Raw genomic sequence first — 44,021 nt, forward strand, 5'->3', positions numbered from 1 at the left:
ACCGAGAATGACGGCTTGGATCCGGTCCCCTTCCGTCTGCATCTCGGTCAAGATCCCCCCGACCTTTTTTCCGTTCAACAACAGATCATTCGGCCATTTGATCGTGACCGGGATATGTTGTTCGTTGAGCGAACTGGCGAAAGCGCTCGCTGCCATGAGCGTCAATTTCGACGCTTCCCGAATCGGAAGACTCGGACGCAGGATAATGCTCGCTGCGATGTTGACATGGCTCGGGTTGTACCACGTCCGCCCGAGCTGACCGCGCCCGGCCGTCTGCTCTTCGCTCATGACGAGCGTGCCTTCCGGCGCTCCTTTTTGTGCGAACTCGTGGGCGAGCCGTTGCGTCGTATCGACTCGTTCGTACGCATAGACGTTCTGTCCGAACCGGCCACGTCGAAACGAGACGAAAGCCGGTTCATCGAGTCGATCAGTGCGCTCGAGCAGTTGGTATCCTTTTCTTGGAATCGTCTCGATGGCGTAACCGTCTTGTTTTAACGTCTCGATATGTTTCCAAATAGCGGTACGTGAAATATTTAAGCGCCGAGCCAATTCTTGACCGCTCCACACCGCCCCGTCTTGCAACAAATTCAACACTTTTCCTCTCGTTGAAGCCACGACACCGCCTCCTTTCGTAACGTCTCTGAGTCGTTCGCGAGTTGTCCGAGGACGACACTCCGTTCCAAATAAGCGAGGACGCCTTTGATTTCCGCCCCGACCGCCCCGAGCGCGAGCGCGTCACGCCCGTCAAAACGAAGTTGCTTTCGATGTTGGATCGGTAAAGTCCGTTTCAGCTCGGACGCCGACACACCGTCACGTCGTTCCATCCGTAAATACGTGTCGAGCGTCGCTTCTTCCGTCTCGTAGACGGCGAACGTGTCGAGTCCGGTCGAGAACAAGCGGGACAAGACGACGGCTTGGCGCTTCAAGGCGTTCGACCGCTTCCACGGGGCGAGCCAAGCGGCGTCGCCGGCGTGATGGACGAACAACGCCCAGCCCCCGGCCGCATTGACCGGTTTGCGCTCGTCGGCGATGATGTGTTCGACGAGTGGCGCCGTGACGTCCGGGAGATGTTCATGGATGCCGAGGGCGACGAGGTCGGTGAGCGCTTTCTTGTAAGCCGGACCAGCCATCAGTTTCTCAAACTCGATGGCGATCCGCTCCATGGCGATGTGGCGGAGTTTATGACCGAGTGACTCGGCCGCCTGACGCAGCTCCTCGTCTAGTGTGAAATCGAGTTGGGACATGAAGCGGAACGCGCGCATGATACGGAGGGCGTCCTCGCCGAACCGCTCGTACGGGCTGCCGACGGTCCGGATGATGCCCGACTCGAGATCGAGCCGTCCACCGAACAAGTCGACGACGTTTCCATCATGGAACGCCATCGCGTTCATCGTGAAGTCGCGGCGGAGCAAGTCCTCCTCGAGCGAGACGCCGAGCGCGACACGGTCCGGACGGCGGGAGTCAGAATACGTCCCTTCCGAACGGAATGTCGTCACTTCGAACGGATGGTGGTCGAGAATGACCGTCACCGTCCCGTGTTCGATTCCGGTCGGGACCGCTTTCGGGAACAGCGACAGCACCTCGTCCGGGAAGAGCGACGTCGCGATGTCGATGTCGTCCGGCAAGTGGCCGAGCATATAGTCACGGACGGCGCCGCCGACGATGTACGCCTCTCCGCCACGGGCGTTGATCGTCTCGATGATTCGTTTCGCGTATTCCCATTCGGTCATCGGTGCACCACCTGTTCGTATAGATGTTCATAAGCGTTGACGATGTCATGCGAGGCGAACTGTCCGGCCCGTTTCAAACCGCCGGCCCGCAGCTTCGCATGGAGCTCGGGATCGAGCAAAATTGCTTCAAGTGCCGCCGTGGCCCCGGGGACATCCCCGCGAGCGACGACGTAACCTTCGACTCCGTCTGTGATCACTTCAGGCAATCCGCCGGCATCACTGACGACGGACGGGACACCGGTCGCCATCGCCTCGAGCGCGACGAGACCGAACGCCTCTTTGTCTGACAAGAGGACGTGCACGTCACTGATCGACAACAGTTCCGCGACTTGCTCTTGCTTCCCGGCGAAGATGACGTTCTGTTCGAGTCCCATCTCGCTGACGAGACGACGCATCGCGCCCATGAGCGGACCGTCCCCGACGAGCAGCAACTTCTTGTTCGGGACGTTCAGCAGTTTGAACGCCTCGAGGACGAGGTCGATCCGCTTCACTTGCCGGAAGTTCGAGACGTGGATGACGACCCGATCGGTGGCGTTCAAACCGTAACGTTCTCGCAACGCGGAGTCCGCCTGCGGCTTGTACACCGACTCGTCGATGAAATTATGGATGACGTTGATCGTCAAGTCCGGTGCGATCCGCTCGAGCGTCTCTCGTCTCAAACTGTCTGAGACAGCCGTGATGGCGTTCGATTGTCGGAGTCCGTAAAGGATCGCCGGCTTCAATTCCTCGTCTTCCCCGAGCACCGTGATGTCGGTACCGTGCAGCGTCGAGACGATCGGGATCTTCCGACCGGCCATCTCACGCCCGAGCGCGGCACAGACGGCATGTGGCACGGCATAATGGGCATGGATGACGTCTAAACCGAACGCCTCGATCACACTCGCGATTTTTGAGGCGAGCGTGATATCGTATGGCGGGTAGCGAAAGACCGAGTATTGGTTGATCTCGACTTGGTGGAACGTGATATTCGGATGATAGGCGTTCAAGCGGAACGGGATGCTCGACGTGATGAAATGAACGTCATGCCCGCGGTCTGCGAGTTTCATCCCGAGCTCGGTGGCGAGAATGCCTGATCCGCCGACCGACGGATAACAGAGGACGCCGATGCGCAGTTTCATGCGAGATCACCTGCCTTGTGGACGACGTAAGGTTTCACCGTCATGAGTCCCTCGGCATAGTCCGCCCCGATCAAGCTGCCGAAATGACGTTCCCGCGCCCGCACACGCTCGACATATTCGTCCGTGAGCGGGGTCGCGACGCCGTCGACAGGCATGAACTGACTCGCATAAGCCGAGAGCGCCCGCAGTTTCGTCTCGATCGTCTCCGAGATGTCGACACAGACGTCCGGTGTCTCGAGCGCGTTGATCATGTATTGATAGACGGTGTTCGGCCGATAGGCCGGCACGTCCGGTAAGTATTTACGGATACCGGCATTAAAGAGCGCCTCCTCGACGAGACGGGCACAGGCACCGTGGTCAGGATGGCGGTCGACACCGTATGGATACAAGACGTGCGTCGGGCGGTCGGTACGGATGAGTCGGACGAGCGCTTCGACGTGTGCGTCGGTCACCGCGAGTCCCCGGTCCGGGAAGCCGAGATTGACACGACGGACACCGAGCACTTCGTCGGCTTCGGCCGCTTCCCGTGCCCGCGTGGCGACGTCGCCGTTCGATGACAGTTCGGCCCGCGTCAAATCGACGTACATGACCGGGATCCCGTCACTCGTCCATTGGGCTGTCATGCCGGCGATTCCGATTTCGATATCGTCCGGATGGGCCCCGATTGCTACTATTTTCATAAAAATCACCTCTTCTGTGAAAAGTATATCGGACTCACCCGCGAATGTCATATGTTCAGGGTAGTCAATCGAGAGGTTTTTCGAGTACGCTACTAGATGGGAGGTGAACCGAATGACGGTACAGTTGCCGATTCGATTTCGCAATATATTTTTCATCTTAATAGGTTCATTTATTTTCGCGTTTGGCGTTTACCATTTCAACGTCCAAAACAATCTGGCGGAGGGCGGTTTCACCGGGATCACCCTAATCTTGCGCGGCCTGTTCGATCTTTCGCCGTCGATCACGAACTTGGCGCTCAACATCCCGCTCTTCTTCGTCAGCTACAAGCTGCTCGGGCGGACAACGTTCATCTATACGCTCATCGGTACGTTCAGCTTTTCAATTTGGTACGCGCTCATCGCCAAATATTCGACTCTCGTCATCGACTTGACCGATGATATGGTGCTCGCGAGTTTGTTCGCCGGACTGTTCATCGGCGTCGGTCTCGGCATCATCTTTAACAACGGGGGCACGACCGGCGGCGTCGACATCATCGCCCGCCTCGTCCAGCGGTACGTCGGCTGGTCGATCGGTAAGACGTTCCTCGTCTTTGACTTCTTCGTCATCGTCCTCAGCTTGACGTACCTCGAAATCCATGAGGCGATGTATACGCTCCTCGCGGTTTATATCGGGGCTCGCGTCATCGATTCGATGCAGGAAGGGACGTATGCCGGCAAAGCCGCGATGATCATCAGCGACCACCGGACGGCGATCGCCGACGGCATCCATGCGACGATGAACCGCGGGACGACACGACTCATCGCCAAAGGCGGATATTCGAACAAAGAGCTCGAAGTGCTTTACGTCGTCGTCGGGCGCAACGAAGTGAACCGTCTGAAAACGATTGTCAAACAAATCGACCCGCATGCGTTCGTCACGTTCCACCACGTGTATGAAGTCGGCGGTGAAGGGTTCACGTTCGATGAGAACCGGGTCCCGTTAAAATGAAGTAACCCACTTGCTTCCGTTCCGTGCTCGGACCGTTAGAGGCGGACTAGCCCGACGGCACTTTTCTTAAGGATGCCGAGTGGAGACGAGACACGTTTTAGTCACGGATGTCGGAAAGATTGCATCGGTCCGTATCGTTACGACATGCGGACATAAAACAGGCCACGAGAGCGATGTATTCGCTCCTCGTGGCCTGTTTTCGTTCGAACGGTCGCTGGCTCATGAGGCGCCCGCTTCGTCATCGTTCGATATGGACAATCTCAAAGTCGAGCGTCCCGCCCGGTGAATCAATTGAAACCGATTGACCGACGACGCATCCCATCAAGCCGTTGCCGAGCGGGGACGTCACGGAAATTGTCCCTTCCGCCAAATCGGCTTCGAGTTCCCCGACGAGGCGATACGTCTCTTCGTCCCCGTTCGGTATCTCGCGAATGACAACTTGGCTTCCGAACGCGACGACGTCGGGACGACCCGTTTCGACGATGACGGCATCAGCGAGCAGACGCTCAAGTTCGACAATTTTAGCTTCGATTCGCTCTTGTTCGCGGACCGCCTCCGTATAGGTGACGTCTTCACGAAAGTCGCAAAATTTACGTGCGTCCTTCACACGCTCAAGCGCCCGCTTTCTTCCGGCTTCGCGCAAGTCGGCGAGCTCTTCTTTTAACCGGGCATATCCTGCGCTCGTCAATTTTCGTCCCATCATCGGTCCCCTCCTTTAAAGGTAAAAAATCCCGTCCAAAGACGGGATTGGTTTTAGTCGTTTCGCGGCATGAAGACGATGAGCGCCAAACGGATGAGTTCGGCGACGGCGACGAGTGTCGCCGCGACGTACGTCCAAGCAGCCGCATTGAGCACTTTCCGTGCGCCTGATTCTTCTGTCGCCGTCACGATGCCGTGACTCGTCAGTTCAGCCATCGCACGCTTCGAAGCGTCGAATTCGACCGGAAGAGTCACGAGCTGGAACATGACCGCACCGAGCATCATGATGACACCGAGTTGGGCGAGTCCCATCGCACCTAAGAGGAAACCACCGAGAAGGAGTGGGAACGACAAGTTCGACGTGATGTTCACGACCGGGACGAGACGATGACGGACACGCATCATCTTGTAGTCGGTCGCGTCTTGAATGACGTGCCCGATCTCATGGGCCGCGATCGCAGCAGATGAAATCGTCGAGCCTTGGTACACTTCACGCGACAAGCGGACGACTTTGTTGACCGGGTCATAATGGTCGCTCATCAAGCCATCGACCATCTCGATTCGGACATCGCGGACGCCGTTTTGTTTCATGATGAAGTCGGCGACTTGAGCGCCGGTAACCCCACTTTGGAGACGTTGCTGTAAAAATTTCTTATACGTGCTTTTCACTCGCATCTGAGCCCATAACGGGATGAGCATGATCAGTGCAAGATAGAAAATATAGCCACCTAATGACATTTTCTATATCACCTCTGCGTGTATTTGATACTTCGATTTTACATTCTTATGACCTTATTATCAAGTGAACTGCGCAGGATGAGCTTGTATCCCACAAAAAAACACAATCCCGTAAGCCAGAACGAGCCGTAGCCGATCCACATGATATGCTCGGCGAGCGACGGATAACGCGGCCATTGGCCGAGAACGTAGTCGACGACGTCGTTATGGACGACCCAAATCAACGTCAAGACGAACGACCGAACCGTCCATTTCATGAACGGTGCGTACAACAGTGCCTGGAACGCCATCGCCCCGTGCGACACCATGAGCATGACGGCCATGAGCACCGTGACGGTCTCGGCATCACTCCCGAGCGTCCGCAAGAACAGCAAGTTCATGACGACGGCCCAGAGGCCATATTTGATGAGCGTAATAAACGCGAGCGTCTCCATGAGCGGTGACTTCTTCCCCGCGATCCAAAGACCGAGCACGATCGTGAAGAAAAGTGACGCCGTCGGGCTGTCTGGGACGAACGGCCAATACAGGAGCGGGGTGTCGCGTAGCTGTGGCTCGTACCAAACGTATCCGTAGATTGTTCCGAGCAAGTTAATGACGAACAGCGTCATCAAGACGATGCGATGAGTGAGCAGTGGGCGCAACATATGTAGCATTCGAGTGAACCATCCTTTTTTCTCTATTGTAGCGTGCGTGGACGAGAAAAGTAAAAGAAGTGTAACCCGTTTGACGGGGCTACACTTCTAGGCGTGTGTTATTCGTTGTTCTCTCCGCCTTCACCGTATGAAGCGATGAATTCAGACATGGCTTGAAGGTCTTCGTCCGAGCCTTCCCATTGTCCGGCCGGCATGGCCCCGATCCCGTTGACCGAGATTTCAGCAATCTCTTCAGCTGTATAAGCTGTTCCAACAAGAGGTGGTGCCGCTGCGCCGCCTTCAAGGTTCTGACCGTGACAGTTGACACAAGACTGGGCCGCGTAAATCTCGTAACCCGGCGCCGCCGTGTCGATTTCCGGGCCTTCGCCCGGTACGACGAGAATCCCTTGCTCGTGAACTTGGTCCCAGTGCGTCGTTTGGACCGATTCCCACGTCAAGTAGACGATTGAAAGGATACCGAGCAACATGAAACTGACCGCGACCGGGCGTTTCGCCGGGCGACGTTCAAGTCCTTGGTCGAGCCAAGGCGCGATGAGAAGCGCGGTGAACGCTACCCCCGGCATGATGACTGTCCCGAGTAAAATCCAATCTCCAGCCGCGAACTGGTATTTGAGCAATTGATACAAGAACAAGAAATACCAGTCCGGAAGCGGAATGTATGACGTGTTCGTTGGATCGGCGATATTTTGGAGCGGTGGCGCCTCGACGATTGTCAAAGCGATGAATCCGATCAAGAAGACCGACCCGACCATCCACTCCTTCAGCAAGAAGTTCGGCCAGAACGCTTCAGTGCGTCCTGGGTATTCTGAATAGTCTTTCGCAATATTTTGTTTCCGATTCGAGATTCCTACTCGAGAGTCGGTCACAAATTTCATCCCTTTACCGCGATGCATATCGTTTCTCCCCCTTTTTTCCTCGTACCGGCTTAAAGCGGTCCAGAAATTCCTTGTTTACGAATCATCAAGAAGTGAGCTCCGAGAAGTCCGAACAAGGCCGCCGGCAAGAAGAAGACGTGAACGGCGAAGAAGTTCGTGAGCGTCCGCGCACCGACAATCTCGCCACCGGCGAGAAGCGTCTTAGCGATGCCACCGATGACCGGGACACTCTCTGCAATCTGAAGCGTAACTTTCGTCGCGAACAACGCTTTCATATCCCATGGCAACAAGTAACCTGTGAGACCGAGCGCCAAGACGACGAAGAACAATAGGACACCGACGACCCAGTTGAGCTCGCGCGGCTTTTTATACGATCCGGTAAAGAATACGCGGAGCGTATGTAAGAACAACATGACGATGGCGACCGACGCACCCCAGTGGTGCATCCCACGGACGATTTGGCCGTGTGCGATCTCATTTTGCAAGTAATATACCGACGCGTGCGCGTTGATGATATCCGGCACGTAATACATCGTCAAAAACATCCCTGACAGGATTTGAATGACGATCGTGAAGAACGTCAAACCGCCGAAGCAATATACAAATGCTGAAAAGTGATGGGCAGGGTTGACGTGTTCTGGAACTTCATGGTCAGCGATGTCGCGCCATAACGGCGTGATGTCGACGCGTTCATCGACCCAATCATAAATCTTTTGTAACATCGACTATTCCCCCTCTCACAACTGTGTGACTGGACTGCCCAAGTATAGGAAGCCGTCTTTTTCTTCTTTTTCATAACGGGCAAGTGGTGATGTCGGAGGCGTACCAGGAATGTTCGTCCCGTCTTTCGTATAACGTCCGAAGTGACACGGGCAGAAGAATTCTGTCGGGCGCGTCGGATCGCCGCCGTAACCTACTTGACAGCCTAAGTGTGTACAGATCGGAGACAGGGCAATAACCTCTCCGCTCTCATCTTTGAAGACCCAAGCTGAAAGCGTTTCTTCAAATTCATACCAAGCGTCTTGCGTTTGTTTTTTAAAGTCGACACGTTGCGGCTCAGTCGTGATGTCATCGAGACTCATAACTCGTACTTTGTCGCCCGCATCCGATTTTTTGAGTACCGGATCGATCGCAAAGTTGACCATCGGACTGATCAATGTTGCCGCCATAAAGCCACCTACTCCAGTCAGCGTGTACGTTAAGAACTGACGGCGTGTGACTTTTGACCCTTTTTGAGCCATTTCGTTCCCCCCTCATTCGTGTGCATAACCCCATAATTCTTTATGCATTCTTCACAAAAATTTCTCACTCAACAAAATAGTATATCAATAAAACCTCTACGTCAACCGCTTCATGTCGCCATCCAACGGCCCGAAAGCTCGGTGATGACTTGCGTCGCAAAATTTTGAACCATCGTATGCGACTGCTCGGCCGACATGCCTTTTAACGCAAGCGGCGGCACGAAGATGATCGGTAACTCGAACGCTTTGAAGCGAACGTCTGAAGAGATGAACAACACGTGTGTGAACCCCGACGCCGTCGCCTTGTCGTAAACCGCCTCGCTCAACGCATGACCGGCATCTACGTCCACGTAACTGATCGTCGGGCTGAGCATCGTCCGTCCAGAGAGTTGTCGTTCGGTCTCGAGCGCTACCGCTTGGACCACTTCATAACTTTCGGCCTTGCGGACCATCTCGTCATCAAACGCCAATTCTGCGAGTGGAACGATGAGCGTATCGACGTATTGACGCTCCGTCAATGAACGTTTGGCATCTTGACTATCGAACCTCATCTTCACCCTCCTCTCTAGACATGATTCATCATGTCTATTGTATCGCACCTTCGTTCATTGCTTGTTCAAAGTTATGAACGAAATGTGAAATTATTGTGTATTCCTACGTCATTAATATACCAAAAAACAAGCGCAACCCATAACGGAAGCGCTTGTTTTTCCTAAAATAATTTTGAGGCCCGGACTTGATGGAGCTTGCTCGTCAAATTCCGAAACAACTTCTCATCGCGACGGTCGAGTGCCTCATCGATCTCGACGAGCAGCCGCTCTTCTTCAAACTGGGCGACAGAAGCGCGAATGACCGTCTGGGCCGATGTCGTCACTTCGTCCCTCACTTCAGCGACGGGTTCGAACGGGTTCGGTTCGACGATGTCGACCCAACTCTCATCGATCATCATGCCTTGGAAATTGAGTTCGACGTAAATCGCACCGTCATGAAGCCGAATGTCATGATACGCCTTTTCCGGGTTGACGGTGACGAGATCGCCACGCCGGTAGCGGAACGGCTCCCCGTCGAATCCATAAGCCGTCATGACGAGACTGCGCGGTGACACCGAGGCGTTCGTCACGAAGTGGACGTTGCCGAGTTTCTCCGGATGTCTAAGCCAGTAATCGATAATCCATTTGGCCTCTCGTTTACGAAGCGTATGATGAGCGAGAAATCGCTTCAAGAAATTCTTTTTCCGCTCCACCATATGACCCCATCTCCTTTATATCGATTAATCGCGATCCGTCAACTGATCGAGCCGCTCTTCAAGCACTTGGCGGTCGTCCACGTCGACGGAGAGCGCAAGCGTTTGCTCGAGCACTCGTTGTGCTTTGTCTCGCTGTCCTTCTTCTACTAACAGTGTAGCCCATTCCATCGCAAATGACACGTCCTCTTTATAAACGTCTTCAATCGACGCATACAACGTGACGGCTTGATCATACACTTCAAGCTCATAGGCCGCTTTCGCTTTGTACCATGTCATGAGCGGCGACGTCGAATGATCCTCGAGCGCATCGATCGTCTCGATGACCGCTTCCATGTCGCCCGTTTCAAACAACACCGACAGGAGCAGTTCGGTCGCTTCGAGCGATTCCGGGTTCAACGCGAGCGCTTCCCGGAGCTCTGTGACCGCTTCGTCGACTCGGTTTTGGCGAAGGTACAGCTTCGCTTTCACCGTCCGCAACTCATCGTTGTAATCATCGCGGTCGATACCTTGCCCGATCATCTCGAGCGCCTCGTCGATCCGGCCGAGCGCCTCGAGGGCTTCCGTGTACGGTAAATAGAGCGACGTGAAGTCAGGGTCCATCGTCCGGAGCTCTTCGAACTGCTTGACAGCCACCTCGTCACGGCTGATCCGATGCGCCGTCATGGCGTGTCCGAACACCGTGTTCAAGTTGCGGTCTTTCGTCTTCTCGAACTCATCGAGCGCCTCTTCGAACGAGCCGATCATCGTGAGCGCTTCAGCGTAGTCGGCTTGATAGTCAATCTCTTCAGGCAGTTTCAAATGCGGCAGTCGCGCATACAACGGTACGGCCTGCTCGAACGATCCGATCGAGGCGTATAGTTCGGCGAGGCCGTAGACGAGCAGCGGCTCGTCCGGGTTCGCCTCGAGTGCCTCCATCAATTTTTTGACGGCGACTTCATCGAGTCCTTGGGACTGATATAAGTCGGCGAGCAAGACGAGACTTCGGACGTGGGCTTCCTTGTCCGTCGCTTCGATCTTTTCAAGCACGGCGATCGCTTCTTCCTCACGGTCGCTGTCGAGGTACGCTTCCGCGAGCGACAAGGCGACGTGCGGGTTACCGGCATAATCGACATACAAGGCGGCGAGCACGTTCACGGCCCGATCGGCGAGGCCGAGCTCGAGATACAAGTCGGCGATGGCGAGCCGATCTTCGTCTGAACCGTCCTTCTCGAGCGCTTCGAGATGCATGAGGGCGTGCTCCGTCTCGCCTGTTTCGAGCATCTCAATGATATGGTTTAATTCTGTTTCATCTAACATCCTATCTTCCTCCTACCGACAACAGCTATTGACGTTATTCTATCTCACGGCCGAGCCGTTGTAAATCGTCACGGAAATGCGGGTAGCTGACGTCCGATACTTCCATCCCTTCGATGTCGACCGTCTCCTCGGTCAAGAGGGCGGCCACTTGTAACATCATCGACAGCCGGTGGTCACCGTTGGCCCGCACACGGCCCCCGCGGATTTGACTCGGATGGACGATGAAGCCGTCCTCTGTCTCATGAATGTCGATCCCGAGCGCCCGTAATTCCGTCACGACCGTCACGATGCGGTCGGTCTCTTTCACCCGAAGCTCGGCCGCGTCACGAACGACAGACGGGCTCGACGCCTGGGAAGCGACGAGCGCAAACAATGGCAGCTCATCGATTTGGTGCGGGATGGAAGCGCCCGACAACTCGACACCGTGAAGTTCGCTCGTCGATACGGTCACGTCCGCTACCGTCTCTTCACCGAGCGGGCGAACGCGCTCGACATCAACGTTCGCCCCCATCCGTTCAAGTGTCCGCAAAAAACCGATCCTCGTCTCGTTCAAACAAACGTCGGTCGTCGTCACCCGACTGTTCGGGGTAATGGCGGCCCCGGCCCACAAGAAAGCGGCCGATGACGGATCTGCTGGAATCGTCACCGTCGTTCCTTTGAGCTGTGACGGCGTCACCCGAATGAGGCGAACGCCGTTCTCTTCATCGATCGTGACCGTTCCGCCGAACAACGGCAACAACCGTTCGGTATGGTCACGCGACAACACCGGCTCGCGTACGACCGTCTCGCCGTCTGCCCGGAGTCCAGCCAAAAGGACGGCCGACTTCACTTGGGCACTTGCGACGGGAAGGGTATAGTCGATCCCATGCAATCTTCCCCCGGTAATGTGTAGCGGGGCGTGGTCCCCGGCAATCGTCGCGTTCATTTGGCGGAGTGGCGTCGTCACGCGGCGCATTGGCCGTTTTGAGAGCGAAGCGTCGCCAGTCAACACGAATTCTCCGTCGTAGCCGGCCAACAATCCGGCCAACAGGCGCATCGTCGTCCCCGAGTTCCCGCAGTCGAGTGTCGCCGCCGAAAGCGTCCGGACACCTGTGATGACGAGTTCGTCCGGCGTTTCCTCGACCGTGGCCCCGAGACGACGGACGGCTTCGATCGTCGACCGGCAGTCCTCCCCGAGTAACGGTTTCAAAACGACCGTCCGACCGGCCGCGACCGCCCCGAACATGATGGCACGATGCGTGATCGATTTATCGCTCGGTACGCGAATGGTTCCGTTCAATCCCATTTTGCATCCACCCTCTCATTTGATTGAATACGGCCTCGAGCCGTTCTGGTGTGACAGGTTCGACCGTGACTCGCTCGCCGAGCAAGACGAAGCGCACGTCGCCGTCACGATTCTTCTTATCCCGCTTCATCTTCGCCGCGTACACATCGAACGGTTGCCAGTCGATCGGCGTGACGTCGTGTTGTTTGATCCACGCCGTGAGCAGTTCGGCCCGCCGAACGTCGCCGGCGACCAGAAACGCGTACACCATTCCATACAGGACGGCCTCTCCGTGGGCGAGACGATACTGTTCGACCGACTCGAGCGCATGGCCGAACGTATGACCGAAATTGAGCCAAGCGCGCACACCTTCTTCACGCTCATCCGTTTCGACGACACGCCGCTTCACTTCGATCCCGCGTGCGAGCCAGATCGTCCAATCGAGCGGACCTGTCTCGAGTGCCGCGAACAGTTCCTCTTCGAACGAATCACAAAGGACGTAGCGGGACAAATAGGCGTGTTTGATCAGTTCGCCGAGTCCGCTCAACACCTCGCGATCGGCGAGCGTCTCCAGAAGTGTGACGTCATAGTGGACTCCGACCGGTTGATAAAAGGCGCCGATCGCATTTTTGGCGAGCGGATGATTCACCGCGACTTTGCCGCCAACTGCCGAGTCGTGGGCTAATATCGTCGTCGGTACTTGCGCGTAACGGACGCCCCGCATATAGACGCTCGCGAGAAAACCGGCCAAGTCTCCGACCATCCCCCCGCCGAAGGCAAGAATGAGCGTCTCCCGGTCACACCCGGCCGTCAGCCCTTCTGCGACGAGACGTTCAATCGTCTCGAGCGACTTCGAACCGTCACCAGGCGGTACGACCGACCAGACGACTGACGGATGAACGGCCGCGAGGCGGCGGCGCAGCGAGGCGCCGTGTCGCTCGTCGACCGTCTCATCGGTCACGACCCAGACGGACGAGCACGAAAAATAAGGAACGCGGTCGAGCCAGGCATCACCGCGTTCAATCGTTACTTCATATGGGCGCGAGGCGTCGATGTGAATCGTCACCATGTACGGACCTCCTCGCGGTAAGCCGCGACGCGGCCTTGAATCCGTCCGACCGTGTCATGCCCGAACGTCTCGCACAGCTCGCGGGCGAGTTCGAACGCGACGACCGCCTCGACGACGAGCGAAGCCGCAGGCACGGCACAGGCGTCACTTCGCTCGATTTGAGCGAGGAACGCTTCTTTCGTCTCGATGTCGACTGACGGGAGCGGTTTATAAAGCGTCGGGATCGGTTTCATGACCGCCGTACAAATAATCGGCATCCCGGTCGTCATGCCGCCCTCGAATCCGCCGAGGTGATTGGACAGTCTCGTATAGCCGGTGTCGCCATATGCGATCGGGTCCATCACTTCAGAACCCGGACGATACGCCATGCCGAAGCCGTCACCGAACGCAACGCCTTTGATCGCATTGACGCTCATGACCGCCTGGGCGATTTTCGCATCAAGTTTTCGGTCATATTGGACGTATGACCCGAGGCCCGGGATGACCCCGTGCACTTCTGTCGTGACGACGCCGCCGAGTGAGTCACCCGCCGCTTTCGCCTCGTCGATCAATCGCATCATCCGTTCGGCCGCGTCAGCGTCGAACGTTCGCACCGGGGAAGCTTCGACCGCCGCCATCAAGCTTTGTTTCGAGTCGGCTTCCGTTGCTTCCGCCTCGACACCGCCGATCACGTTCACATAGCTGAACACGGTCATCCCGACCGTTGCGAGCAATTGCTTGCTGAGGGCACCGACAGCGACTCGCGCCGCTGTCTCACGGGCGCTTGAACGCTCGAGCACGTCCCGAAGATCGCGATGGTCATATTTGAGTCCGCCGACCAAGTCAGCGTGGCCCGGGCGCGGCCGGACGACGCGCCGTTTCACTTCGAGATCGTCCGCGATCGGCTCGGCTTGCATGACGTTGCGCCAATGGGTGTGGTCTTTGTTTTCAATCCAAAACGAGATCGGGGCGCCCGTCGTCCGTCCGTGACGAATCCCGGCTTTGACTTCGACGCGGTCGGACTCGATTTGCATCCGCCGTCCCCGGCCGTAACCCGATTGTCGTTTTTTCAGTTCTTGATTGATCGCATCGATATCGACGTCTAGCCCTGCCGGCACTCCTTCGACGATAACGGTCAAACCTGGTCCGTGTGACTCTCCTGCCGTCAAATAACGCATACGCGACACCTCACTCTTCAAATTTTTCATAAAAGAAACTTTGCTTCATCCGATAGCCGTAGCGTTTCGGTTGGAAAATCTGCTCGGTCCCGCCGACGAATAACATGCCGCCCGGTCGCAGTGACCGATGGAACGATTTATATACTTTCTCTTTCGCTTCCTCGGTGAAATAAATCAAGACGTTGCGGCAGACGATCAAATCAAAGTTACGCTCGTACAAGTCGGCGAGCAAGTTATGTTTTTTGAACGTGACAAGCTTTTTAATATCTTCCGTGATGTAATAGTCGTCACCGCGCCGCGTGAAATAACGTTGACGAAACTCGTCCGGCAAATCGACAAGGGCGCGTTCATGGTACTTTCCTTGCTTCGCTTTTTCGAGCACCACGTCGTCTAAGTCCGTCGCCGTAATCGAGAACTGGGCAGGTGACAAATGCTTGGATAGCAACATCGCTAGCGAATAAGGCTCTTCTCCCGTCGAACAAGCCGCACTCCATACCCGGAGCTTCCCTTGGCTTCTCCGAATCAAATCCGGCAAGATGTCCGTCTCGAGCTGCTGCCAACGGATCGGATTCCGGTAAAATTCGCTGACGTTGATCGTCATTCGGTCGAGAAACTCTTCGTAAAGCCCACGGTCTGCCTCCATCGCTTTAAAGTACTCGATGAACGTGGCGTAGCCTTTCTTCTCCCGGAGGGCAATCATCCGGCGCTTCATTTGTGCTTCCTTATATAAATTCAAGTCGATTCCAGATTTCATATAAAACTTCTTCACGAAGATGGCATAATCATTTATCACCAGTTCCAACCTCAATTCTTTCTCTTCTCCTATATGTTCATACGTGTCGTGACGAAAGCGCTTTATTACCAATAGAAAAAGGGACAGGTCGCCCCGTCCCTTTCCTCGTCATCAAACGTGTGATGCTTCAGAGGCAAACCAGAGCGACAGTTCGCGCTCGGCGCTTTCTAAGCTATCGGACCCGTGGATGACGTTTTGAGACATCGTCGAGGCCAAGTCGCCGCGAATCGTCCCCGGCTGTGCATCAAGCGGGTTCGTCTTCCCGATCATCATGCGCGAGACGGCGATGACGTTCTCGCCTTCCCACTCCATCGCCACGACAGGACCTGACGTTAAAAAGGCGACGAGTTCTCCGAAGAACGGTTTTTCGTTATGTTCCGCATAGTGCGCTTCTGCGGTTTCTTTTGACGGCGTCATCATCTCGAGCCGGTTCAACGTGTACCCTTTGTTCTCAAAGCGCGTGATGATTTCCCCAATCAAACCGCGCGCCACGCCGTCCGGCTTTACCATTAAAAATGTCTTTTCCATTCCCCTAATCCCCCTAAATCAATGTGTGTACCATGTACTCTATCAGTTTACACGGTCACTCCCATTAATGAAAGGGGTTACAACGTCCAAATCACCATTTTCGTTTGCCGATATATTCGGCGATCTCAATGAGTGAACGTTTGTCTGGCACGTCAGGTAACGGCTCGAGCCGCTCAATCGCGCGACGTACATAGCGATCGATCGTCCGCTGGCTCCGTTCGAGCGTCCCGTTGCGTTGTACTTCACGCACGAGCGTTTGGGTCAACTCGTAACTGGACGTCTGGGTGACTTGTTTCAGCCGATCATAAAACAACGGGTCTTCCGCTGAATAGAAGAGCGGTAACGTTTTATGGCCGTGCTTCAAATCTTCACCGACCGGTTTACCGAGCTGAAAACTTTTCGCCGTGAAATCGAGGAGGTCGTCTGTCATTTGGAACGCCATCCCGATATCATACCCGAACAGCCGAAGCTGTTTGACGACTTCAGGGGAAGCGCCCGAAACGACGGCGCCGGCCGCGCAGCTCGTCTCGATGAGAAGCGCCGTCTTCCGGGCGATCCGGTCCAAGTAGCGCTTCGGGGATTGCGCCCAATCGTATTGATCTTGGATTTGGTTGATTTCCCCGATACAAATCAACTCCATCGTCTCGGCCATGATTTGCATCACTTCCGGTGAATCGACTTCTGAGACGAGACGGATCGCCTCGCCGAACAACGTGTTTCCCGTATACATGGCGACGCGCTCATCGTAACGTTCCATGACGGTCGGCTTGCCGCGTCTGAGCGTGGCGTCGTCGATGACGTCATCGTGGACGAGCGACGCCATATGGATCAGTTCGAGACTGGCCGCCACTTTTGTCAAACGAATATCGTTGTCTTGTCCGAACGCGGCGCTCAACAGAACGAACGCGGGCCGGATTCGTTTGCCGCCGGCGTCGAGCAGTTGTCTCGAGGCCGCGTCAATGACCGGATGATCCGTACGGACGCGCGTCGACAAGAAGCGATCGATTTGGTCGATTTCGCGGTTCATGTGCCGATACAGTCGCTTCAAAGACATCGGTCACCACTTCTTTCCTAGGTGCATGGCACATGCACCGCCGGAGAACGGCTTCACTTCGACTTGCTCGAATCCGGCCTCTTCGAACATCCGCTTGAGCGTCAATCGGTCCGGAAACTCATCGGTCGACTCTTGCAGCCATTTGTATTGGTCGTATGAGCCGGCGAACAGTTTGCCAAAGAGCGGCATGACCGTCCCGAAATAAAACCGGTACAACTCGCTGAAGAGCGGCGCGGTCGGTTGGCTCGTCTCGAGACAGACGACCGTTCCTCCTGGTTTCAAGACGCGGTGCATCTCACGGAGCACGGTCATATAATCCGGGACGTTACGCAACCCGAACCCGATCGTCACATAGTCAAACGAGTCATCCCCGAACGGCAACGCCATCGCATTGCCATGAATGAGCTCGATCGTCGGCATGTCCGCTACTTTTTCGTTTCCGACGGCGAGCATGTTCTCAGAGAAGTCGAGTCCTTTGACGACGCCTGTGTTGCCTGCAGCCGCGGCGAGTTGAATCGTCCAATCGGCCGTCCCGCAACACACATCTAAGCATTTGGCACCCGGAAACACTTGCATTTGCCGCATCGTCGCTCTACGCCACCATTTATGGAGGCGAAAGCTGATGATCGAGTTCATCGTATCGTAGCTCGGTGAAATTGATTGAAACACGTCATATACTTTTTGCTCTTTTTCTTTCGGTTGCAACACGTAACATCCTTTCCGTTCTAAGCGACAGCATGCGCAAGAAGCGTCGATAGCTGTTCTCGTTGTTCTTGGCGCAGTCTTGTTGCCCTTTGTTCGATGACTTGTTTCCCGAACGACGTCAAATAAGATTGACCGATCAATTCAGAAAACGTCTTGACCAACCCAAAGTTCGCTTCCATCCAAGTTGCGACCGATATGTCGTCGTCTAAAGCGAGCGTACATTTTGCCCCGTTGACGAGTTGGACCGTCTGTCCGAAGCGATTGCTATAGTCGGCCGGGAACAGCGCTAATATTTTATAAAATTGAGCCGATGCGAAGTCCCCCGCAAGCACGTTCAATTGGCGTTCGAGAGAACCGTTCGGACAATCCTTTACTTGATCGTGGAGCTCGAGTGCCTGATGCGCAAAGTAAGTGGCGAGCACGAGTTGCCGCTCTTCGGTTGATTCGTTGTCAATCAGTTCGACCATCCAACGAAGTAAAGGCATGTCGACTGCGGGTACAATCTCGTGTCTCGTCAAATACGGATGATTCATGCGTCCTTCGATTTGACGAGCAAGGTCGGTGACAACGCTTTCGTTTGTCCACTGTTCCATGCTATTCCCCCTCGTCTTCTTCGTTGTCATTCTGACATAGTATAGCACATTTTTGTCACATTCACGCCATTCGAACTCGTAAACGGACACAAAAAAGCCGCCTTGCGGCGACTTATGTACTGCCCATTATTTAACTGCGTCTTTGAGCGCTTTACCAGCTTTGAAAGCAGGGACTTTGCTCGCAGGGATTTCGATATCTTCTTTCGTACGTGGGTTGCGACCTTTACGGGCAGCACGCTCACGAACTTCGAAAGTACCAAACCCGATCAATTGAATTTTCTCACCGTTTTGGAGTGCTTCAGTGATTGATTCAAATGTAGCTTCTACCACTGTCGTCGCTTCTTTTTTCGAAACGCCAGCTTTCTCAGCAACTGCTTGGATCAATTCAGTCTTGTTCATCACGATTCACCTCCTCTCACAGAGAGTTTACGGGATTAATCATATCGTACAAACGTTGATATGACAACATTTTTTAAGCAATAAGCATATTTTGGACGCGCTTCCCGGATCAGTTGTTTAAAAACTCAACGTCGCCTTGTTCATTTATCGTATAGCCTTGCGAATAAGCCGGGGCGAATGGTGAATCATTATAGAGCAAATACCGAATATCTTCACCGACTTCAGGCGTCGCATTCGTGTTTTCAAGCGCCGCTTCGAGGTCGGCCCGGTAGTCGACAAATAATTGCCCACTCCCATCCACGTATATCGGAAGCTCGTTATCGGTGTACGGACTCGGGATTTTCGGTTCATCGGCGACGAAGACGAGATCGTAGTCAATCGTGAACTGGTTTTTTCCGAGCGATCCATCGAACGGGAACTTGCCTTCTTTGATGCGGAACGAGTTAATGTTCGTCTGCAACTGTTGCAGACGTTCCGTCACGCGTAAATCGATCAATTTCACGGCCGGTTCGGTCTCAACGTCGACGAGGACGTATAAAAACAGTCCGCCGCCTTCAAAGCTGTTCGCCGGCGGGTCGGCCATATAACCTGGGACGAGTCGGCCGAATTCGATCGGGTACCGCTCCATGAGCGGCGTCTCCGCCGGCTTCGTCTTGATCGGCAATACCCCGGCCGTCTCTTTGAACGAGTCGACGGCCGTCTGCACGGACCGCAACTGGTCGTCGTATGGAACGTTGTCGACACGGTTCGTCTGCGGGAACATGCAACCGCTAAGTACGGTCGCCGCCAACAGGCTGACAGTTAATAACATTCGTTTCAACAGTTTATCCTCCCGTCGGTCCCGAGGCGACCACATAAATCATAATGAGCGTCCCGAATAAAAAAATAACGAATGCGATGACTCGCACGAGTGTCGCGAACCAGCCCGAAAGCTTCGTATGGCTCACGGCTACCATGAGCGCGGCAATCGCGAACGCCCCGATTCCTGCGAATGAAATCCACATTTTGATGAGTGACGGTGTCACGTCTATCCCCTCGACTTTCTCTTTAATTCTCTCTCCGTACATTAGTGTAGCAAAAAAAAGCGAGGAACTGAACGAAAACGTCAGTCCCTCACTTCTTCGTCACCCTCGAAATGGAATACTTCCTCCATTTCATGCTTTTGCGGGCGTCTCATCAACTTTTTCACTTCATCATGCGGGCTCTTGCCTTCGAACAGGACGTTATAGAGCGCTTCGGTGATCGGCATCTCGACGCCGGCCTCACGGGCGAGCGTATGCGCCGCCTCACAGGCACGCACTCCTTCGACGACCATTCCCATTTGACCGAGCACGTCTTCGAGTTTCTCGCCGCGGCCGATCGCGTTCCCGGCCCGCCAGTTGCGACTATGTTGTGACGTCGCCGTCACAATCAAGTCGCCGATCCCGGTCAATCCAGAGAACGACGCCGGGTTGGCCCCGAGCTTCACACCGAGCCGGGCGATCTCGACGATGCCTCGCGTCATGAGGGCCGCTTTCGCGTTATCCCCGTATCCGAGGCCGTCGGTCATTCCGGCGGCGAGAGCGATGATGTTTTTCAACGCACCGCCGTACTCCGCCCCGATGACGTCCGAGTTCAAATAAACTCGGAATTGATCGTTCGTGAGCAGTTCTTGAATCTCGTCGGCGACGTCTAAATCTTCACAAGCGATGGTGATCGTCGTCAGTTTACGCACGGCCACTTCTTCGGCGTGAGTCGGACCGGTCAACACCCCGATCGCGCGACGTTTTGACGGCGCGACTTCTTCTGCGATGATTTCAGACAGCCGTTTATGCGTCTTCGGTTCGATCCCTTTCGCGGCGTGGACGATGACGGCCGGTTCCGTAAGAAGTGTATTTAACTCCCGGGACACCGGTCGAATCGCCGAGCTCGGGACGACGAGAAAGATGATCGACCGTCCGTCGATCGCTTCTTTCAAATCGGTCGTTGCCCGGATCGATTCCGGCAACGGCGCATCTTTCAAGTACGTCGTATTCGTATGCGACGTGTTGATCTCTTCGACGTGATCTTCCTCACGACCGTAGAGCAATACGTCATGACCGTTGTCAGCGAGGACGAGCGATAACGCCGTTCCCCAACTTCCTGCGCCGATGACAGCTACTTTTGCCATATGAGGCACCCCCATCACTAGTTTTTCTGACGAGCCACGATATGAACCGGAGTTCCGGTAAAATCAAACGCGCGGCGAATCTGGTTATCTAGATAACGCTTGTAGGAGAAGTGAAGCAACTCCGGATCGTTGACGAACAATACGAACGTCGGCGGCTCGATGGCCACTTGCGTCGCATAGTTAATCTTGAGTCGTTGTCCTTTGTCCGTCGGTGTCGGGTTCATCGCGACGGCATCGACGATGACGTCATTCAACACGCTCGTGCCGATACGGCGACGATGCGACTCGGCCACTTGGTTGATGACCGGAAGAAGCGTCTGCAACCGTTTTGACGTGAGCGCCGACAAGAAGACGATCGGGGCATAGTCGAGGAACAAGAACTCTTTTCTGATCTCTTCTTCCATCTTTTTCATCGTCTTGTCGTCTTTCTCGACGGCATCCCATTTGTTGACGACGATGACGATCGCCTTCCCGGCCTCGTGGGCGAGTCCGGCGACACGTTTATCTTGCTCGATGATGCCTTCTTCGCCGTCGAGGACGACGAGGACGACGTTCGAACGTTCGATCGCCTTTTGGGCACGCATGACGCTGTAACGTTCCGTTGACTCGTATACTTTGCCGCGCTTTCGCATCCCGGCCGTATCGATGATGACGTACTCTTGACCGTCACGCGTGAACGGTGTATCGACCGCATCGCGTGTCGTACCGGCGACATCCGAGACGATGACGCGTTCTTCTCCGAGAATCGAGTTCGTCAAACTTGATTTACCAACGTTTGGACGTCCGATGAGGGAGAAGAGGATCACGTCTTCATTGTATTCGTACTCGTCCTTGTCTGGCGCGAGCTCGAACACCTTGTCGAGCAAATCACCGAGACCGAGGCCGTGCGTTCCCGAGATCGGGAACGGGTCGCCAAATCCGAGCGAGTAGAACTCATACATGAGATCACGCATCTCGAAGTTGTCGACTTTGTTGACAGCGAGCACGATCGGCTTGTTCGAACGGAACAATAAGTTCGCGACTTCTTCGTCCGCTGCCGTGATGCCTTCCCGTCCGTTTACCATGAAGATAATGACATCCGCCTCATCGATGGCAAGCTCGGCTTGGTGACGCATCTGGACGAGGATCGGCTCGTCGCCGACCTCGATCCCGCCTGTATCGATTAGATGGAACTTGCGGTTCAACCACTCACCCGTACCGTAAATACGGTCGCGTGTCACTCCCGGTTTATCGTCGACGATCGACACGCGATCACCGATAATCCGGTTGAAAATCGTGGATTTCCCAATATTCGGGCGGCCTACGATGGCCACTGCTGGAATTCCCATAAAAACACCTCTCTAACTTTCATTCAATAAATAATCGTTTCTAAATGCAACTGTACTATCATATCACAGCGGAAATTCGGTGACCATACAAAAAGAAGCGGGAGCACGACTCCCGCTTGAACGACCGTCTTATTTAGAATCGTCCGAAGACTCTTCGCCTGTGAGTTCAGAGACGGAGAATCCCCCTTGGTCACTGTATTCGTCAAGGAGCGCCTTGTCTTCATCGTGTGAAGCTTCGGCTGACTCGAGCGCACGCATCGAGAGTGAAATCTTTTTCTCGTCGAGATGCACATCGAGTACTTTCACTTTCACTTCTTGCCCTTCTGACAACACTTCAGACGGCGTCGCGATATGACGGTTCGCGATTTGCGAGATGTGGAGCAACCCTTCGACTTGCGGGGCGACTTCGACGAACGCACCGAACGTGACGAGACGTTTCACTTTCCCGGTAATGACATCACCAGGTTGAATCTGGCCTTCGACCGATTCCCAAGGACCCGGTTGCGTCTCTTTGATCGACAACTTCACTTTCTCGTTGTCGAGATCGAGGCCGAGTACTTTCACTTTCACTTTGTCGCCTTCTGTCACGACATCACTCGGTTTTTCAACACGGCTATGCGCCATTTCCGAGATGTGGACGAGGCCATCGACGCCACCGATATCGACAAACGCACCGAAGTCAGTCAGACGTTGCACCGTTCCTTCGATAATTTGCCCGACTTCGAGCGATTCGAGCGTCTCAGCTTTTTTCGCGCTCATCTCTGCTTCAGCGACCGCTTTGTGCGAGAGAATGACGCGATTCTTTTCACGGTCGATCTCGACGACTTTGACCGTGATCGGTTTATGCAAGTATGATGAGAAGTCCTCGACGAAATGACTTTCGACGAGCGAGGCCGGGATAAATCCGCGAATCCCGATGTCGACGACAAGACCGCCTTTGACCTTGTCTTTTACCATGACTTCGAATACTTCACCTGATTCGTATTTTTCGACGATTTGATCCCAAGCTGCCTCGGCATCCACGTCTTTCTTCGATACGACAACCTCTTCGTCCGTGACTTTCTTCACTTTGACACGGATTTCGTCGTTGACATGGAGTGATTCGTTTAAATCGTCTAAATGCATGCTTGATACTTCGCTGATTGGCAAAATCGCCTCGGTCTTGTAACCGATATCGATTAACGCTTGCTTGTCCTCGATTTTGACGACTGTACCGGTCACGATTTGACCTCGATTAATTTCAAAATCAGGCATATCTTTCATTTCTTCGACCATTCCAACACTACCCCCTCACGATGAGTACAAAAAGGAGCGCCCAAAGGCGCTTAACACCTAGTATAAACTTCTTATAATTCCGAAGATTTGTCAAGGTGTTATCAGATTAGTACCTTTCCTCGCAACAGATTAAACCTGAATTTAACGAACGTTCCGTGAATGCTCTTTGTACAATCCGTTGATTCGCGCCATGATCAAGTCGGCTGCGGCTTGCGCGCTCGCTTTGTTTGCTTTTAAGGCAGACAAGTCGACCGGTTCACCGATGACGACTTTCAGCCGTTTACGGAACTTGTATTCACCGATGATCGCGATCGGCAACACAGCCGCCTCGGAGCGAAGCGCGAAGAAGCCGACACCGGCTTGCGCTTTCCCGAGCGTCCCGTCTTTTGAGCGGGTGCCTTCCGGGAAGATCGAGATGACCTCGTCTTCCTTCAACTTTTGAAGGACGACGCGAAGCGCCTGGCGATCTCCTTCCCCGCGCGAGACCGGGATTTGACCGGACCGGTTCAAAATGTGCTTCAATACCGGCACGTTGAACAGCTCTTTCTTAGCGAAGAAACGGAGCTGGCGTTGTTTTGGCATCGCCCCGGCCAACAAGACCGGGTCCCAGTTTGACTGGTGGTTCGAGCAGACGATCATTGAGCCGTCGAGCGGGACGTTTTCGCGGCCGACGTACTCCACCCGGAAGCTCAACCTCCGAATGATGTTGACGACGCCGACCGTGAGCCGATACATGCCGAACGGTCCGTTGTTGAGCGGCTTCATCGGTTGATCACCTGCTTCATCAACTGCTCGATCGCCATGACGACACCGTCGATCGACAAGTCGGTCGTATCGAGGAAATGGGCGTCATCGGCTTGACGGAGCGGCGCGACGACGCGTTCAGAGTCTCGTTTATCACGAAGGGCAATTTCTTCTTTCAGCTGTTCGAAGTTGCTCGGGATCCCTTTTGCCACGTTCTCTTCGTGGCGCCGGCGAGCCCGTTCTTCCACGGTCGCGGTCATAAACACTTTCAAGTCGGCAGACGGCAAGACGTGCGTACCGATATCACGGCCGTCCATGACGATCCCACCTTCACGCGCGAGGTCGCGCTGCAAGTCCATAAGCGCGTCGCGCACTTCAGCTTGTCTCGCAACGAAGCTGACGTTATTCGTCACTTCACTTGAGCGAATCTCGTCCGTCACTTCCGCGACCCCGTCGAACACCCGTTGCCCGGATTCACTCGGAACGAGACGCAAGTCCATGTGGTGGATCATCGCAGCGAGCGCCGGACCGTCTTCAAGACCGATTCCTTCTTTGAGCGCCCGATACGTGACGGCGCGATAAATCGCCCCTGTATCGATATAGACGTAGCCAAGTTTTTTGGCAAGTGTTTTGGCAATCGTGCTTTTACCGGCTCCGGCCGGTCCATCTAGTGCAATCTGTAACGGTTTCATCATAAAAATTGGGTATCGGCTGCTCCCGATACCCGCCTCCTCTCGGTCATTTGTTCCGAGAACATCATACCAGTTTTTTATCGTGAAGAAAATACAGAGCCCGTCCGTTTGCGCGCCTCGAGCTGGGCGCGGAAACAGTAACGTAAAATCGTCTCTTGGTCACGCGGCGTCAAGTTCTCGAAACAAAGGGACAGTTCTTGTTTGACGGCCTGTTCGTGGACACGGACGAGACGGCTTTTCACGCGGAACGTCTGCGGCATGCCTCGGTCGTCCTCGATGCGGAACACGACGATGAGCGATTCATCGATCTCGATCGGAGCCCGATTGGCGACGATGCGCATCCCGCCGGCCGACACGTCGAGCGATGTCGTCTCGAACGCGGGAAACGCCTGTCCATCGGCGGCGAGCACCGTGACATTGATCATTTCCGGCACTCGTAAATATTCGCGACGTTGGACGCGTTTGATGTTTTCTGCTTTAGGGAGCGCAAACGCGTAGCGGAGTGTCAGTTGGGCGTCGCTCACTCGTTTTGTGATGACGGTGTTGAACGCGAACAGTTGGTCTTCTCCTTTAAAGAAATAAACGCGCAACGCTTCTTCTTCGTGCAAGAAGAACGTTTTTAGCGTCGCCGTTTCACTCGGCGACTCGATCCAGACGACATCGTCATGGATCGCCGCGATTTTCGTTTTGCCTTCGTTTCTCCCTTCAACTTCCACCCGTAACTCTTGACCAACTTTTAACATAAACTCAATTCCCCTTTTAGCTATTTAAATTGACGACGATTAGAGCGATTGGCGGCACGGACGAGCAATAAGGCCACCATCCACAGCACGACGATATAGAGCACGGCCGGTACTTTGTTCGTCGGGTCGATGAGCAAGATGTAGTCGAACACGCCGTGCATGAGCGTCGCCGAGGCGACCGCGATGAAGAGCCACAACCGCTCGCGCGACGAATGCTTCGCACGCCCGAGGCAAAAGCCCATCGCCACGGCGAACAAGGCGTGTCCGCTCACCGGCAAGACAGCTCGCCAGATTGCGATCTCGAGTGAGTCGTACACCCATAAATATAGAAAATTCTCTAACGTGGCGAAGCCGAGCGAGCAGGCGACCGCATAGAGAATCCCGTCGTAGTAATCATCAAAGACTTTATGTATGTATATTGTATAATAAATCATGAACCACTTAAAAAACTCTTCAAGAAGCGCGGTAGCCACGAACGCCTTCCAAAACGGGCTAGTGAGGACACCTTCCTCTTCGAGCGCGTATTGGATGAACATGATCGGAAAGACGAGGATGGCTCCGGCAACGAACGAACGAATCACATAGCCGAGCGGTTCCGCTTCCAATTCATGTCGCAAATAGAAATAGGAAAGAAGGGCGAACCCTGGCGCTACCGCAGACAAGGCGATTGCAATCATGATGCATCTCTCCTCTCTACCGTTAAGCATACACTGAAACGAACGAAAGAAAAAGTAGTTAACGCCTAGAAATTGGAAGAATCGAACAAAAAAAGTTGGAGGTTTACGTATGAATCATTTATTACTCATTCACACCGGGGGCACGATCGCGATGTCCCAAACCGGGTCAGGACACGTCTCACCGAGCGATATTAATCCGATCGACGCGACGTTGCCAAAAGCGACCGATATTGCCCGAATCACGACAAAACATTTCTCGAACATCCCGTCCCCGCATATGACGCCGGCGAAGATGCTCGAACTCGCCCAGTTCATCGCCCAACAATTGACGCAAGACACGTATGACGGGGTCGTCATCACCCACGGTACCGACACGCTCGAGGAGACGGCTTACTTCCTCCAAATCACGCTCGGCGCCCCGGTGCCGATCGTACTGACGGGAGCGATGCGCTCTTCTAACGAGATCGGCTCAGACGGAGAGTTCAATCTCATCACGGCACTCCGTGTCGCAAGAAGCGAGGCGGCGCGCGGCAAAGGCGTACTCGTCGTCTTCAACGGCGAGATCCACTCGGCGTTCAACGTCACGAAGACGCATACGTCATCGGTCGACACGTTCAAATCGGTCCACTTCGGCAACGTCGGCATGGTGACAAAAGATCACGTCCTCATTTACAGCCAGCCGATGACGCGGCAAGCGAAGATGATTTCACACATCACGAAACGGGTCGCCGTGTTAAAAGTCGTCGCCGGCATGGAACCTGACTTGCTTGAAGCCGTCCTCGATCTCGGGTATGACGGTCTCGTCCTTGAAGTGCTCGGTCAAGGGAACGTCCCGCCGACGATCATTCCCGCACTCGAGCGGCTCGTCGCCCACATCCCGGTCGTCATCGTCAGCCGTTGTTTCAACGGGATCGTCCAAGACGTCTACGGCTACGAAGGCGGCGGCAAGCAGTTGAAAGACATGGGTGTCATCTTCTCGAACGGACTCAACTCGCAAAAAGCCCGGCTCCGGCTTCTCGTCGAGCTCGAGGCGGGATCGTCTCAACCGGTCATGGAGCACAGTTTCAGCTTCCAGCAGTGACTTGCCAACACCCGCCCGCTTCCATACAATGGGGAATGAGGTGATTTCATTGAACAAACAGGCCATTATCGTCGGTGCCGGTCCTTGCGGCCTATCGGCGGCCATCGAACTAGAACGGGTCGGCATCTCATGCACGATCATCGAGCGCGGCAACATCGTCGACGCGATTTATCGTTATCCGACCCACCAGACGTTTTTCTCGTCTGCCAACTTACTTGAAATCGGGGATATCCCGTTCATCTGTAAAGATTTGAAACCGCGTCGTCAAGACGCGCTCGTCTACTACCGGGAAGTCGTGAGCCGGACGAACCTCGAGGTGAGACCGTTTGAAACGGTCACTTCCATCGACAAGAGTGACGGACGCTTTGTCGTGACGTCTCATCATGAGCGACACGGACAAATCGAACGGGAAGCGGACTACGTCGTCTTAGCGACAGGTTATTACGGGCGTCCTCGTAATCTCGACGTACCGGGGGAAGAGCTCCCTCACGTCTCGCATTACTTCAAAGAAGCGCACCCGTTCTACCGTCAACACGTCACCGTCATCGGCGGGAAAAACTCGGCCGTCGATGCGGCGATCGAACTTGAGAAAGCAGGAGCTCACGTCACGGTGCTCTACCGCGGAGATGCGTACAGCCCATCGGTCAAGCCGTGGGTGCTCCCGGCGTTCGATTCGCTCGTCCGTCATGAGAAAGTCCGCCTCGAGCTCGAAGCCGAGATCATCCGCATCGAGACGGACCACGTCGTGTACGTGCAGCACGGCGTCGAGAAACGAGTCGCAACCGACCACGTGCTCGCCATGACCGGGTATTTGCCGGATCATGGGCTGTTTGCCGAATCAGGTGTCGAGATCGATGAAGCGACAGGGGTCCCGTCGTTCAACGAATCGACGTATGAGACGAACGTCGACGGTCTGTTCATCGCCGGTGTCGTCGCCGCTGGAAATGACGCCAACAAGATCTTCATCGAGAACGGCCGATTCCATGGAAAAGCGATCGCTGAGACGCTCCGAGAGCGGAACGAAGTGACGTCATGACAACATCGAAAAAGAGGGAGCGCCTGACTTCAGGCACTCCCTCTTTTTGGCGATCAACGTACTTATATCATACCCAACCGCGGAAACGAGACGCTTCCGCCATCTTGCGGACACCGACCATATAAGCGGCGAGACGCATGTCGACTTTGCGGGCCGAGGACGTGTTGTACACGGTGTTGAACGAGTGGACGAGCACTTTTTCAAGTTTCTCTTCCACTTCCTCTTCCGTCCAGTAATACCCTTGATTGTTTTGTACCCATTCGAAGTATGAGACCGTCACACCACCGCTCGAGGCGAGCACGTCAGGTACGAGGAGGATACCACGCTCTGTCAAGATGCGTGTCGCTTCGTTCGTCGTCGGTCCGTTCGCGGCCTCGACGACGATGGACGCTTTAATATTATCGGCGTTGTCTTCTGTGATCTGATTCTCGATGGCGGCCGGCACTAAAATGTCACAGTCGAGCTCGAGCATCTCTTGATTGGAGATCGTGTTTTTGAACAACGTCGAGATCGTCCCGAACGAATCTCGGCGGTCAAGGAGATACGGGATATCAAGGCCGTTCTCATCGTGAATCGCCCCGTAGGCGTCACTGACGGCAATGACTTTAGCTCCGGCGTCGTACATGAACTTCGACAAGAAGCTGCCGGCATTACCGAACCCTTGGACGACGACGCGAGCGCCTTTTAACTCGATCCCGCGACGGAGAGCTGCTTCACGGATCATGATGGCGACACCTTTGGCCGTCGCCGTCTCACGCCCGTGCGAACCGCCGAGGACGAGCGGTTTACCCGTGATGAAGCCTGGTGAGTTGAACTCATCGATCCGGCTATATTCGTCCATCATCCACGCCATAATTTGTGAGTTCGTGAAGACGTCAGGTGCCGGAATGTCTTTCGTCGGTCCGACGATTTGACTGATGGCACGTACGTATCCGCGGCTCAAACGTTCGATTTCACGGAAACTCATCTCACGCGGATCACAGACGATACCGCCTTTCCCGCCGCCATATGGAAGGTCGACAATCCCGGCCTTCAAGCTCATCCATACCGATAGCGCCTTCACTTCCACTTCCGTGACGCTCGGGTGGAAACGAATCCCGCCTTTCGTCGGTCCGACGGCATCGTTGTGCTGTGCCCGATAGCCGGTGAAGATTTTCGTCGATCCATCGTCCATGCGGACCGGAATGCGAACGGTCAACATCCGGAGCGGCTCTTTCAAAAGCTCATACATCTCATCTGGATAGCCGAGCTTCTCGAGCGCCTCGTGAATGACCTCTTGTGTCGATTCCAGGATGTTTTTTCGTTTTTGATGACCTTTTTCTTGATCCGTAATCATGAAGGTTTCCTCCCCTAAGTTGTCAATTCTCCCCCAAGAATCAACCTCGTATTCGTTTAAAAGTATAGCTGATACACGACCAATTTGAAAGGGTTTTACAAAAATAATGAAAGCGTTTTCTAAAAGAAAAAGAAGGGGTGGCCCCTCCTTACTTTTCTAACGCCAGTTCGATGAAACGTTCGAGCAATTCACCGTATGAGATGCCGACCGCACGGGCGCTGTCCGGGAACAGGCTGAGCGGTGTCATGCCCGGGAGCGTATTCGTCTCGAGAATGTAAGCGAGCCCGTCTTCTGAAACGAGGAAGTCAGAACGCGAATAGCCGGCACAACCGAGTGCTCGGTGCGCGAGCACGGCCGCCTCTTGCACTTCTTTCGTCAACGCTTCAGGAAGTTCAGCCGGACAGACGTGCACCGATCCGCCTTCCGTATACTTCGACTCATAGTCGTAAAACTCATTTTTCGGGATGATCTCGATGACCGGTAGGGCGTATTCGTTCCCGCGGTTGCCTAGCACCGGTACGGTCAACTCGCGCCCTTTAATATATTGTTCGACCAACACGGCCGTGTCACATTGGAACGCCTTGGCGATCCCGTCACGTAACATCGTCTCGTCCATCGCGATCGTCAATCCGTTCGACGAGCCTTCCTGCGCCGGTTTGACGACACACGGAAACTCGCCACCCCACTCCGCGACTTTCTCATCGATTTCATCTGTACCCTCGACGAGCACGTCACGCGCGACGCGAATGCCGGCCGCCTTGAAAATAATTTTTGCCCGCGCTTTGTCCATCGCGAGCGCTGACGCCAATACACCAGAACCGGTGTACGGAAGTTGCGCCATCTCGAGGAGCGACTGGACGCGACCGTCCTCGCCATACTTCCCGTGAAGCGCACTCAAGACGACATCCGCTTCGAGCTGCAATAACTCTTCCGCCCGATCGGGGTGGAAATCGATGGCCACAACTTCATGCCCTCTTTCTTTCAGCGCCTCGATCATACCTTTTCCGCTCGTGAGCGATACTTCCCGCTCACCCGATACTCCTCCATATAACACCGCGACTCTCATCTAATCTCTCCTTCGACTATCTTCTGAAAAATTCAAGTTTTATCATACCACGGGCGGCGCGAAAACAATAGAAACAGAACGGTGAAAAAGCCGTACTCACGCAAACGCATCGTACAGCTCTTTCACCGCTTGTTCTGTTTGAATCGTCTTGCCGTATTCGAGCATGACGTACGGGCTGACGGTCGTCGTCTTTCCGTATTCGGAGAGGATGGCAGCTAGTGGCTCTTCGACGCGAGGAGGCAGTACTTCCGCGAAATGCAAATAGTAGCGTCCTTCGTAATGGTAGAGCGCCCCGCCATGCTCCGTGTCGCGCATGAAAGGGAACAAGCGGACCGAGGCGTCAATGACGTCCTCGATGTCTTCGAACTGGTAAATCAAATGGTGGATCACGTCGATCGTCAAACGGATTTCGACTTGTTCTTGGTCTGCTTCCGGTTCGACCGCCCCCACTTTTTGGACGTCGATGACAATCCCGTCACGCGGGAACATCGTCACGTTCAAATCGACGGCGCCTTGCGGGGAAAACCCGTACTCGGCCTCCGCCGTCTCGAGCAGTTCACGCCAGAGCTCCTGTCCGCTCTCTCCGACGATCGTATCGATGGCGATGCCTCGAAGCGATAGCTCATTCGCAGTCAAATACACTCTCAAATGTTCTTTTGTTTGTTTTTCAAATCTCAAACGAAAACCTCCAAAGAATAATCGTTCCTACATAACAATAAGCTACTCTCGTTTCACCGAACTGTCAAATTGTTGCGAGCCACTCGTTCCACGCTTCAGGTGAATTGCCGAGAAACGCCTCTTTGAACCGGGACGCCTGTTGACTGACGGCATAACCGCCGACACCGATGACGAGGTCCGGGTGATCCGTCTTCACATATGCCATCGCCGACTCGAGTCCGTCGAGATGTTCGGAAAGCGTGCACGAGAAGATGAGGCATTTCGCCTCGATGTCATATAGCGCCGTACTCAAGTCTTCTTTCGGGATACCCGATCCAAGAAAGATAACGTCATAGCCGTGCTGTCTCAAGTAGAGCGTGACGAACAACAGTCCGATCTCATGCATCTCTTCCGGGGCGCACACACAGACGATGCGCGGCAAAAACGGGTTCATCGGCATTTGCAACGACAACGTCGACAGACGGGACCGGAGAAACGCTGTCGCGAAATGTTCGTGCGCGATCGTGATCGTATCGTTCTCCCACCGTGTGCCGATGTCCATGAGCAACGGTCCGATAATATCTTTCGTCACTTTTTCAAAACTGAACGTGTTGAAAGCACGGTTGATCAAATCATGCGCTTGGCGCTCGTCGAAAGCGAGCAACGCATCCATCAAGCCGTCTTTCAATTCTTCATCATAGAGACGCTCAGGCTTCGGCTCAGGCGCCTTATGGAGTTGTTGGATCGCTTGGGACACGGTCAACCCTTCACGTTGTTTCTCGACGACCCATTTGATCTTTTCGACGTCTTGTTCCGAATATAGACGGTGGCCCGAATCGGTCCGGCTCGGGACGATAAATTGGTAGCGACGTTCCCACGCCCGAATCGTCGTCGGGTTCACTCCCGTGAGTGATGCGACCGTCTTAATGGAGTATTTCGGCATGACAGCCCCTCCTTTCCTAACTAGTCTTCTCTTTTAGTATAGACCCATGCCCGTCAATTCGCCTGTTTTATTGTGCAAATTCATATAAAAAATGGCGCATCGTTTCCAAACGAGCCGTAAAAGGAAGGGATTGGCAAGATTTCATAAAAAAAATACGGCTTTTACGCCGTATCGGTTATAAAAAGATCGCGTGACGCCCTATATATAAAAATGCCAGAATAATAGCAAACATCGAAAGTGTCAGCATCATGGCAAGTGGCCGTTTCAACCAATTGTCATTCAATTTTTCTTTACGTTCGTATTCTTGCCGTTCCGATCGAGACGGCAACGTATCCACCACTTTGTCACGGAGTGAATCCGCCTGGTTCCGATGTCGCAACGTATGTCCTCCTTTACCTTTTTTATCATTTTACTATGATATCAATCAAAGGAAAAGATGCGGGCCAACCGATGTTTCCATTCTGTCACATTTTTAGACACAACTTGCTCGCTTTCAGGGAACGAAATCTCTCCGCAGACGTCGCAGCAAGGTTGTTGGTCAACCGGTTGTTCCGAGAAGTAACGCAACAAATAGTCGCGCCGGCACGTCTTGATGAGGGCGTAATCCATCATTTGACCGAGTTGGCGATAGCGGTCGCGCTTTCTTTCCTTTACCCAATCGATGGCACCGGCAAGCGTTCGTTCCGCGAGCATCTGTTTTAACAATCCCCACACCGGGTCTTCTTCGTTCATTTTCAGGAGACGCGGCAATTGAGCCAAACTCGTGCCGTTTTCCCGCTCAAAATATGCGACCCGGATGTCTTTTTCTTTCGGATATTGTTGGTCGATTAAAAACTGTTGAATCCGCTCATCCCCTTCGGCGTACAACAACACCGCGAAAGCAGGCGCCCCGTCCCGTCCGGCGCGGCCGATTTCTTGCATGTACGCCTCGAGCGTCGCCGGGAGCTGGAAATGGATGACGCTACGGACGTTGTCTTTGTTGACCCCCATCCCGAACGCGCTCGTACATACCATGACCGCCACTTCATCTCTCAAAAACTGGGATTGGACGAGGCGACGGTCCTCGGTCGACATGCCACCGTGGTAAAACAAGGCGTCATCGAGCGCCATCGCGAGAGACTCCGCTTCACGCCGCGTCGCCGTATAGATGACGGCCGGCTTCGGCACTTCGCGAACGAGATCGACGAGTCGCGGCAACTTCTGATCGGTGTCGAGACGCTCGACGATGAGCCGAATCTCGGGACGGTTCGCCGAATGGACGAACTGCGACGGGGAGAATAACGCCAATTTCTCGATGATGTCGCGTTTGACCGTCTCCGGTGCGGTCGCCGTCACGGCCATGCACTGCGGACTGCCGAGCTGTTTCCTCAATTCGCCGAGCCGGGCATACTCCGGCCGGAACTCATGCCCCCATTGCGAGATGCAGTGCGCTTCATCGACGACGAGCATTTGAATCTTCGTATTCGACAGCGCGCGCGTCACGTGCGGCACAGCAAGCTGTTCCGGCGACAAATACAAGAAGCGGTAACGCTTCAAGTGGTTCAAGATGTCCTGTTTCTCTTCAAGCGTCTCCATCGATGTGAGCCGGGCGACGCCACGTTCACCGCGCTCACGGATGTGGAGCATCTGATCCTCGATTAACGAGAGGAGCGGGGAGACGATGATCGTCAGCCCGTCATTTTTAATGTAGGACGGCAACTGGAACGTCAACGACTTCCCGGCCCCGGTCGGCATGATGGCGAGCACGTCTTGTCCGTCCGCGACCGCCTCGATGACATCGCGTTGGCCTTCACGAAATGAGTCATAGCCGAATACTCGTTTCAAAGTTTTCTCATACAAACGTCTCACCTCGTTTCAGTCTTGCGAACACTAAGCGAATCTGGAAATAACTAAGTTCGTCGATCTGGTCAAAAATCGGTTTCAACGCCCAACTTTCGCCTTCGCGGAGCCGCTCCACTTCAGCGATCCATCGCGTTGGCACGAATTGGTCGAGCGGGAACTCCTCGATATACATCGCCATCTCGACGACGTGATCCTCGATTGTCGAAGTACGTAACCGCCGCAGCGATTGTACTTCCGAGAACGAACGCCCTGCCGTCAACAAGTCAAACGACTCCCGTGCCGAGAGCGTCATCCGTTCACGAGACAGACCGTGGCTAAATCCTCGGAGTTTGGCGTCTTCCGGCAATTGGTTCAACAACGCGTTCCATCCCGCTAAAAAGTAAAGACGGGCCGTCCGAGCATCGACGTCGAGGAGCGTTGCGATTTGTTCATACGTGTAGCCGGTCTCGAACGCACCCGTGAACCGGTAGACGACAGCGGTCGCATACGGGTCTCCGACCGCCTCGAGCGCAGTCTCGAGTTCTGCGTGAAACGACTCGATCAACGGACGCCAGTCCCGGTCGGACCGGACGATTTGCTTCACCCATCGTTCGGCGAGCCGGTCCGCCTGAACCGGATAGAACGTCCGTTTATGCTCGAGCGACATGAACGTCTGGATGAACAGACTGAGACGTTTCCACGTCATCGTCGTATAGTCGCGCTGTTCACCGCCGAGACGTTCAAATAAGTCACTCACCGCTTCCGGAGCAGCTAAAAGCTGACCTGCCCCGGTCAGTGTGAACGTCGAACGGTTGAGCCAGCCTCGTTTCTCTAACGAGGCCATCAGTTTCTCGTAATCATATTTCGTGTACGGGAACATCCCGAACACCGGTTCAAGGTCATAAAAGAACGCATCTTGAAGTGTCGTCGCCGACCGTTTCCCGTTCAACACGTGAAACAGACTCCGCTCGCTGCGCTCTCCTTTTAAACGGTCGATCGCGAGGAGCAGCACCCCGTCAGCTAAATGAACCATCGTGCCACCTCCTCTCAAAAATCATTATTCTTCCAAAACGATGTTCGTTTCCTCATTGAAATAATCGGGTATGTAGACTACAATTACTCATAGTCAGTAGAAAGTCGATTTCTATGAAGAGAGACGAAACGTATGGAGGGTTAATAATGGCAAAATTTACAATTGTTGATAAAGATACATGCATCGCGTGTGGAGCTTGCGGAGCCGCCGCCCCGGACATCTTCGACTATGATGATGAAGGTCTCGCCTTCAACTTGATGGACGACAACACAGGTACGATCGAAGTCCCGGATGAGCTTTACGAGGACTTGATGGATGCGTTCGAAGGTTGTCCGACCGACTCAATCAAAGTCGCAGACGAATCGTTCGACGGCGATGCGCTCAAATACGAATAAGCGGAGAGAGACATGTGTGTCTAAGACATACATGTCTCTCTTTTTTTTAGCGGGCCGCCTTCCGGAAGCCTGCTGCTTCGGCTTCATCTTCAGAGCAGAACATCTCCTCGGCATTCGTCCGCTCATAGCTCGCACCGCCCGGGACGTGATAGATTTTCTCCCCGTCTCGGTTGATGTTGCCTTTTATGTCACAATCACGATCTGTCTTCGGTTTCGGGGTCGCAGGCGTCGTCGCCTCATGGTCAAACCCGTTCCCTGTCACGTAGTCTTCGAGGCTCCAGATGCCGAGCAACGCTTCTTTCGCTGATCGCTCGACCGTCCGAAACGCATCGACGTGCTGCGTGTTCGGGGCATAGATGTACGCGACTCGGGCCAAACCGCGCCGCAACAATTCCTCGTTCAGCATCACCCCGTCGTACCAGACGTAAGCGAGCGTGCGCTGATACCGGTCATAGCGCCCGACATCATACTCGAGGGTGATCGTGTCCCCTTCCGGGAGCCAACGCTCGACAAACGATTTCGCTTCCTCTCCGTACGGTTGCACCGGGAGTGTCGGATGACTCGTCTCTGGCGTGTCGACGAGGAGCAGGCGAATCGATTCGGTCGCGCCGCTCTCGAACTCGACTTTGAGCGTGTCGCCATCGACGACGCGGTCGAGCGTGACCGTCTCTGTCTTGCCAATCGGTCGGGCGACTTGCTTCCCGACGTCAGCACTCGGATAGTCCGCCTCCAGTTCAACGAGCGATTCGGGCGGGTCGACTTGGCCGGCGAACCAGTCGTCGACCGAACAGCCGGACAGCACGATCGTCGCCAAAAAGACGAACAGCCATTGCCATCTTTTTTTCAATTGTCTCACCTCTTTATGAGTATAACAAAAAAGGTTGTTCGACTTAAGCGTCAAACAACCTTTCGTAAACGGGACATATGTCCTTTCTTTCGTTAACGTTTCCCTTTAATATACGGGATACCGACTGACTTCGGCGCATCAGCCCGTCCGACGACTCCAGCGAGCGCGAGAATCGTGAGCGCGTACGGTGCGATCAAGAGCAGCACTTGCGGCACGTTGTTGATGACCGGCAAGTTGCTGCCGATGATCGAGAGTGCTTGAGCGAATCCGAAGAAGAGACCGGCTCCGAGGGCACCGAGCGGATTCCATTTTCCGAAGATCATCGCAGCGATGGCAAGGAAGCCTTGTCCGACGATCGTCGTCCCACTGAAGTTCGTCGTGACAGTGACGGCGTATACCGCACCGGCAAGACCACCGAACGCGCCCGAGAGCATGACGCCCATGAAGCGCATTTTCGTGACGTTGATCCCCATCGTATCCGCCGCCATCGGGTGTTCCCCGACCGAACGAAGACGCAGACCAAACGGTGTCTTGAAGATGACGAACCAGACGACGAACGCGAGTGCGATTGCGATGAACGACGTGTACTGGACGTTGATGAAGAACATGCGGAGCACCGGAATGTCCGACAAGATCGGCACGTTCTCTTTGGCGATCCGGTATTGAATGAAGTCGGTCTGTCCTTTGTTGTACAAGACACGGACGACGAAGATGGCGAGACCGACGGCGAGCATGTTGATCGCGACACCGAGAACGGTCTGGTCAGCCCGCCACAGAATCGCCGGCACAGCCAAGAAGAGCGAGAAGAGCGCACCGACGACCATCGCGACTAAAAGCGCGATCCACGGGCTGAGCCCGCCGAGTCCCATGTTCGTCAACGTGAGCGTCGTGATGATCCCTGTCGCGGCACCGATGACCATGATCCCTTCGAGGGCGATGTTGACGACACCCGACCGTTCACTGAAGATACCGCCGAGAGCGGCGATGATGAGTGGAGTCGCATAGGCAAGTGCAACCGGTACGACGATATAGAGGACTTCTAAGAAGCTCATTTTTTCTCCACTCCTTTCTTACGATTTCCTTTAAGTTTCTCGATTACATAGTTGAGTGCGTAACCTGACGCCACGAAGATGACGATCGCAGCGATGATGACTTTGACGAGTTCAGACGGAATGTTCGCACCGAGCTGCATCGCGAGCCCACCGATGTTGAGTCCGGCGAACAACAAAGCCGCCAAGACGACACCGACGGCCGTGTTCGCACCGAGAAGCGCGACGGCAATCCCGTCGAATCCGACACCTGTGAACGACGCGCTGAGCGTCATGCCATTGAACGTCCCGAGACCTTCCATCGCACCGGCGAGACCGGCGAACATACCCGAGATGACGAACGACAAGACGATGTTGCGATTGACACTCATCCCCGCGTATTGCGAGGCGTGCTTGTTGAAGCCGACGGCGCGAAGCTCATAACCGAGCGTCGTCCGTTGCAAGATGTAGTAATAGACGATGGCAGCGAGCACGGCGATGAGAATACCCCAGTGCAAGCGCGAGAACGTCGTCAATTCACGAAGCAACGGTGAGGCGAGCGAGGCCGAGTCTTTGATCGATTCGGTCCGTTCGTTCGTCACCCCGATGACGCTACGTAAAATCGCGTTCGTCGTATAGAGGGCGATATAGTTCATCATGATCGATGTGATGACCTCGTGGACGTGGAACTTCGCCTTGAGGAAACCTGGCACGAACGCCCAAGCAGCTGCAGCGAGCATCGCCGCGAGCAAGGCGAGCGGCAAGTGGATGAACATCGGCAAATCAAAGTTGATCCCGATGTACACCGCTGCCACCCAGCCGATCAACACTTGGCCTTCGACCCCGATGTTGAACAAACCGGTCCGGAACGCGAAAGCGACCGCTAGACCTGAGAAGATGAGCGGCGCCGCGGCACGGAGCGTCTCACCGATCGCGTACGGGCTACCGAGCATGCCGTTAAAGAGCGACGAAAAACCGCGGATTGGGTCGTAACCGCCGATGAGCATGACGATCGCCCCGACGAGTAGTCCCATCAAGATCGACAGGAGTGGGATGAGAAGTCGATTGAGTCCTAGCTTGTTCATACTGTTTCTTCCCCTCTCTTACCGCCGGCCATCAAGAAGCCGAGCTCTTGCTCTGTCGTTTCTTTCGGATCACGGATTCCGACGATCTTACCTTCATAGAGAACCGCGACCCGGTCGGACACGTGTAAAATTTCTTCAAGTTCGAACGAGATGAGCAGGACGGCGCGTCCTTTTTCCCGTTCTTTGATCAACTGTTCATGGATGAACTCGATGGCGCCGACGTCAAGACCGCGCGTCGGTTGCGCCGCGATCAACAAGTCCGGGGACCGATCGACTTCACGGGCGATGATCGCTTTTTGTTGGTTCCCCCCAGATAACGCCCGAGCCGGTACGTCGACTGATGGAGTTCGGACGTCAAACTTCTCAATTAACGCTTTAGCTTTCTCTGCCACGGCCTTGTAATTCATCAAACCGCGTTTCGAGAAAGGCTCTTTGTAGTACGTCTGGAGCACCATGTTGTCGCGAATCGTATAGTCGAGGACGAGTCCATGTTTGTGCCGGTCTTGCGGGATATGGCCGACGCCCGCCTCGGTCACTTTACGAGGGGTGAATCCGGTCACATCGTTCCCGTTCAAGAAAATCTTTCCTGACTCCGGTTTTTTAAGTCCTGAAATCGCCTCGATCAGTTCCGTCTGTCCGTTCCCGTCGATTCCGGCGATGCCAAGAATTTCACCAGAACGAATTTGTAAATCCAAGCCTTCTACGACTTCTAGGCCACGACTGTCTTTGACGACGAGCTTTTGAATGTCGAGCACGACTTGCTGTGGATCTGCCTTGGAATATTCCGCATCAAAGTTGACTTCGCGACCGACCATCATTTCAGCAAGGCGATCTTCATTGACCGTCTCGTCGATGTCGACCGTGCCGATATAGCGTCCGCGACGGATGACCGTACAGCGGTCTGCGACTTGCATGATCTCTTTTAGCTTATGCGTGATCAAGATGATTGACTTGCCCTCTTCGATAAGACGCTTCATGATCTGGATGAGTTCTTGAATCTCTTGCGGCGTCAACACGGCCGTCGGTTCATCAAAAATCAAAATCTCCGCCCCGCGATAGAGCGTTTTCAAAATTTCGACACGCTGCTGCATCCCGACCGAGATGTCCTCGATTTTCGCATCTGGATCGATGCGGAGGCCATACTGTTCCGAGATGTCCATTACTTTTTTACGCGCCGTAGCCCGGTCGACCGTCAAGCCGCTCTTCGGTTCTGAACCGAGGATGATGTTTTCTGTCACCGTGAACTTCTCGACGAGCATGAAGTGTTGGTGCACCATGCCGATGCCGAGATCGTTGGCGATGTTCGGATTCTCAATGTCCACTTTTTCTCCACGCACGCGAATCTCTCCACCTTCCGGTTGATAGAGACCGAACAAGACGTTCATGAGCGTCGATTTCCCGGCACCATTTTCCCCGAGAAGCGCATGAATCTCGCCTTTGCGTAGTTGGAGGGTGATATTGTCGTTCGCTACGAACGTTCCGAACTCTTTGCGAATATTGAGCATTTCAATAACATATTCCAAGAAAGTCCACCCCTAACTTTAAGTAAAGGGAGACCGCATGGGTCCCCCCTAACTCAATGAATTATTTTACTGATTTCATGAACTCTTCGAACTCAGCATCTGTCGCTGGAGCCGTAAGTTCGCCGTCGATCAACTGTTGACGGTACTCGTCAACTTTCGCGAGGATCTCGTCTGAGACGTGGTTGTCTGATGTTTCGGCAATACCGACGCCGTCATCTTTCAAGCCGAACTCGATGATTTCTCCGCCTGGGAAGTTCCCGTCCATCGTCTGTTTCGATACTTCATACGTCGCAGTGTCTACACGTTTGACCATCGAAGTGAGCGTGACGTCTTCTGGAAGTCCTTCTTCGTATTGGTCGCGGTCAACACCGATGACCCATACTTGTTCACCGTTTTTCTTACGGTTTTTCGCTTCAGTGAATACGCCTACCCCTGTACCGCCTGCTGCGTGATAGATGATGTCAGAACCTGCGCCGTACATCCCTGAAGCGATCGCTGTTCCTTTTTCTGCTGAGTTAAAGTCTTCTGCATACTTGACGTCGATTGTCGCGTCCGGGTTAACCGCCATGACACCGGCTTTAAATCCGTTCTCGAACTTTTTGATCAAGTCAGACTCGACGCCGCCGATGAAACCGACTTTGTTCGACTCTGTAGAGAGACCGGCGATGACACCGACGAGGAACGAACCTTCTTGTTCTTTAAACGTGATCGATGCGACGTTCGGTGCATCAACGACCATGTCGACGATCGCGAAGTTGTTATCTGGGAACTGCTCCGCCACTGTCTGAATGTCTTCAGCCATCAAGAAGCCGATTCCGTAGATCAAGTTGAAGTTGTCACGTGCCAATTGCTGCAAGTTCGGCTGGTAGTCCGCTTGTTTTGACGATTGAAGGTATTTGAACCCTTCGTTTTCCGTCAAGTTGTTGTCTTCCCCAAACTTCGTGAGACCTTCCCATGCAGATTGGTTGAACGACTTGTCGTCGACGCCGCCCGTATCCGTTACCATCGCTACTTTGAAGTCGCCGGCTTCCCCGCCGCCTTCTCCGTTTGAAGCACCTTCATTGTCGTCCCCGCCACATGCTGCGAGTACTGTCGAGAGTGTGAGACCTGCTGCTAAAGCTGAGAGAATCGTTTTTTTCTTGTTCATCATCGTCGTGTTTCCCCTTTCGGTTCATAACAATTTAGGTTGTCATGTTATCAGTAGTCTTTACACCGGTATAAGAAAGCGCTTTCACGCTGTTCCCCAAAAATAACCGTTTCCGGATAAAACGAACTAGCTTAGACGCGTTTGCGTACGACGTGGAAGTCGAAGCGATCCGCTCGGAAAAAGTTTGCTGAATCGAGCAACGGTAAGTCGCTCTCATCGTAGTGCAGTTGTTTTAAAGCGAGTAACGGTTGGTCCGTTTGAAGTTGAGTCGAAATCTCTGTGTTCACACTCGGTTCGATGTGCGTGATCGCATATGCGACCCGACGTCCTACCTCTTTTTCGAGCGCGTCGAACAGCGACTTTCCTTCTGTCAAGGCTTCAGGATCAGAAACGAGATGTGCGGGAATTTTGTCCACACAGTATACGACCGGTGTTTCGTCCGCGTAACGAATCCGGACGATCCGATAAATCGGAGAGTTCGGTTCAATCTTTAGACGGTCGGCTTCTCTCTCTGTCGCTAACACCTTTTCGGCCACCAATACTTTTGTTCCTGGTGTCATTTTGGCGCGCATGATCATGTCCGTTACGCTGAACAGTTCTTCGATCCCTGATGTGAAGGGAGGTTTTGAACTGATGAACGTTCCGACTCCATGTTTCCGCACGACAAATTTCTCGTCTTCGAGGATACGGAGCGCTTCTCGGAGCGTCGCACGACTGACTCCTAGTTGCTTCGACAACTCGAATTCTGAAGGAAGTTTTTCTCCTTCACGATAGACACCCTCATCGATATCTTGCTTGATTTTCTCAATCACCCGGAGATAGAGCAAGCGATGATCGAGCTTGATCGACATGGGCCTCACCACCTTTACCTATTCTTACCAGTGCTCAGACATCTGACGTATGAATGCCCTTGCCAATATTAAGTATAGGGATTCCAGAATTAGAACGCAATAGTTTTTGTTCGGAATCAAGGAAATATTTTAAAGTGAAGGGATTCTGTTCACCTCTTAGTCTATATTACCTGTTACCTTCCGGTTTGAAAAGAATCTGTAAAATGAAAACGGTATTAAAATATGAAAGCGTTTCACGTTTTTCAGTAGTATGGCGCATTTGGCCATATAGGTCAGATGTGCTATATGAGTCATCATAAGCAGGCTTATTTTCAGAATTGAACGCTCATTTCCTTTTTGCTGCAAAAAGAATAAAAAGCGAACGTTGAGATGTTCATACATCTTAACGTTCGCTTTTTATTTTTACGTCTCTTGCTCGTTGACGAGCACTTTCCGTGGTTTCGAGCCTTCTGACGGGCCGACGTATCCAGCTTGTTCGAGCGAATCGATCAAGCGGGCCGCCCGGTTATACCCGATGCGGAATCTTCGTTGAATCATCGATGTCGATGCCGTCTCTTGCGTCATGATGAATTGAACGACTTCTCCGAACAGCGAGTCATCGGAATCGATTGTCGTCACTTCTTCTTCTTTCGGCATCATCGCCTCGACGTATTGCGCTCGTTGTTGCGCGATGACATGATTGACGACCGTCTCGACTTCTTGATCAGAAACGAACGCCCCTTGGACACGGACAGGCTTGTTCATGCCGTTGGCGAGCATGAGCATGTCGCCACGGCCTAGTAATTTCTCAGCCCCGCCCCCGTCGAGAATCGTCCGTGAATCCGTCTGCGAGGAGACGGCAAAAGCGATGCGGGACGGGATGTTCGCTTTAATGACGCCGGTGATGACATCGACAGACGGACGCTGCGTCGCGAGCACCATATGAATTCCCGCCGCCCGAGCCATTTGGGCGAGACGCATGATTGCGTCCTCGACATCGTTCGATGCGACCATCATGAGATCGGCAAGTTCATCGACGATGACGACAATGAACGGCAACCGTTTCGCGTCCTCGTCTTCCGACTTGTCGACGAGCTCATTGTACCCCTCGATGTTACGGACACCGTAGCGGCTGAACAACTCATACCGCCGCTCCATTTCGGCGACGACTTGCTTGAGCGCTTGTGCCGCTTTTTTCGGATCGGTGACGACCGGCGTCAACAAGTGCGGGACGCCATTGTAGACGTTCAACTCGACCATTTTCGGGTCGATCATCATGAGTCGGACTTCATCCGGCCGCGTCCGCATCAAGATTGATACGATCATACCGTTAATGCAGACCGATTTCCCTGACCCGGTCGATCCGGCCACGAGCAAGTGCGGCATTTTGTTCAAGGCGACCGTCACCGTCTCCCCACTAATGCTTCTCCCGAGCGCGACGAGGAGCGGTGACGACTCACGTTTGACCGGTTCTGCTTCGAGCACTTCACGAAGACAGACCGGGGCGACTTCTTGGTTCGGGACCTCGATGCCGATCGCCGCCTTGCCTGGGATCGGGGCCTCGATCCGGATATCTTTCGCTGCGAGGGCGAGCGCCAAATCATCGCTCAGTGATGTGATCCGGCTCACTTTCACCCCGATATCAGGTTGCAGCTCATATTTCGTCACGGTCGGGCCTAAATGAATTTTAAGCACTTTGACACCGACACCGAACGATTTGAGCGTCTGGCCGAGTTTCGTCGCATTCGCTTTCAAGCGT

General features: G+C 54.1%; 49 protein-coding genes. 4 read left to right on the forward strand and 45 right to left on the reverse strand.

What is annotated here, in order from left to right; genetic code table 11:
• The 4 genes from JJU47_RS13645 to bshB1 all read right to left on the reverse strand — a co-directional run.
• Positions 1-615 (reverse strand): biotin--[acetyl-CoA-carboxylase] ligase (locus JJU47_RS13645; protein WP_228620447.1); only part of this gene is annotated, 615 nt, incomplete at its 3' end.
• Entirely contained in the window at positions 588-1,730 is a 1,143-nt protein-coding gene (locus tag JJU47_RS13650; RefSeq protein ID WP_228620449.1) for a CCA tRNA nucleotidyltransferase, read from the reverse strand. The genes JJU47_RS13645 and JJU47_RS13650, both read right to left, overlap by 28 nt.
• A complete protein-coding gene (bshA, locus tag JJU47_RS13655; protein ID WP_228620452.1) occupies positions 1,727-2,848 on the reverse strand; it encodes an N-acetyl-alpha-D-glucosaminyl L-malate synthase BshA in 1,122 nt (373 codons plus the stop codon). Before bshA ends, JJU47_RS13650 begins: the two co-directional genes overlap by 4 nt.
• Positions 2,845-3,528 (reverse strand): bacillithiol biosynthesis deacetylase BshB1, encoded by a 684-nt coding sequence (gene bshB1 / locus JJU47_RS13660; protein ID WP_300997944.1) that lies wholly within the window; start codon positions 3,526-3,528, stop codon positions 2,845-2,847. The genes bshA and bshB1 overlap by 4 nt, the downstream gene beginning before the upstream one ends.
• 112 nt (positions 3,529-3,640) lie before the next feature.
• On the opposite strand from bshB1, the gene JJU47_RS13665 reads away from it, so the two are divergent.
• On the forward strand, positions 3,641-4,516 hold the full coding sequence (locus JJU47_RS13665; protein ID WP_228620456.1) for a YitT family protein: 876 nt from the start codon (positions 3,641-3,643) through the stop codon (positions 4,514-4,516).
• Positions 4,517-4,754: 238 nt separating this feature from the next.
• Here JJU47_RS13665 and greA read toward each other — a convergent pair whose 3' ends face one another.
• From greA to prsW, 27 genes are all read right to left on the reverse strand, one after another.
• On the reverse strand, positions 4,755-5,219 hold the full coding sequence (greA, locus tag JJU47_RS13670) for a transcription elongation factor GreA (RefSeq protein WP_228620458.1): 465 nt from the start codon (positions 5,217-5,219) through the stop codon (positions 4,755-4,757).
• Positions 5,220-5,269: 50 nt separating this feature from the next.
• On the reverse strand, positions 5,270-5,953 hold the full coding sequence (locus JJU47_RS13675) for a zinc metallopeptidase (RefSeq protein WP_228620460.1): 684 nt from the start codon (positions 5,951-5,953) through the stop codon (positions 5,270-5,272).
• 38 nt (positions 5,954-5,991) lie between these two features.
• Positions 5,992-6,606 (reverse strand): DUF1405 domain-containing protein, encoded by a 615-nt coding sequence (locus JJU47_RS13680; protein WP_228620462.1) that lies wholly within the window; start codon positions 6,604-6,606, stop codon positions 5,992-5,994.
• Between the two features lie 98 nt (positions 6,607-6,704).
• Positions 6,705-7,499 carry a menaquinol-cytochrome c reductase cytochrome b/c subunit gene (locus tag JJU47_RS13685; RefSeq protein WP_228620464.1) on the reverse strand — a complete coding sequence of 265 codons (795 nt, stop codon included), beginning with the start codon at positions 7,497-7,499 and terminating at the stop codon, positions 6,705-6,707.
• 32 nt (positions 7,500-7,531) lie between these two features.
• Positions 7,532-8,203 carry a menaquinol-cytochrome c reductase cytochrome b subunit gene (qcrB, locus tag JJU47_RS13690; protein ID WP_024370190.1) on the reverse strand — a complete coding sequence of 224 codons (672 nt, stop codon included), beginning with the start codon at positions 8,201-8,203 and terminating at the stop codon, positions 7,532-7,534.
• Between the two features lie 15 nt (positions 8,204-8,218).
• Entirely contained in the window at positions 8,219-8,722 is a 504-nt protein-coding gene (locus tag JJU47_RS13695; protein ID WP_228620466.1) for a QcrA and Rieske domain-containing protein, read from the reverse strand.
• 110 nt (positions 8,723-8,832) lie between these two features.
• Entirely contained in the window at positions 8,833-9,273 is a 441-nt protein-coding gene (locus tag JJU47_RS13700) for a DUF2487 family protein (RefSeq protein WP_228620468.1), read from the reverse strand.
• Positions 9,274-9,434: 161 nt separating this feature from the next.
• On the reverse strand, positions 9,435-9,968 hold the full coding sequence (locus tag JJU47_RS13705; protein WP_228620470.1) for a ReoY family proteolytic degradation factor: 534 nt from the start codon (positions 9,966-9,968) through the stop codon (positions 9,435-9,437).
• Between the two features lie 24 nt (positions 9,969-9,992).
• A complete protein-coding gene (locus JJU47_RS13710; protein WP_228620472.1) occupies positions 9,993-11,264 on the reverse strand; it encodes a tetratricopeptide repeat protein in 1,272 nt (423 codons plus the stop codon).
• Positions 11,265-11,298: 34 nt separating this feature from the next.
• A complete protein-coding gene (gene aroA / locus JJU47_RS13715) occupies positions 11,299-12,549 on the reverse strand; it encodes a 3-phosphoshikimate 1-carboxyvinyltransferase (RefSeq protein WP_228620474.1) in 1,251 nt (416 codons plus the stop codon).
• A complete protein-coding gene (locus JJU47_RS13720; protein ID WP_228620476.1) occupies positions 12,512-13,597 on the reverse strand; it encodes a 3-dehydroquinate synthase in 1,086 nt (361 codons plus the stop codon). Before JJU47_RS13720 ends, aroA begins: the two co-directional genes overlap by 38 nt.
• Positions 13,591-14,754, reverse strand: a complete 1,164-nt coding sequence (aroC, locus tag JJU47_RS13725) for a chorismate synthase (RefSeq protein ID WP_228620478.1) — start codon at positions 14,752-14,754, stop codon at positions 13,591-13,593. The genes JJU47_RS13720 and aroC overlap by 7 nt, the downstream gene beginning before the upstream one ends.
• A 10-nt stretch (positions 14,755-14,764) precedes the next feature.
• Positions 14,765-15,544, reverse strand: a complete 780-nt coding sequence (locus JJU47_RS13730) for a CheR family methyltransferase (protein WP_228620536.1) — start codon at positions 15,542-15,544, stop codon at positions 14,765-14,767.
• Positions 15,545-15,658: 114 nt separating this feature from the next.
• Positions 15,659-16,075 (reverse strand): nucleoside-diphosphate kinase, encoded by a 417-nt coding sequence (gene ndk, locus JJU47_RS13735; RefSeq protein WP_228620480.1) that lies wholly within the window; start codon positions 16,073-16,075, stop codon positions 15,659-15,661.
• A 91-nt stretch (positions 16,076-16,166) separates the two neighbouring features.
• On the reverse strand, positions 16,167-17,129 hold the full coding sequence (locus tag JJU47_RS13740) for a polyprenyl synthetase family protein (protein ID WP_228620482.1): 963 nt from the start codon (positions 17,127-17,129) through the stop codon (positions 16,167-16,169).
• Between the two features lie 3 nt (positions 17,130-17,132).
• Positions 17,133-17,837, reverse strand: coding sequence for a demethylmenaquinone methyltransferase (locus JJU47_RS13745; RefSeq protein WP_483298131.1), 705 nt, complete (start codon positions 17,835-17,837; stop codon positions 17,133-17,135).
• Between the two features lie 17 nt (positions 17,838-17,854).
• Positions 17,855-18,427 (reverse strand): heptaprenyl diphosphate synthase component 1, encoded by a 573-nt coding sequence (locus JJU47_RS13750; protein ID WP_228620486.1) that lies wholly within the window; start codon positions 18,425-18,427, stop codon positions 17,855-17,857.
• 126 nt (positions 18,428-18,553) lie between these two features.
• Positions 18,554-18,826: an HU family DNA-binding protein gene (locus JJU47_RS13755; RefSeq protein WP_228620488.1), complete on the reverse strand. Its 273-nt coding sequence runs from the start codon at positions 18,824-18,826 to the stop codon at positions 18,554-18,556.
• Between the two features lie 109 nt (positions 18,827-18,935).
• A complete protein-coding gene (locus tag JJU47_RS13760) occupies positions 18,936-19,637 on the reverse strand; it encodes a hypothetical protein (protein WP_228620538.1) in 702 nt (233 codons plus the stop codon).
• Positions 19,638-19,650: 13 nt separating this feature from the next.
• Positions 19,651-19,851 (reverse strand): DUF2768 domain-containing protein, encoded by a 201-nt coding sequence (locus tag JJU47_RS13765; protein WP_228620490.1) that lies wholly within the window; start codon positions 19,849-19,851, stop codon positions 19,651-19,653.
• An 80-nt stretch (positions 19,852-19,931) separates the two neighbouring features.
• Complete coding sequence (locus tag JJU47_RS13770) at positions 19,932-20,975, reverse strand: NAD(P)H-dependent glycerol-3-phosphate dehydrogenase (RefSeq protein WP_228620492.1); 1,044 nt, start codon at positions 20,973-20,975, stop codon at positions 19,932-19,934.
• Positions 20,976-20,992: 17 nt separating this feature from the next.
• A complete protein-coding gene (der, locus tag JJU47_RS13775; RefSeq protein ID WP_228620494.1) occupies positions 20,993-22,303 on the reverse strand; it encodes a ribosome biogenesis GTPase Der in 1,311 nt (436 codons plus the stop codon).
• Between the two features lie 129 nt (positions 22,304-22,432).
• The gene (gene rpsA, locus JJU47_RS13780) at positions 22,433-23,578 is read right to left on the reverse strand and encodes a 30S ribosomal protein S1 (protein WP_228620496.1); all 1,146 of its coding nucleotides are present in this window, start codon (positions 23,576-23,578) and stop codon (positions 22,433-22,435) included.
• A gap of 141 nt (positions 23,579-23,719) precedes the next feature.
• Positions 23,720-24,343, reverse strand: a complete 624-nt coding sequence (locus JJU47_RS13785) for a lysophospholipid acyltransferase family protein (protein ID WP_228620499.1) — start codon at positions 24,341-24,343, stop codon at positions 23,720-23,722.
• Complete coding sequence (gene cmk / locus JJU47_RS13790; protein ID WP_228620501.1) at positions 24,340-25,017, reverse strand: (d)CMP kinase; 678 nt, start codon at positions 25,015-25,017, stop codon at positions 24,340-24,342. Before cmk ends, JJU47_RS13785 begins: the two co-directional genes overlap by 4 nt.
• A 74-nt stretch (positions 25,018-25,091) precedes the next feature.
• Positions 25,092-25,757 carry a flagellar brake protein gene (locus JJU47_RS13795; protein WP_228620503.1) on the reverse strand — a complete coding sequence of 222 codons (666 nt, stop codon included), beginning with the start codon at positions 25,755-25,757 and terminating at the stop codon, positions 25,092-25,094.
• Between the two features lie 20 nt (positions 25,758-25,777).
• Positions 25,778-26,434, reverse strand: a complete 657-nt coding sequence (gene prsW, locus JJU47_RS13800; RefSeq protein WP_228620505.1) for a glutamic-type intramembrane protease PrsW — start codon at positions 26,432-26,434, stop codon at positions 25,778-25,780.
• Positions 26,435-26,543: 109 nt separating this feature from the next.
• Between prsW and JJU47_RS13805 the strand changes: the two genes are divergently transcribed.
• Positions 26,544-27,515: an asparaginase gene (locus JJU47_RS13805; protein ID WP_228620507.1), complete on the forward strand. Its 972-nt coding sequence runs from the start codon at positions 26,544-26,546 to the stop codon at positions 27,513-27,515.
• 28 nt (positions 27,516-27,543) lie between these two features.
• Positions 27,544-28,551, forward strand: a complete 1,008-nt coding sequence (locus JJU47_RS13810; protein WP_228620540.1) for a YpdA family putative bacillithiol disulfide reductase — start codon at positions 27,544-27,546, stop codon at positions 28,549-28,551.
• 67 nt (positions 28,552-28,618) lie between these two features.
• On the opposite strand, the gene JJU47_RS13815 is transcribed toward JJU47_RS13810, so the two are convergent.
• The 7 genes from JJU47_RS13815 to JJU47_RS13845 all read right to left on the reverse strand — a co-directional run bounded on the left by JJU47_RS13815 (position 28,619) and on the right by JJU47_RS13845 (position 35,407).
• Positions 28,619-29,887 carry a Glu/Leu/Phe/Val family dehydrogenase gene (locus JJU47_RS13815; RefSeq protein WP_228620509.1) on the reverse strand — a complete coding sequence of 423 codons (1,269 nt, stop codon included), beginning with the start codon at positions 29,885-29,887 and terminating at the stop codon, positions 28,619-28,621.
• Positions 29,888-30,035: 148 nt separating this feature from the next.
• The gene (locus tag JJU47_RS13820) at positions 30,036-30,953 is read right to left on the reverse strand and encodes a D-alanine--D-alanine ligase (RefSeq protein ID WP_228620511.1); all 918 of its coding nucleotides are present in this window, start codon (positions 30,951-30,953) and stop codon (positions 30,036-30,038) included.
• Positions 30,954-31,049: 96 nt separating this feature from the next.
• Entirely contained in the window at positions 31,050-31,631 is a 582-nt protein-coding gene (locus tag JJU47_RS13825; protein WP_228620514.1) for an adaptor protein MecA, read from the reverse strand.
• A gap of 64 nt (positions 31,632-31,695) precedes the next feature.
• On the reverse strand, positions 31,696-32,553 hold the full coding sequence (locus JJU47_RS13830; RefSeq protein WP_228620516.1) for a MerR family transcriptional regulator: 858 nt from the start codon (positions 32,551-32,553) through the stop codon (positions 31,696-31,698).
• Between the two features lie 175 nt (positions 32,554-32,728).
• Positions 32,729-32,932: a hypothetical protein gene (locus tag JJU47_RS13835; protein WP_228620518.1), complete on the reverse strand. Its 204-nt coding sequence runs from the start codon at positions 32,930-32,932 to the stop codon at positions 32,729-32,731.
• Positions 32,933-32,973: 41 nt separating this feature from the next.
• The gene (locus JJU47_RS13840) at positions 32,974-34,401 is read right to left on the reverse strand and encodes a RecQ family ATP-dependent DNA helicase (protein WP_228620520.1); all 1,428 of its coding nucleotides are present in this window, start codon (positions 34,399-34,401) and stop codon (positions 32,974-32,976) included.
• The gene (locus JJU47_RS13845; RefSeq protein ID WP_228620522.1) at positions 34,385-35,407 is read right to left on the reverse strand and encodes a YpbB family protein; all 1,023 of its coding nucleotides are present in this window, start codon (positions 35,405-35,407) and stop codon (positions 34,385-34,387) included. Before JJU47_RS13845 ends, JJU47_RS13840 begins: the two co-directional genes overlap by 17 nt.
• 146 nt (positions 35,408-35,553) lie before the next feature.
• Here JJU47_RS13845 and JJU47_RS13850 point away from each other — a divergent pair, with 146 nt between their 5' ends.
• Positions 35,554-35,802: a ferredoxin gene (locus JJU47_RS13850; RefSeq protein ID WP_021067177.1), complete on the forward strand. Its 249-nt coding sequence runs from the start codon at positions 35,554-35,556 to the stop codon at positions 35,800-35,802.
• 46 nt (positions 35,803-35,848) lie between these two features.
• Here JJU47_RS13850 and JJU47_RS13855 read toward each other — a convergent pair whose 3' ends face one another.
• The 7 genes from JJU47_RS13855 to JJU47_RS13885 all read right to left on the reverse strand — a co-directional run.
• A complete protein-coding gene (locus tag JJU47_RS13855) occupies positions 35,849-36,658 on the reverse strand; it encodes a thermonuclease family protein (RefSeq protein ID WP_228620524.1) in 810 nt (269 codons plus the stop codon).
• 83 nt (positions 36,659-36,741) lie between these two features.
• Positions 36,742-37,701 carry an ABC transporter permease gene (locus JJU47_RS13860; protein ID WP_228620526.1) on the reverse strand — a complete coding sequence of 320 codons (960 nt, stop codon included), beginning with the start codon at positions 37,699-37,701 and terminating at the stop codon, positions 36,742-36,744.
• A complete protein-coding gene (locus tag JJU47_RS13865) occupies positions 37,698-38,762 on the reverse strand; it encodes an ABC transporter permease (protein WP_228620528.1) in 1,065 nt (354 codons plus the stop codon). The genes JJU47_RS13860 and JJU47_RS13865 overlap by 4 nt, the downstream gene beginning before the upstream one ends.
• Positions 38,759-40,285 (reverse strand): ABC transporter ATP-binding protein, encoded by a 1,527-nt coding sequence (locus JJU47_RS13870; RefSeq protein WP_228620530.1) that lies wholly within the window; start codon positions 40,283-40,285, stop codon positions 38,759-38,761. Before JJU47_RS13870 ends, JJU47_RS13865 begins: the two co-directional genes overlap by 4 nt.
• Before the next feature lie 61 nt (positions 40,286-40,346).
• Positions 40,347-41,432, reverse strand: coding sequence for a BMP family lipoprotein (locus JJU47_RS13875; RefSeq protein WP_228620542.1), 1,086 nt, complete (start codon positions 41,430-41,432; stop codon positions 40,347-40,349).
• 131 nt (positions 41,433-41,563) lie between these two features.
• On the reverse strand, positions 41,564-42,283 hold the full coding sequence (locus JJU47_RS13880) for a GntR family transcriptional regulator (protein WP_228620532.1): 720 nt from the start codon (positions 42,281-42,283) through the stop codon (positions 41,564-41,566).
• A gap of 402 nt (positions 42,284-42,685) precedes the next feature.
• Positions 42,686-44,021: DNA translocase FtsK (locus tag JJU47_RS13885; protein ID WP_228620534.1), on the reverse strand; the 1,336-nt coding region annotated here is incomplete at its 5' end.

The sequence above is a fragment of the Exiguobacterium sp. genome, assembly GCF_020832205.1.
In the GTDB taxonomy this organism is placed as follows: domain Bacteria; phylum Bacillota; class Bacilli; order Exiguobacteriales; family Exiguobacteriaceae; genus Exiguobacterium.

Excerpts from the sequence above, each read along its gene's own strand:
- JJU47_RS13650 (WP_228620449.1), bottom strand. The coding sequence starts at position 1,730 with ATGACCGAATGGGAATACGCGAAACGAATCATCGAGACGATCAACGCC.
- bshA (WP_228620452.1), bottom strand. The coding sequence starts at position 2,848 with ATGAAACTGCGCATCGGCGTCCTCTGTTATCCGTCGGTCGGCGGATCA.
- bshB1 (WP_300997944.1), bottom strand. The coding sequence starts at position 3,528 with ATGAAAATAGTAGCAATCGGGGCCCATCCGGACGATATCGAAATCGGA.
- JJU47_RS13665 (WP_228620456.1), top strand. The coding sequence starts at position 3,641 with ATGACGGTACAGTTGCCGATTCGATTTCGCAATATATTTTTCATCTTA.
- greA (WP_228620458.1), bottom strand. The coding sequence starts at position 5,219 with ATGATGGGACGAAAATTGACGAGCGCAGGATATGCCCGGTTAAAAGAA.
- JJU47_RS13675 (WP_228620460.1), bottom strand. The coding sequence starts at position 5,953 with ATGTCATTAGGTGGCTATATTTTCTATCTTGCACTGATCATGCTCATC.
- JJU47_RS13680 (WP_228620462.1), bottom strand. The coding sequence starts at position 6,606 with ATGCTACATATGTTGCGCCCACTGCTCACTCATCGCATCGTCTTGATG.
- JJU47_RS13685 (WP_228620464.1), bottom strand. The coding sequence starts at position 7,499 with ATGCATCGCGGTAAAGGGATGAAATTTGTGACCGACTCTCGAGTAGGA.
- qcrB (WP_024370190.1), bottom strand. The coding sequence starts at position 8,203 with ATGTTACAAAAGATTTATGATTGGGTCGATGAACGCGTCGACATCACG.
- JJU47_RS13695 (WP_228620466.1), bottom strand. The coding sequence starts at position 8,722 with ATGGCTCAAAAAGGGTCAAAAGTCACACGCCGTCAGTTCTTAACGTAC.
- JJU47_RS13700 (WP_228620468.1), bottom strand. The coding sequence starts at position 9,273 with ATGAGGTTCGATAGTCAAGATGCCAAACGTTCATTGACGGAGCGTCAA.
- JJU47_RS13705 (WP_228620470.1), bottom strand. The coding sequence starts at position 9,968 with ATGGTGGAGCGGAAAAAGAATTTCTTGAAGCGATTTCTCGCTCATCAT.
- JJU47_RS13710 (WP_228620472.1), bottom strand. The coding sequence starts at position 11,264 with ATGTTAGATGAAACAGAATTAAACCATATCATTGAGATGCTCGAAACA.
- aroA (WP_228620474.1), bottom strand. The coding sequence starts at position 12,549 with ATGGGATTGAACGGAACCATTCGCGTACCGAGCGATAAATCGATCACG.
- JJU47_RS13720 (WP_228620476.1), bottom strand. The coding sequence starts at position 13,597 with ATGGTGACGATTCACATCGACGCCTCGCGCCCATATGAAGTAACGATT.
- aroC (WP_228620478.1), bottom strand. The coding sequence starts at position 14,754 with ATGCGTTATTTGACGGCAGGAGAGTCACACGGACCAGGTTTGACCGTT.
- ndk (WP_228620480.1), bottom strand. The coding sequence starts at position 16,075 with ATGGAAAAGACATTTTTAATGGTAAAGCCGGACGGCGTGGCGCGCGGT.
- JJU47_RS13740 (WP_228620482.1), bottom strand. The coding sequence starts at position 17,129 with ATGTCTTTGAAGCGACTGTATCGGCACATGAACCGCGAAATCGACCAA.
- JJU47_RS13750 (WP_228620486.1), bottom strand. The coding sequence starts at position 18,427 with ATGGAACAGTGGACAAACGAAAGCGTTGTCACCGACCTTGCTCGTCAA.
- JJU47_RS13755 (WP_228620488.1), bottom strand. The coding sequence starts at position 18,826 with ATGAACAAGACTGAATTGATCCAAGCAGTTGCTGAGAAAGCTGGCGTT.
- JJU47_RS13760 (WP_228620538.1), bottom strand. The coding sequence starts at position 19,637 with ATGTTATTAACTGTCAGCCTGTTGGCGGCGACCGTACTTAGCGGTTGC.
- JJU47_RS13770 (WP_228620492.1), bottom strand. The coding sequence starts at position 20,975 with ATGGCAAAAGTAGCTGTCATCGGCGCAGGAAGTTGGGGAACGGCGTTA.
- der (WP_228620494.1), bottom strand. The coding sequence starts at position 22,303 with ATGGGAATTCCAGCAGTGGCCATCGTAGGCCGCCCGAATATTGGGAAA.
- rpsA (WP_228620496.1), bottom strand. The coding sequence starts at position 23,578 with ATGGTCGAAGAAATGAAAGATATGCCTGATTTTGAAATTAATCGAGGT.
- JJU47_RS13785 (WP_228620499.1), bottom strand. The coding sequence starts at position 24,343 with ATGAAGCCGCTCAACAACGGACCGTTCGGCATGTATCGGCTCACGGTC.
- cmk (WP_228620501.1), bottom strand. The coding sequence starts at position 25,017 with ATGATGAAACCGTTACAGATTGCACTAGATGGACCGGCCGGAGCCGGT.
- JJU47_RS13795 (WP_228620503.1), bottom strand. The coding sequence starts at position 25,757 with ATGTTAAAAGTTGGTCAAGAGTTACGGGTGGAAGTTGAAGGGAGAAAC.
- prsW (WP_228620505.1), bottom strand. The coding sequence starts at position 26,434 with ATGATTGCAATCGCCTTGTCTGCGGTAGCGCCAGGGTTCGCCCTTCTT.
- JJU47_RS13805 (WP_228620507.1), top strand. The coding sequence starts at position 26,544 with ATGAATCATTTATTACTCATTCACACCGGGGGCACGATCGCGATGTCC.
- JJU47_RS13810 (WP_228620540.1), top strand. The coding sequence starts at position 27,544 with ATGGGGAATGAGGTGATTTCATTGAACAAACAGGCCATTATCGTCGGT.
- JJU47_RS13815 (WP_228620509.1), bottom strand. The coding sequence starts at position 29,887 with ATGATTACGGATCAAGAAAAAGGTCATCAAAAACGAAAAAACATCCTG.
- JJU47_RS13820 (WP_228620511.1), bottom strand. The coding sequence starts at position 30,953 with ATGAGAGTCGCGGTGTTATATGGAGGAGTATCGGGTGAGCGGGAAGTA.
- JJU47_RS13830 (WP_228620516.1), bottom strand. The coding sequence starts at position 32,553 with ATGCCGAAATACTCCATTAAGACGGTCGCATCACTCACGGGAGTGAAC.
- JJU47_RS13845 (WP_228620522.1), bottom strand. The coding sequence starts at position 35,407 with ATGGTTCATTTAGCTGACGGGGTGCTGCTCCTCGCGATCGACCGTTTA.
- JJU47_RS13850 (WP_021067177.1), top strand. The coding sequence starts at position 35,554 with ATGGCAAAATTTACAATTGTTGATAAAGATACATGCATCGCGTGTGGA.
- JJU47_RS13860 (WP_228620526.1), bottom strand. The coding sequence starts at position 37,701 with ATGAGCTTCTTAGAAGTCCTCTATATCGTCGTACCGGTTGCACTTGCC.
- JJU47_RS13865 (WP_228620528.1), bottom strand. The coding sequence starts at position 38,762 with ATGAACAAGCTAGGACTCAATCGACTTCTCATCCCACTCCTGTCGATC.
- JJU47_RS13875 (WP_228620542.1), bottom strand. The coding sequence starts at position 41,432 with ATGAACAAGAAAAAAACGATTCTCTCAGCTTTAGCAGCAGGTCTCACA.
- JJU47_RS13880 (WP_228620532.1), bottom strand. The coding sequence starts at position 42,283 with ATGTCGATCAAGCTCGATCATCGCTTGCTCTATCTCCGGGTGATTGAG.